The organism is Amycolatopsis sp. lyj-108 (assembly GCF_046549005.1).
In the GTDB taxonomy this organism is placed as follows: Bacteria; Actinomycetota; Actinomycetes; order Mycobacteriales; family Pseudonocardiaceae; genus Amycolatopsis.
Genome location: NZ_JAJPWQ010000011.1, coordinates 172,680 through 230,350, shown reverse-complemented (window position 1 = coordinate 230,350; position 57,671 = coordinate 172,680). Strand labels below are relative to the sequence as shown.

Sequence of the window (57,671 nt, the reverse complement as noted above, 5' to 3'; positions counted from 1 at the left end):
GAAGGTGGTCTCGTCCATGACCGTGTTCCTTTCGCCGTAACGTCTGTGACCATCATCGGAAGCAAAGTGCTCACCGACTGAGCACTTTTCGAAGGGAGGCGGTCTCGGATGGAGATCTGGGTGAACCCGGCGTGCTCCAAATGCCGTTCGGCGGTGTCGATGCTCGACGACGCGGGGGCCGAGTACACGGTGCGGAAGTACCTCGAAGAGCCGCCGACGGCGAAGGAACTGAAGGCCGTCCTCAAGCGGCTCGGGCTCGAACCGTGGGACATCACCCGCACCGCCGAGCCGATCGCGAAGGAACTAGAACTGAAGACCTGGGGGCGCACCCCCGCCGACCGCGACCGGTGGATCGACGCACTGGTCACCCATCCGAAGCTGATCCAGCGGCCGATCATCACCGCCGACGACGGCACGACCGTGGTGGCGCGGACCCCGGAAGCCGTGCGGTCGGTGCTGCCCGGCTGACCGCGGCGGGCCGGCTGTACCAGGTCGGCGGTTTCGCGTGACTGGCTGGCCGACACGTGTGATCCGGCGGACGACACGCGTGTCGTCCCTCCAGTCACGCGAAACCGCCACTCGCGCACCGGTTCTGACCGCCCTTACGCTCACGAGGGGTGAGCAGCAGGAGCGCCAGGATCACGACGGCCGCGCCCGCGAACACCGGCCGCAGCCCGAAGGCCTCCGCGAGCAGCCCGGCCGCCGCCGCGCCCAGCGGTTTGGTGCCCCACGCGACGAGCCGGTGGCCGCTGGTGCCCCGGCCCAGTAGGTGGTCGGGGGTGAGTCGCTGCCGCAGCGAAACGACGACGACGTTCCACACCACGACCCCGGCCCCGCCGAGGAAGAACACCGCGCCGATCACGTACGGATTCGTGGTCACCGCAGGGATTCCGACCAGCGCGGCGCCGGTCAGCAGACTGAGGACCAGGGTGCGGGAACGGCCGAGCGCGCGTTCGATCCGCTCCGCCGCGAACGACGCCACGAAACTGCCGGCGGCGATGGTGGCCAGTAGGAAACCGTAGGCCTGTTCCGTCAGGCCCATCGCCGAAGACGGGCCCACCGCGTAGAGCACGAAGAGCGTGATCATGGCGCTGGTGGCGAAGTTGAACCCGCCGACCATGATCGCCAGAATTCGGAGAATCCGGTTCTCCCAAAGGAAACGCAGCCCTTCAACGAGATCTTCGCGCACGCTCGTGCCGCGTGTCCGCTCCGCGCGGAACGAACCCGGGACGAAGAAGAGCGCGAAGACCGCGACGATCCAAAGCGCCGAGGGTGTCGCGAAGGCAGCGAAGGCGCCTGCGGCGACAAGGAAACCGCCCACCGGCGGCCCGGCGAACTCGTTGGCGGTGAGTTCGGCGGCGTAGAGGCGGCTGTTGGCGCGCGTCAGCCGATCGCGGCCGACGATCTGAGGGAGAATCGCCTGCGCGGCCGTGTCGTGGACCGTTTCGGCGAGCCCGAGTCCGAGCGCGACCACGTAGAGCAGCCAGATCGACCCGAGATCCATCGCGATCGCCACAGCGAGCCCGGCGAGCAGGCCCGCGCGGAGCACGTTCGCGGTGAGCATCGCGCGGCGGCGGTCGACGCGGTCGGTGAGTACCCCGGCGTGCAGGGCGAACACCAGCCACGGCAAGGACGACACGAACGCCAGCCCCGCGATGAGTGCCGGTGACCGGGTGAGCTGGACGGCCACCAGGCCGAGCGCGATCTTGACGATCCCGTCGGCCAGATTCGACAGGCCCGACGCGCTCCACAGCCGCCAATAGGCGCTCCCCAGCGAAGTCATCGATCGAGAATCGCACATCGATTGAGAAAACTCCATCGATGTTGCTCTTCTCCATCAGTCGGCTACGCTCCGGTCATGGACGATCAAGTCGCCGCGAGGGTCGCGGACCGGCGGCGTGAGGCGACGGCGCGTGAGGCCAAAGCGCTCGGGCACCCCCTGCGGCTGCGCATTCTCCGGCTCTGCGGCGAGCGGGAACTGACCAACAAGGAGCTCGCCGACCGGCTCGGCAAGGACCCCGGCACGGTGCTCTACCACGTCCGGCAGCTCGCCGAGGCCGGCCTGCTGGAGCAGGCACCCGTGCGTACCGGCGCGAGCGGGGCGCTCGAGAAGCCCTACCGCAGCGTCGGCAAGAGCTGGTGGCTGAACGGGCCGTTGAACGACGAGGACGAAGAAACCCGCTTCGGGCCGATTGAGGCCTTCCAGGAAGAACTTCGCGAAGCGGGTCCGGGTTCGGTGCGGGTGGTCGAGCGGTTCGCGCTGCACCTCTCGCCGGAGGAGGCCGCCGAACTCGACAACCGCATCCTCGACATCCTCGACGAGTACATGGCCACCGACCGGCAGCGGCTCGACCGGCCGCTGCTCAACGGGATCTTCCTGCTGCACCGCATGGCCGAGTGAGTTTTCGCGGTCGTGGGTGGTGGGGACGCACTCGCGTGCTCAGACCCAGATCTCGCGTGTTTGTAGACGGAACTCGCGTGTTCAGACTCCGCACTCCCGAGTGCGCCATCCAAGCACGCGAGTCACGCCTTCGCGACCGGCCGCCGAGGTCACAGCCGTCCACTGTCACCAGGGATCACTCGCGCTGTCAGGTCAGCTTGCGGAAGAAGTTCCGGATGTCGCCGAGCAGGAGGTCCGGCGCGTCCTGGGTCGCCCAGTGGCTGCCGCGGTCGAATTCCTGCCACGAAACGATGTTCGCGTGGTCCCGCTCGGCGAAGCGCCGCAGCGGCCGGAAGTCGTAGGCGAAACTCGCGAGGCCGGTCGGCGCGGTCGTCGGCTCGGCGGGGTGCTCGGCGTGCTTGTCCTCGTAGTAGAACCGCGCCGCCGAGGCCGCGGTGTTGGTGAGCCAGTACAGGGTGGCGTTGGTGAGCACGTGGTCGTCGCTCGTGCCCGACAGCAGTTGCGCGCTCCAGGCCAGCTGCCCGGTCGGCGAGTCGGCGAGCGCGTGCGCGAGGTTCTGCGGCGCGCTTTCCTGGAGCTTCGCGTAGCCGGACATGTCGTCGTTGAAGTGCTGCAGGAACTGCAGGTACTCCAGTTCCTGTTCGGTCATGCCTTCGAACTCCGCCGGATCGCCGCTGGGGAACGAGAACAGCTGCGTGACGTGCACGCCGATCACGTGCTCGGCGTCGGCGCGGCCGACCTCGGGGGCGACGAACGAACCGGCGTCGTTCCCGTGCGTGCCGTAGCGCTCGTAGCCGAGACGGCGCATCAGCTCGGCCCAAGCCTGAGCCGTGCGGTACCGGTTCCAGCCCTTCTCACGCGTCGGGCCGGAGAAGCCGAACCCGGGCAGCGACGGGATCACGACGTGAAACGCGTCGGCCGGGTCGCCATCGTGCGAGCGCGGGTCGGTCAACCGGTCGATCAGGTCGAGGTATTCGAAGACCGAGTTCGGCCAGCCGTGCGTGAGGATCAGCGGCGTCGCGTCCGGCTCCGGCGAGCGGACGTGCAAGAAGTGGATGTTCTGCCCGTCGATCTCGGTGGTGAACTGCGGGTACTCGTTGAGCTTCGCCTCCCACTTACGCCAGTCGTAGCCCTCGCGCCAGTACGCGACCAGACGCTGCACGTATTCCAGCGGCACGCCGTACTCCCAGCCCGGTGTGACCGGTCCGCGCTGCACCCCGTCGGTCACCTGGTCGGCGGGCAGTTCGTTCGCCCAGCGGACGCGGGCCAGGCGGTCGGCCAGGTCGTCCAGCTCGGCCTGCGGGATGTCGATGCGGAAGGGCTTGATCTCCGTGTTCTCGTTCATAAGACCAAGGTAGAGTGCCATTAGGAACATCCCGTTCCTAATGGAGGAGCAGTCTGAGGAAATGTTGGAAACTTCGGCAAGACTGCTGCGTCTGCTCTCCCTCCTGCAGACCCCCCGTGACTGGACCGGCACTGAACTGGCGGAACGCCTGGAGGTCAGCGCCAGGACGATCCGCAACGACGTCGAGCGGCTGCGCGCGCTCGGCTATCCGGTGAACGCGACCCGTGGTTCGGTCGGCGGCTACCGGCTCGGCGCGGGCGCCGAGCTGCCGCCGTTGCTGCTGGACGACGAGGAGGCCGTCGCGGTCGCGATCGGACTGCGCACCGCGGCGGGTGGCACCATCGCGGGCGTGGAGGAGACGTCCTTGCGCGCGCTCGCGAAACTCGAGCAGGTGCTGCCGTCGCGGTTGCGGCGCCGTGTGAACGCCTTGCAGGCGTACACGATCCCGGTGCCGAGGGACGAGCCCGGCCCGCGCGTCGCCGCCGAGACCCTCACCGTGCTGACGGCCTGCTGCCGGGATCGCGAGGTGCTGCGGTTCGGCTACCGCGCCCACGACGGTTCGGAAAGCGTCCGGAAGGTCGAGCCGTACCGTCTCGTGAACTGGGGCCGCCGCTGGTACCTGGTGGCGTGGGATCTCGACCGAGGCGACTGGCGCACCTTCCGCGTCGACAGGCTGACGCCGCGCGTCCCGACGGGTCCGCGGTTCACCGCGCGTGAGCTGCCCGAGGACGTCACGGACCGGGTGCGGCGCGGCGTCTCGGCCGCCGCGTGGCGGTACCGGGCCGACGTCACCGTGCACGCGTCCGCCGAAGAGGTGACCGCGCGGATCAACCCGGCCGTCGGCACGGTCGAGGCCGTCGACGCGAACACGTGCGTGCTGCACACCGGCGCGGACAGCATCGAGACGATGGCCGTCCACTTAGGACTGCTCAACTTCCCGTTCCGGGTCACCGAACCCCCGCAATTGGTCACCTACTTGCGGGAGTTGGCCGATCGGTACCGCGACGCGACCGCAAGTAGGTGACGAATTGCGGGGCCTTCAGTGGGCGAAAGTGGTCAGGAAGCGGTCCCGGAACGCGTCCATGCGCCAGACCGGCGCGTTCCGGTCCGGGTTCAGGCCGTCCTGCCAGTTCCATCCGGTGATCTTGTCGAGCACGGCCTTGTCCCGCGTGACCACGGTGATGGGCACGTCGCGATCCGCGCCCGCGCCGGCGACGATCGGATTCGGCTGGTGGTCGCCGAGGAAGACGAGCACGAGGTCGTCGTCGCCGTACGTCTCCACATACGAGATGAGCGAGTTCAGCGAATAACCGATCGAGTCGCCGTACGCGTCGCGCACCTTGGCCGGGTCGGTGAACACCTCGTCGGGCGTTTTCCCTTGGGAGGGCATGGGATTGTAGATCGACCCGTCGCCGACGGCGGTCCAGTCGACCATCCGGGGGAGCGGCGTCCACGGCCAGTGACTGGTGACCAGATCGATCTCCGCCATCAGCGGCGGCCGGTCCGGCCTCGCGCGTTCGGCGCGCTGGAAAGCCGAAAGCGTGAACTGGTCCGGCATCGTGGCGTAGGAGAACGGCGGCCCGCGATAGCCGATGCCGCGTGAGTCGTAGTAGCGGTCGTAGCCGTAGACCTTGCCGTCCTGCCAGTCCTCGGTATGCGCCGGGACGACGCCGACCGTCTCCCAGCCCGCACGTTTGAACGCGCCGCCGAGGGTGAACCGGTCCGTCTTCACGAAGTCGTCGTACCGATGCTGACTGTCGACCCAGACGCCGGATTGGAACGTCGAGTGCGCCAGCCAGCTTCCCGCGCTTGTCGTCGGTGACGTCAGAAAAGCGCTGCGCGAGCCGTATCCGGCGTTCTTCAGCCGCGCGGTCCCGGCGTCGAGAACCGCGTCGACCTTGGGCGCGATGTCGGAGTCCTGGACGGCCACTCGCCCGTAACTCTCGACGAAGGTGAACAGGACGTCCTTACCGCGCAACGCGTTCAGCAGCCCGGAAGGCGGAGTGTCCCGGAAGGCGTCGACGGCGACTTCCTCGGCGAAGGCATCCCGGTCGCGGATGCCGGCTCGCACCTGGCGGAGGTCTTCGTAGGCGAAGGCGACCGCGCTGCGCGACGCGAGCGGCTGCCCCGGAGCGAGTTGCGCGCCCGAGACCGCGCACACCATCCAAAGCACGCTGAGCACGGCCGTCACTCTGGTCGACGTGGTGCGCCGTCCGGCAACCACCCGGCTCAGCCGCAGGACGGCGAGCGCCATCAGCACGATCACGACCACGGCCAGCAGCGTCAGCCCGGCGAACGACGCGATCGCGCCCGCCTGACCGATCGACGTGCCGAGCAGATCGACGCCGTTGCCGAGCACACCCCAATCGAACACCGGGTCGAACCGCCGGTTCAGCGCGAGCCCGAAGCCGATGTCGATGGCCTTGACCACGGTCAACACCCCGAGGACCGCGCCGGCGGACACCGCGACGATCCGCCTCGCGCCGTCGCGCAGCATGAGCACGACCGCCACCCCGAGCAGCGCCTCCACCGGCAGCCGCACGAACGCCTCCGGCGTCAGCCCATCGAGGTCCTTCGGCGCGAGCAGGGCGAACAGCACGAGGACGGCGGACAGCGTCGTCGCCGCGCTGGACGCGATTTCGCGGGCTGTCGTCCGGTCGCCGGGCAGGCCGGCCAGCGCGGGACGGATCAAAACCGACAAGGGCGTGTCTCCCGAACTGAGGCTCGCTGGTCGGGCGAGGACACGCGCGCTTCTTGTGACACAGACAAGGCGGGTTCCTTCCGGGGTGGACTGCCTTCATCGGGTTACACGGATGGCGGGCCCCCGCGGTTCAGCCCGAGCGCCAGGTGCGCAGCGCCCACCACCAGCCGACGGTGTGCCGCACATGCGTGCCGCCGTCGTCTTCCGGCGGGTCGAGCGACGTCCCGGTGATCTCGCCGAGCCGGGAAAGCCGGTACCTGACGGTGTTCGCGTGGACGTGCAGCGCCGCGGCCGTCTGGTCGAGCCGCCGTCCGTGGTCGAGGTAGGCCAGCGCGGTGGAGACGAGTTGCTCGTGGAAGGGATCGCCTGGCGTCAGCGCGTTCAGCAGGGTGCCTTCGAGCAGCGCGGCGAGCCCCGGCTGGGCGGCGAGCGCGGTCTCCACGGCCAGATCGGCCACCGCGTGCAGACCGCGGGAGCGAGTCGGCAGCGCCATCACGCACAGCGCGTGCATCGCACGGACCTCGGCGAGCGGGACGGCGGGGGAGGCCACCATGAGGACGTCGTCCCCGAGCGCCGACGCGGTGGGCAGCCGCGGCGCCAGCCCGGTCAGCCGTCCCTCGACCAGGCCGAAGACGCCACCCGTCGCGCCGAGCCGTCGCTCGACGACCATGGCCTGGTACGGATCGCCGACGTCGGAGAGCAGACAGTGGAAGCGGCCGCCCGGGTTCAGCCCGGTGTTCGCGACCTCCTCGGCCGAAGGCGGCGTCGTGTCCCCGCTCAGCAGCCGCCGCAGCAACCGGGCCCGGCTGTCGTGGACCGTCCGGGAGAGTTCGAGTTCGGCTTCGTGGTAACCGGCGATGACCTGGCGTTCGAGCGCGCGGGTGTTCCGGTCGAAGTCCACCAGCGCCGCCAGCATGACGTCGTCCGGAACGCCTGCCGCCTTGCCGCGTTCGACGGCGATCTCGACCGCGCGGCTGCGGCCCGCCTGCACCCCGCGCAGCAGCGCGGCGAGCGGCACGCCCTGCGCGGCCCTGTCCGCACCGAGGACGGCGGCCGCGGCGTAGTCCTGCTCCCCGGCCCCACCCGGCCGGTCGAAAGAGGCGAGGCCGGCGGCGAGCACGATCGCGACGTGCCGCCGGTTCTCGTCCACCGGCAACCGCGCCACTTCCGGCGACTCCGTGCGGGCGGCGCGGACCACTTCGTCGACGACGCCGGCGTCGGCCGCCATCGCGGCCAGCACGTCGTGGAGCGACCGGTGCGCCATCGCCACCGCCTTCCCGCGCGGATTGTGCCCGGTGCACAACGAAGCCGGCGGTCCTTGGCGACCGGCCCCTACCGAGGGTGTCCGGCCGGTTGGTTTCCTGTGAGCTACCGAAAGGTAACAGGCCCTCGCCGAAAGGTGCGCCCGATGCGGAAACGCCGGTTGCTGAACACCATCCTCGTGACCTGCCTCGCCGCCGCGGCACTGGGCTCGGTGCCCGTCGCCGGCGCGAGCGCGGCCCTGCGGCAGGTCCTGTTCGTGGGCAACAACTGGGAGGGGACCGCGGACGTCATCCGCCCCTCCGGCGACTACGCCAAGATCGCGCGCGTGAACATGGTGCCGGACAAGGAGGAGCGGCTCACCGAGATCTACCTGAACCCGATCAAGCTCGCGTTCTTCCTCGGTATCCGCAACGGCGTCGGCGAGGGGCACGACCAGCTCGTCGACGACCTCTACACGACCCCGGACGGCCGTTCCGTCGTCGCGTCCCGCCCGAGTTTCGCCGACGTCGTGTCGATCGACCTCACCACCGGCCGCGTCAACTGGCGGTTCCCGGTGTCCGGGTTCCGGTCCGACCACATGGCGGTGTCGCCGGACGGCCGCAGCATCGCGGTCTCGGCCTCGACGTCGAACACCGTCCACGTGCTGGACATCGAGACCGGCAAGCAGCTCGGCTCGTTCAAGACCGGCGACAAACCGCACGAGAACACCTACACCGACGGCGGCCGGTACCTCTGGAACAGCTCGATCGGCGAGGTGAACACCGCGCTCGACGCGCCGTGGCAGGACTTCACCAAGGGCGACCGGAAGCTCACCGTGGTCGACGCGAAAACCTTCCAGCAGGTCAAGGTGATCGACATGCGCCAGCGCTTGGACGCCTTCGGGCGCAGCGATCTGTCCGACGCCGTCCGGCCGGTCGCGTTCACGCCCGACGAGTCGAAGCTGTACTTCCAGGTCTCGTTCTTCAACGGCCTGCTCGAATACGACGTCGCCGCCGACCGGATCACGCGGTCGAAGACGCTGCCGAAGAACCCGGACACCAGCGAGGACCGCACGACCTGGGTCAACGACTCGCGTCACCACGGGCTCTCGATGAGCCCGGCGGGAGACAAGCTGTGCGTCGCCGGGACGATGGACGACTACGCGACCATTGTGGACCGTGCGAGCCTGCGCGAGGCGCAGCTCGTGACGGCCGCGAAGCCGTACTGGGCGACCGTCAGCGGTGACGGAAAGCATTGCGTCATCTCGGAAAGCGCGTCGGACCAGGTGACCGCGATCGACTTCGCGACCGGCGCGAAGGTCAAGTCCGTCCCGGTCGGCGACCACCCGCAGCGCATCCGGATCGGGCACGTGCCCGAGGGCTGGGCGGGGCCCGCGGGCCGGTAGCCTTCGCTGGTGAGCGAAGAGATCTGGGCGGCCCTCGGTGCGACATCCCTCGACGAGGTGCGGCGGCGTGCCGCGGTGATCGACGCGATCACCGAGATCGCGCCGGTCGAGGTGGATGGCGCGGAGCGGTTCGCCTGGAACGACAGTGGCGGGCAGTCGGCCGTGTGGTACTTCACGCCGGACAAGCACGCGCTGTTGCTGACCTTCGACCACGAGTCGGATCTGAACCTGTACGCCGAAGAGGACTACTCGGTGCAGGAGGCGCTCTACGGCGGCGTCCCCGAACACCTCGTCGCGCTGGTGCGCAACCGGCCCGAGAACTACGAATCCCTGAACCTCGTCGACGCGGCGACGGGAGCGGCGATCCACTACGCCGGTGGCGTGTTCTGGTTCGACGGCGAGCGGTGGGCGCAGGCCGAAGGCTTCCTCGAACACTGCCGCGGGGAGGGCCTGGACCCGCTGAGCGAGTCGGGGTTCACCTACTGCCTCGGCGACTACCGGTTCGGCGAGGAGTTCACCCCGGAGGCGATCGTCGAGGACCGGACCGCCGACGACTGGTACGAAGACGACGCGGAACGGGAGAAGGCGCTGGCCGACATCCGGGAGATCTTCGCGCGGCTCGGCTGAGGTACCGCTCAGCGCACGATCTTGGCTCCACTGTGGCACCGTTTCAGGAATGAGCCTGCTCCTTGGTCCGTTGCTGCGCCACGTCGACAAGACGTCGGCGACGGTGTGGGTCGAGACCGGCACCGCGAGTGAGGTCGAAGTCCTCGGCACGACCGCGAGGACGTTCGAGATCCGGGGTCACCACTACGCCCTGCTCGTGCTGACCGGACTCGCACCCGGCACCAGTACCGAGTACGAGGTGCGCGTGGACGGCGAAAAGGTGTGGCCCCTCGCTGATTCCGGGTTCCCGCCCAGCCGCATCCGGACCCTGCCCGAGAACGAGTCCCGGGTCCGGCTCGTGTTCGGCTCGTGCCGCAAACCGCACGACGGTGACGCCTTCGGCCCGGACGCGCTGGTCGCGTACGCCCGCCGGATGGCCGACGGCGAGGAAGCCGAGTGGCCGCAGGCGTTGCTGATGCTGGGCGATCAGGTCTACGCCGACGAAACCACCGATGAGACGCAGGAATGGCTCTCCCGGCGGCGGGACATCTCGAAGCCGCCCGGGACCGAGGTGACGGACTTCGAGGAGTACACGCACCTCTATCTCGAAGCCTGGGGCGAGCCGACGATCCGCTGGCTGCTCTCCACCGTGCCCACGTCGATGATCTTCGACGACCACGACGTCCGCGACGACTGGAACACCTCGCATACGTGGCGGCAGCAGATGCGCGCGCAGCCGTGGTGGCGGGAGCGCCTGCGCGGGGCGATCATGTCGTACTGGGTCTACCAGCATCTCGGGAACCTCGGCCCGGCCGAACTCGCCGAGGACCCGACGTTCCAGAAGGCCGTCACCTCCGGCGGTGACAACGCCGACCTGCTCGTCGCGTTCACCGACGAGGCCGACGACGACCGCGACGGCACCAAGGGCGCGCGATGGAGTTACCGCCGCGACTTCGGCAAGGTGCGGTTGCTGGTCATCGACAGCCGGGCGGGCCGGATCCTGGTGGGCGGCGCCCGGTGCATGGTGGACGACGACGAGTTCGACTGGATCGAAGAGAACGCCGCCGACGCCTGTGACCACCTGCTCATCGGCTCGTCGCTGCCGTGGCTGCTGCCGCCGGTCATCTCCCATCTCCAGTCGCTCAACGAACGGGCCTGCGCACGCCCCGGGTGGCGGGGGAGGCTCGCGGAGAAGATCCGGCAGGCGGGCGACCTCGAACACTGGGCGTCGTTCCGCGACTCGTTCGACAGGCTCGCCGCCATGATCGCGCGCGAGGGGCGCCGGGAGGATCCGCCCGCCACCATCTCGGTGCTCTCCGGCGACGTCCATCACGCCTACATCGCCGAGGCGAGCTACCCGGAGCCGGTGACGTCGGCGGTGTACCAGCTGACCTGCTCGCCGGTGCACAACGCGATGCCGAGGCCGCTCCGGCTCGCGTTCGCGGCCACTTGGTCGGCTTCGCTGGCCACGCTCGCGCGCCGGTGGGCGGCGCGGGGCGGTGTCGACCCCCTGCCACTCGACTGGCGAAAGACGTCGGGACCGCATTTCGGCAACGTGGTCGCCACGGTCGATACCGCCGGCCGCTCCGCCATCACGACGATCGAACAGGCCACCGGTGACGGGCTGATCGAGGTGGCCGGGCAGAGGCTGGCTTGACCCGGCCACGCACTCGGTAATATCGCCGCGTGACAACCTCTGCCGAAACACTCGAGTTCCAGTCGGAGGCACGTCAGCTGCTTCAGCTGATGATCCACTCGATCTACTCGAACAAGGACACGTTCCTGCGGGAACTGGTGTCCAACGCCTCCGACGCACTGGACAAACTCCGCCTCGAAGCGTTCCGCGACAAGGACCTCCAGGCGGAAACCGACGATCTCCACATCGAGATCGCGACCGACCCCGAAAACCGCACGCTGACCGTGCGGGACAACGGAATCGGGATGAGCCGGGACGACGTCGTGGCGCTGATCGGCACGATCGCGAAATCCGGCACCGCCGAATTCCTGAAGAAACTGAAGGAGACCAAGGATTCCGCGGCCTCGCAGGACCTGATCGGCCAATTCGGCATCGGGTTCTACGCCAGCTTCATGGTGGCCGACAAGGTCACGCTGCTGACGCGCCGCGCGGGATCGGGCGAAGGCGTCCGATGGGAGTCCGAGGGCGAAGGCACGTACACCATCGAGACGGTCCCGGACCTGCCGCAGGGCACGTCGGTCGTCCTGCACCTCAAGCCCGAGGACGCCGAAGACCAGCTCTTCGACTACACCTCGGCCACGAAGATCAAGCAGATCGTCAAGAAGTACTCGGACTTCATCACCTGGCCGATCCGGATGACCGAGGGCGAAGAGGTCGTCACGGTCAACTCGATGAAGGCACTGTGGGCCCGCTCCTCCAGCGACGTCACCGAAGACGAGTACAACGAGTTCTACAAGCACGTCGCGCACGACTGGAACGATCCGCTGGAGACGATCCGGCTCCAGGCCGAGGGCACCTTCGAGTACCAGGCGCTGCTGTTCCTGCCGGGGCACGCGCCGCTCGACCTGTTCATGCGGGAGCGCAAACGCGGCGTCCAGCTGTACGTGAAGCGCGTCTTCATCATGGACGACTGCGAAGCGCTGATGCCGGAGTACCTGCGCTTCGTGAAGGGCGTCGTCGACGCGCAGGACCTCTCGCTCAACGTGTCGCGCGAGATCCTGCAGCAGGACCGGCAGATCCAGCTGATCCGCCGTCGCCTGGTCAAGAAGGTGCTCTCGACGGTCAAGACCCTGATGGCCGACGAAAACCCGTACAAGTACGAGACGTTCTGGAAGGAGTTCGGCCGCGCCGTCAAGGAAGGCCTGCTGGACGACCACGAGAACCGCACCGCGATCCTCGACATCTGCTCGTTCGCCTCGACGAACGATCCGGAGAAGCTCACGTCGCTGCGTGAGTACGTCGAGCGGATGAAGGACGGCCAGGAGCACATCTACTACCTGACCGGCGAATCGCGGCAGAGCATCGAGAACTCCCCGCACCTGGAAGCCTTCCGGGCCAAGGGGTACGAGGTCCTCGTGCTCACCGACCCGATCGACGAGATGTGGGTCGACGCGGTTCCGGGCTTCGAGGAGAAGCAGTTCCAGTCGGTCGCGAAGGGCGAGGTCGAACTCGACTCCGACACCACCGACGAGCAGAAGGAGGAGTTCTCCGGACTGCTGACCTGGCTCACGAAGACCCTCTCCGAGCAGGTCAAGGAGGTGCGGCTCTCGTCGCGGCTGACGACGTCGCCCGCCTGCATCGTCGGCGACACGAACGACGTCACCCCGACGCTGGAGAAGATGTACCGCGCGATGGGCCAGGAAATGCCGCAGATCAAGCGGATCCTGGAACTCAACCCGGGCCACCCTCTGGTCTCCGGGCTGCGGGACGCCTTCGCCTCGCAGGGTGAGAACGACGGGCTCGGCGAGACCGCCGAACTGCTCTACGGCATGGCTCTGCTGGCCGAAGGCGGCGAACTGGGCGACCCCGCCCGCTTCACGAAGCTCCTCGCCACCCACCTTCAGAAGACCCTGTAGTTCAAGTACATGAAGGCCCCCTTCCTTGCGCCTAGGTACAGGAAGGGGGCCTTCATGTACTGCTTCTAGGGCCGGGTCCGCCAGAGCACCAGCACGAAGTACGGCGTCCCGACCATCGCGATGACCAGACCCGCCGGGATCTGGGCGGGTGCGATGACGGTCCGCCCGAGGGTGTCCGCGACGCTCACCAGCAGCGCGCCGAGCGCCGCGGCCACCGGGATAACCCGGCCGTGCCGTCCGCCGACCAGCGAACGCGCCAGATGCGGCGCGACCAGTCCGACGAACACGACCACGCCGATCGCGGACACCGCGGTGGCCGCCAGGATCCCGGAAGCCCCCAGCACGATCAGCCGCGACCGCTCGATCCGCATCCCGAGCACGCGCGGGGTGTCCTCGTCGAGGGCCTGCAGGTCCAGTTCGCGGTGCTTGATCCACAACAACGGCGTCAGCGCGAGCAGCGCCAGCGCCACGGGCGCGACCTGTTCCAGCGTGCGGCCGTAGGTCGACCCCGAAAGCCAGGTCAGCGCCTTGGCCGAGTTCCACGGGTCGGAGACCACGATCAGCAGGTTGATCAGCGCCATCCCGGCCGACCAGACCGCGATACCGATGATCACCAGCCGGTCCGAATCGAGCCCCGAACGCCAAGCCAGCCCGTAGACCAGCAGGAACACCACGGCCGCGCCGAGACCGGCGGCACCGGCGATCGACCAGGCGCCGACGGCGGGGACGATGGTGATCAGCGTGATCGCGCCGAGCCCGGCGCCCGCGGTGATGCCGAGCAACCCGGGTTCGGCGAGCGGGTTGCGGCTGACCGACTGGATCCCGCAGCCCGACACCGCCAGCGCGGCGCCGGCGAGCAGCGCGGCCAGCACCCGCGGAAGTCGTTGGTCCAGCACGAAGGTGAGGGCGGTCCCGGTGTTGCCGGTGACCCAGTTCGCGAGGTCGCCGAGCAGCACCATCCGGTCGCCCAGCATCAGGCCCACCACCGGGATGACGGCGAGCAGCGCCACGAGCACGACGGAAATGGTCACGAGCCGTCGGGTCGATCCGGCGAGCCCGACCCGTCCAGCCGGAGCTGGACGACGTGAGCCGCTGCCCCGGCCGCGTCGCGCCAGCCACACCATCACGACGGCGCCGACGATCGTGGTCACCACCCCGGTCGGCACCCGCACGGCGGCGGCCGAACCCATGATCGCCCGCAGCGCGACGTCGGCGCCGAGCACCGTCACCACGCCGACCAGCCCGGACACCGGCAGCAGCGCGCGGTGTTTGGCGATCGGCAGCAGCAGCCGCGTGATCACCGGCGCGCTCAGCCCGACGAAGCCGACCGGTCCGGCGACGGTCACCGCCGCCGCGGTCAGCGCGACGGTCAGCAACACCGCGCCGACCCTGGTCCGGCGTACCCGCAGGCCGAGCAGAGTCGCGTTGTCGTCGCCGAGGGCGAGGACGTCGAGTTTGCGGCCCATCACGATGAGCGCCACCACGGCGATCACCACGATCGGCGTCATCTGGGCGGTCGCCCGCAGATCGGAAACGGTGAGCGAGCCGCTGCCCCAGGCGAACAGTCCGTTCGTCTCCTGCTCGAACAGGAGCAGCAGCAGGATCGTCACCGAGTGCAGCGCCAGCAGCACCGCCGAGCCCACGAGCACCAGCCGCGGACTCGCCGAACCGCCGCCCGCGAGGCCGAGCACGATGACGGCCGCGACGAGCCCGCCCGCGAACGCCGCCCCGCCGACCGGCACGAGCGGCAGCGAAAGCCCGAACGCGGAAATGACCACCACGGCGAAATGCGCGCCCGCGTTGACCGCGAGCGTGTCGGGCGAGGCGAGCGGATTCCGTGCCACGGACTGCATTCCCGCGCCCGCGACGCCGAGCGCGACCCCGAGCAGCAACGCGGCGAGCAGCCGGGGGACGCGCGAACCCTCCAGTACCGCGAGGGTTTGCGCGTCGCCATGGCCGAAGATCGCCTTCACCACGTCCAGCGGACCGGACGTCGAGGTGCCCTGGGTCAGGTGGATGCCGGCGAGGACGACGATGAGCGCCACCAGTCCCGCCGACACCGCGATGGTGCGGGCACGCATCAGGTCGTGACTGCCTTCACGATCTGGTCGGCGGTCATGATGATCGACTTCGGCCCGCCGAAGGTCCACGTCCCGGCCTCCAGCTTGTGGATCTTCTTCGAGACCACGAACGGCAGGCGCTGGTAGACGGCGTTCTGCGCGAGCCCGGTGGTGAAGACGTCCTCTTCGGCCGCGCTGTAGAACAGCACGGTCTTCGGGTCGGTGAGCGCGGTCAGGCCCTCGACGTCGGTCTGGCCGAGACCCCACTGCGGGTCGACCTTGCCGGTCCAGGCGTTCTTCAGGCCGACGGCCTCGGCGGTGTCGGAGACCAGCGAGCCCTTGCCGAACGGGCGGATGCTGACGGTGCTGCCTTCGAGGTAGCCGTCGGCCATCAAGAACGGGGTGCCCGCGACGCCCTTGGCCTCGACGGTCTTCTTGCCCTCGGCGAGTTTGTCGTCCATTTCGGACAGCACCCCGTCCGCTTCGGGCTCCTTGCCGACCGCCTTCGCGATCAGCTTGAAGTCCTCGCGCAGGCGGTCGAAGTTGCGGCTCGCGTCGCTGGACTTGGTGACCACGACCGGCACGTACTTCTCGATCTGCGGCACCAGCGTCGAGTCGCGCTCCTCGGCCATGATGACGACGTCCGGGTTCAGTCCGACGATCGCGTCGACGCTGGGCTCGTTGCGCTTGCCGACGTCCTTGACCTCGGCGGTCAGCGGGGCGGCCTTGTCCCACACGTTGTAGCCCGCGACGTCCGCGGCGCCGACCGGCATGACACCGAGCGAAGCGACCATTTCGGCCTCGCCCCACTCGAGCGCGACGACGCGCTTGGCGGGGGCCTTGAGGGTGACGGTCTTGCCGCGTGAGTCGGTCACCGTGACCGGTCCGCTCGCGGCGGCGGACTCGCTCGGCGCGGCCGCGGTGTTCTCGGTGGTGCCGCAGGCGGACAGCAGCAGGGCCGTCGCCGTGACGAGGACGGCAGGGGTTGGCAAACGCATGGTACTTCCTGGATTTCTCAGGCGGGCCTGGGCGAATGCCGCCCGAGTGGCCTGCAGTGGATCGCGCCCGTCACCGGGTCGTTCGCGACGTGGACGGTGACGCCGTAGGCCCGGGAAAGGTGCTCGGAGGTGAGCACCTGCCCGATGTCACCCGTGGCCACGATGGTTCCCTCGCTCAGCAGCACGACCTCGTCGGCGATGATCGCCGCGTGGTCGAGATCGTGCAGGACCACGCCGACCGCGACGCCTTCGTTGGCCAGATCGCGGACGACGTCGAGGATCTCGACCTGATAGCGCAGGTCGAGATGGTTGGTGGGCTCGTCGAGTAGCAGTACGGAGGTCTGCTGGGCGAGACAGGACGCGAGCCAGACCCGCTGCAGTTCGCCGCCGGACAGTTCGTCGACGCCGCGTTCGGCCATCGGGGTCACACCGGTCAGCTCCATCGCGCGGCGGATCGCGGCGGCGCCGTCGACGTCCACCCCGCGCCAGCCCGACCGGTACGGATACCGGCCGTAGGAGACGACGTCGCGCACCGAGACCCCGCTCGGCGTGGGCCGGTGCTGGGTCAGCAACGTGACCCGGCGGGCGAACTCCTTGCCGGACAACGCGTTCCCGCCCCAGACGGGGCGTTCCCCGAGCCGGACGCTGCCTTCGCGAGGCTTGTGCAGCCGCGCCAGCGAACGCAGGAGCGTCGACTTGCCGGACCCGTTCGGCCCGACCAGCGCGGTCACGGTGCCGGCGCGCAGCGACAGTGACACGCCGTCCACCACGGTCCGCTCTTGGTGCGCGAGCACCAGGTCATGGCCGGTGAGCAGCGCGTCTTCCGTAGACATGAGGGGAGCCTAACCTAAGGTGAGGCGGGTACCCATGTCGCGAGAGACACAGAGCGCGGGGTGATTGTCCGGTTACGCCGTTCGCGCCAGTTCGCGCCTGCGCTTGGCCAGCCGCTTCCCGACGATCCCGTGCCGCGGCCCGAACAGGTACACCAGCGTGAACCCGGCGCCCTGCACCAGCACGATCATCCCGCCGGACGCGGTGTCGAGGTGATAGCTCAGGTACAGGCCGGTCACCGCGGCGAGCACCGAGAACGACGGCGCGATCACGAGCATGCGGCCGAACCGGTCGGTCAGCAGGTAAGCCGTGGCGCCGGGGATGATCAGCATCGCCACCACGAGGATCACGCCGACCACCTGCAGCGCCACGACCGCGGTCAGCGCGAGCAACCCGAGCAGCGCGGCGCCGAGCATCCGCGGGTTGAGCCCGATGGCGTGCGCGTGCGTGGGATCGAAGGCGTACAAGGTGAAATCGCGGCGTTTGAGCACCAGAAGGGTGAGCGTGATGGCGCCGAGGACGCCGATCTGGATCAGGTCCGAGGTGTCGACACCGAGCAGGTTGCCGAAGATGATGTGGTTCAGGTCGGTCTGGCTCGGCGTCACCGAGATCAGCACGAGCCCGAGCGCGAACAACGTGGTGAACACGATGCCGATCGCGGCGTCCTCCTTGACCCGGCTGGTGTCCCGGACGACGCCGATCAGTGCCACGGCGAGGAATCCGAAGACGACGGCGCCGAGCGCGAAGGGCGCGCCGAGGACGTACGCGAGCACGACGCCGGGCAGCACCGCGTGCGAGACCGCGTCGCCCATCAGTGACCAGCCGATCAGCACCAGCCAGCAGGAGAGCACCGCGCAGACGGCGGACGCGATGACCGTGGACGCCAGCGCCCGCACCATGAAGTCGTAGCTCAGCGGTTCGAGGAACAGGTCGTAGACGCTCACGCGAGCTCCTCTTCCCGTTGCAGGACATCGAGTCCGAAGGCCAGCGCGAGGTTTTCGGGCCGGAGCACCTCGCCGGGGGAGCCGTGCGCGAGCACCTTGCGCATCAGCAGGATCGCTTCGTCGGCGAGGCCGGGCAGCGCGTGCAGGTCGTGAGTGGAGATCAGGACGGCGGCGCCGTCGGCCGCGAGTTCCTTGAGCAGCCGGGTGATCGTGGCTTCGGACCGCTTGTCCACGCCGGCGAACGGCTCGTCCAGCAGCAGGACGCGGGCGCCTTGGGCGATGCCGCGCGCGACGAACGCGCGTTTGCGCTGCCCGCCGGACAACTGGCCGATCTGCCGTCCGGCGAGTTCGGTCAGTTCGACCCGCTCCAGCGCGTGGTCGACGGCTTCGTGGTCCGCGCGCCGCGGCCGCCGGGTGAAGCCGAGCCGTCCGTAACGGCCGGTCATCACGACATCCCTTACGGACAGCGGAAACGACCAGTCGACGTCTTCGCTCTGCGGCACGTACCCGATCACGCCGGTCTTGCGCGCACGGGCGGGGGTGCCGCCGTCGATCGAGACCGTGCCGGTGTCCGGCCGGACCATGCCCATGATGGTCTTGAACAGCGTCGACTTGCCGGAGCCGTTCATCCCGACCAGCCCGCAGACGTGACCGTGTTCGAGCGTGACGTCGACGCCGTCGAGCGCGAGGACGTCGCCGTAGTGCACGGTGACGCCTTCGACGCGGATCGCGGCCGTCACGGCTTCGCCCCGGTGAGCGCGGCGACGATCGTCTTCGAGTCGTGGCGGATGAGGTCGAGGTAGGTCGGTACCGGGCCTTCGGGGCCGGACAGGGAATCGACGTAGAGGACGCCGCCGAACGCGGCACCGCTCGCGGAGACGACCTGCCGCATCGGGGCGTCGGAAACGGTCGACTCGCAGAACACCGCGGGGACCTTGTTCTGCTTCACGAATTCGATGGCGCGGGTGATCTGCTGCGGCGTGGCCTGCTGTTCGGCGTTGACCGCCCAGATGTACCGCTCGGTGAGGCCGGTGTCGCGCGCGAGGTAGGAGAAGGCGCCTTCGCAGGTGACCAGCGCTCGCTCGTTCCGCGGCAGGCCGCTCAGCGCACTCGTCATCTCGTCCCGCACCTCCTTCAGTTTCGCCTTGTAGGCGTCGCCGTTGGCCTTGAACACGGCGGCGTCGCCGGCGGAGAGCTCGCTGAACGCCTTCACCATGTTGTCCACGTAGATACCCACATTCGTCGGAGACATCCACGCGTGCGGGTTCGGCTTTCCCTGGTAGGCGTCTTCGCCGATGGCGATGGGCTGGACACCCTCGCTGACCACCTTGTGCGGCGCGTCGCTCTCCTTGACGAACCGGGCGAACCACGCCTCCAGGTTCAGCCCGTTGTCGAGGATCAGGTCGGCCTTCGCGGCCTTCTTGATGTCGTCCGGGGTGGGCTCGTAGCCGTGGATCTCGGCGCCGGGTTTGGTGATCGACTCGACCTTGAGCTTGTCGCCCGCGACGTTCGAGGCGATGTCCGCCAGGACCGTGAACGTGGTCAGCACGACGGGCCGCTTGTCGTCCGTGCCGCCGCTCGTTGCGTCGCCCGTACCGCCGCAAGCGGACAGGACGAGTGCCGTCGATGCCGCCAGCGCGCACACGGTCTTGCGCAGATTCGCCATACCGCGAGTTTAGAGTTCGGTGCGCCGAACTTCCAACTCTCGTGTGCCTTAAATCTCCGTGGTGGTCCGGTCCCGCTCCCGCACGGTCTCCAGCAGGAGCTGCGAGACGTCGCGCACGGTGACGTTCTGGCCACGCTGTTCGCTCTGCCGCTGCACGAGACCGTCGTTCAGCATCACGCGGCAGAACGGACAGCCGGTGACGATGGTTTCGGCGTCCGTGCCGAGTGCCTCGTCGACGCGTTCGAGGTTGATGCGCTTGCCGATCTGCTCTTCCATCCACATCCGCGCGCCGCCGGCACCGCAGCAGAGCGAGCGGTCGGCGTGCCGGGGCATCTCGCTCAGCGTCGCGCCGGTCGCGCCGACGAGTTCGCGCGGCGGCTCGTAGACCTTGTTGTGGCGGCCGAGGTAACACGGGTCGTGGTAGGTCACCGGGCCGGCGTCGACCGGTTTGACCGGCGTGAGCTTGCCCGCTCGGACGAGCCGGTTCAGCAGTTGCGTGTGGTGCAGGACCTCGTAGTGCCCGTCCAGTTGCGGGTACTCGCGGCCGAGCGTGTTGAGACAGTGCGGGCAGGTGGTGACGATCTTGCGGGTACCCGGTTCGCGGCCCTCGAACACCGCGTTCAGCGTCTCGACCGTCTGCTGCGCGAGCATCTGGAAGAGGAACTCGTTGCCGGAGCGGCGCGCCGGGTCGCCGGTGCAGGACTCGTCGGTGCCGAGGATCGTGTACTTCACCCCGGCCAAATGCAGGAGCTCCGCGGTGGCGCGGACGGTCTTGCGGGCGTTGTCGTCGAAGGCGCCCGCGCAACCGACCCAATAGACGTACTCGACGTCTTCGCCGAGTTCGCCGTCGAAGATCGGCACCTCGAAGTCGAGATCCGTCGTCCACGCGAGGCGGTCGGAATTGTTCTGACCCCAGGGGTTTCCCTTGGTCTCGAGGTTCTTGAACAGCACGCCGAGTTCGCTCGGGAAGGCCGACTCGATCATCACCTGATAGCGGCGCATGTCCACGACGTGGTCGACGTGCTCGATGTCGACAGGGCACTGCTCGACGCAGGCTCCGCACGTGGTGCAGGACCAGAGGACGTCCGGATCGATGACGCCGAAGTCCTCCTTGGTGCCGACCAGCGGACGTTCTTCAGGCGCTTCCTTGCCGTCGAGGATGTACGGCGCCTTCTCGAAGAGATGGTCGCGCAGATCCATGATCATCAGCTTGGGGGACAAGGGTTTCCCGGTGTTCCACGCCGGGCACTGCGACTGGCAGCGGCCACATTCGGTGCAGGTGGCGAAGTCGAGCATGCCCTTCCAAGTGAAGTCCTCGATCTTGCCGCGGCCGAACGTGTCGTCCTCGCCCGGATCCTCGAAGTCGATCGGCTTGCCGCCGGACTCCATCGGCAGCAGCGGGCCGAGCGCGTCCGGCAGACGTTTGGCGGTCACGTTGACCGGCGCGAGGAAGATGTGCAGGTGCTTGGAGTAGAGCACGATCGACAGGAACGCGAGCATCACGCCGATGTGCAGCAGCAGCCCGACGGTCTCCAGCGGTTCGGTGACCGCGGGGCCGAGCGGCTCCAGGAGTTCGCCGACGCCGAGGGAAACCCACGCGCCCGACTCGTACGGGAAGACGCCGACCGCCGCCGACGCGCCCCGGAAGAGGAACATCGTCCAGATCACGTTGAAGATCATGAACAGGATCAGCCAGGCGCCGCCGGTGTGCGATCCGAAGAACCGCGACGCGCGGTCTTTCCGTTCGGGGGCCTGGCGGATCCGGATGACCGCGAACACCGCGAGCGAGACGAGCACCGCGACCGCGATGAAATCCTGGAGGAACCCCAGAACCGCCCAGTGCCCGATGAGCGGGATGTGGAAGTCGTGGTCGAACAGGGCGCCGTACGCCTCGACGTAGACGGAGCCGAGGATCACGAAACCCCAGAACGTGAACAGATGCGCGAGCCCGGGGACGGACCACTTCAGCAGTTTGCGCTGCCCGAAGACCTCGGCCAGATGCGTTTTCGCGCGGACGGCCATGACGTCCGAGCGTTTTTCGTCCGGCTGGCCGGACCGGATCAGTTTGGCGAGCCAGAGCGCGCGGCGGGCGGCGAAGGCGAGACCGACGACGGTGATGAGCAGACCGAGGATGAGACGAACGAGCACGAGTCCTCCGGGGGAGAATCGGCTCAGTGAGAGCCGGTGTAGTACCGGCACGCCTTGCAGGCGTACCGCATTTTGGCCACTCGCCACCGTTTTCGGTAGGCCTCGAGATGGCCCGGTCGTGGCGGATGCACGCCGAGCCGGTGGTGACGGCGGATCCGCCGCCCCGTTTCGAAGAGTTCGGTCGCCAGGCCGAGATAGGCGCGCCTGAGCGCGATACCCGGCTCCGCGGCGAGATTGTCCCGGCAGAACCGGTGCAGCAGAGCCAGATCCGGGAGGCCGGGGGTGGTAACGCCGGGCAGGTGCTCGACCACGCCGAGACCGGGATGTCCGGCGGGAACGGAGAATCTCGCGGGAAGTCCACAATGGACGCAGGTGAGCGTGCAACTCAGACATCGGGTGACGTGGCGGATTCGCCGTTCGCGCCGATCCTCGTCGACCGTTTCGCGAACGTGCCACCCCATGGAGCCTCCCAAGACCGTGGTGTGTCCTGTGTCACTCTCAATACTGGAGAGTAGGGCGCGCTCCGGCGGTGCGACAGGTCCAACTGGATGGCTTCGGAGCGGCCGGTCGGCGTAACCCCACCTCGCAATCAGTCACCTACTTGCGGGCGGGGTCGGGCGCAAGTAGGTGACTGATTGCGGGGAGCACTGTGACCCACTCGTAGCCGAAAACGGCCCGCCCGGCGTCACGCGCTGGTTATAGTCCTGACCCGGGGTAATGGGGAGGGAACGACGGCGATGGGCGGGTTCGTCACCGCGGCTCTGGGGTTTCCGGCCGTGCTCTTCAGTTTCTTGCTGATCGTGGTGATCGGCTATTGGCTGCTGGCCCTGCTCGGTGCCTTCGATCTCGACGAGTTCGACGGCGGCGAAGGGCTACTGGCGGGCTTCGGCGGGGTCCCACTGTCCATTTCGCTCTCTCTACTGATCGCATTCACCTGGTTCGCCAGCCTGGCAGGGACGGTTCTTCTCGATGACCTTGAGCTTTCGACACCATCGAGGATCGGGTTCGGGGCAGGCGTGGTCGCCGTCGCGCTCGTCCTCGGCACACTCGGGACGAGGGTGATCGTGGTGCCACTGCGCCGGGTGTTCGGTCCCGCGAAGGAACCGAGCAGGAGAGACTTCATCGGCCGGGCCGCGGTCATCCGCACCTCGTCGGTCACTCATGACTTCGGCCAGGCCGAAGTCGCCGCCGCCGACGGGTCCACGGCCATTGTGGACGTTCGGCAGGCAGGCCAAGGCAACCTCACGGCGGGCAGCCGCGTAGTTCTCTATGACTACGACTCCGAAGGCGAGTTCTTCTGGGTCGAGTCCTTGGACATCTGAAGCAGAAAAGGAAAACCTATGGGTGCCATCAGCGTGGGGGCCGGCGTTCTGATCGCCGTGATAGTTGTCATCCTCCTGGTCTTGCTGTTCACGATCACCAGGTTGTTCAAGAAGGTGCCGCAGGGTAAGGCGCTGATCATCTCGAAGGTCCGTCGCGTCGACGTCACGTTCACCGGCGCGATCGTCCTGCCGGTGCTGCACAAGGCCGAGATCATGGACACCTCGGTCAAGGCGATGGAGATCACCCGCACCGGCCGCGAGGGCCTGATCTGCCGGGACAACATCCGCGCCGACATCCGGATCTCGTTCTTCGTGCGGGTCAACAAGACCACCGAGGACGTGATCAAGGTCGCGCAGGCCATCGGCACCGAACGCGCGAGCGACGAGGCGACCCTGCAGGAGCTGTTCAACGCCAAGTTCTCCGAGGCGTTGAAGACCGTCGGCAAGCAGCTCGACTTCGTGGACCTCTACACCAAACGTCACGAGTTCCGCGACCAGATCATCCGCGTCATCGGCACCGACCTCAACGGGTACAGCCTCGAGGACGCGGCCATCGACTACCTCGAGCAGACGCCGATGGCGCAGCTCGATTCGGCGAACATCCTCGACGCGCAGGGTATCCGCAAGATCACCGAGCTGACCGCGATCGAGCACGTGCGCACGAACGAGTTCCGCCGCAGCGAGGAAAAAGAGATCACCCGCCAGAACGTGGACGCCCGCGAGGCGATCCTCGAACTGGAGCGGCGGCAGGCCGACGCGGAGATCAAGCAGAACCGCGAGGTCGAGACCATGCGGGCGCGTGAAGAGGCCGAGATCGCGAAGGTGCAGGCGGAGGAGCGGCTCAAGTCGCAGGCCGCGGGGCTGCGCACCGACGAGCAGCTCGGCATCCAGCACCAGAACCAGCAGCGTGAGATCGAGGTCGCCGGCAAGAACCGCGAGCGGGTGATCGCCATCGAGAGCGAGCGTATCGAGAAGGACCGCTTGCTCGAGGTCATCGGCCGCGAACGCGAGACCGAACTCTCCCGCATCGCCAAGGACAAGGAAGTCGAGACCGAGAAGCGGTCGATCGCCGAGGTGATCCGTGAGCGGATCGCGGTCGAGAAGACCGTGGCGGAGCAGGAAGAGAACATCAAGAAGCTTCGCGTCGTCGAAGAGGCGGAGCGTCAGCGCTCGGCCATCATCATCCGGGCCGAGGCGGAGGCGCAGGAAAGCCTGGTCAAGGACATCAAGGCCGCGGAGGCCGCCGAGGTGGCCTCGAAGCACAAGGCCCGCGAGGAACTGACGCTGGCCGAAGCGCGCCAGCAGGCCGCCGAACTGGACACCCGCGCGAGGATCCGCCTGGCCGAAGGCATCCAGGCCGAGGAGGCCGCCATCGGGCTGGCCGCGGCGCAGGTCAAGGAACGCGACGCCGACGCGCTGGAGAAGGTCGGCCGCGCCGAGGCGATCGTCGAACGCGAGAAGGCGATCGTGCTCGCCGACGGGATGCGCGACAAGCTCAAGGGCGAGGCCGAAGGTCTCACCGAGAAGGCCGCAGCGATGGCCGCGCTCGACACCGCCAGCCGCCAGCACGAGGAGTACCGCCTGCGCCTGGAGGCCGAGAAGGAGATCCGGCTCGCCGCGCTCAACGTGCAGCGCGAGGTCGCCGAGGCACAGGCCACGGTCCTCGGCATCGGGCTGGAGAAGGCCGACATCGACATCGTCGGCGGCGAGACGATGTTCTTCGAGAAGGTGATCGGTTCGATCGGGCTCGGCAAGAGCGTGGACGGCTTCGTCGAGCACTCGGACGTCATCCAGACCCTCGGGAAGTCGTGGCTCGACGGTTCGGGCAGCTTCACCGACGACCTGACGAAACTGGTCGGCTCCGTGAGCACGGAGGACGTGAAGAACCTGACGCTGTCGGCCTTCCTGGCCAAGCAGTTGCAGGCGGGCGGCCCGGACAGCGACAAGCTGCGTGAGCTGCTGTCGATGGCGCAGCGGCTCGGCCTCGCTGAGACCTCTGTCGCCACCCTCGCCCCCGCGAAGCAGTGACGACGACCGAACCGGCGGCAGGAACGGAGCAGCTGGACGCGGGCACCTATGAGGTGCTCCGCGCCCGGCTCGCCGCACAGGCCGCCGAACTGGCGAAACGCGCGGACGAGCTCAACAAGGCGCGGCTCGGGGTCTTCGGCAGCGCGCAGCTCGCGCTGATCGGCACGGAGCGGATCCGCACGGCGAACAACTGCGTGCCGCGGGACGTCGTGTCGGTCGGCGGGCGGATGTTGTTCGGCTACAACGTCTTCATCGGGCTCAAGCCCGAGACGACGGTCGACGACGTCTTCTCGCTGCACGGCTTCAGTCATGACGAAGAAGCCTTCCGCTTCGACGACGTGCCCGCCGAAGAGCTGCCGGAGCTGTTGCGCGACGAGCATTTCGTCCGCGACTTCGCCGAGCTGTACCGCTACTACCGGCAGGCGAAGCTGCTGCAGCTGCGGCGGGTCGAGGGCAAACTGCTCGCGGTGTTCCAGATCGGTCCGCGGACCGAGGACATCCGGGTGTTGCGCTGGGGTATCGCCGCGGACGGCACGGTGTCCTATGTGGACAGCCGAGGTGAACGCGACCACGTCTTCCCGCCGTCGCACGATTTCGAATGGATCGAGACCAGCCGCGAACAGCACGTTCTCGGCCGGCACCCGCACATCTCGATCGAGGACGAGGTGTTCGTCGAGACCGTCGGCGGCAACCTGACGATCAAGGTCGAGAACAACACCGAAACCGGTGAGGGCGTCTACGCCGAGCCGGTCGACGAGCCGTTGCAGAGCCTGGCCGACGCCGAGGTGTCCTATGCCAGGATCGGCCCGCTGATCCTGCTGCGGATACTGCCGTACAAGGAGACCGTCCACCGGTACCTGGTCTTCAACACCCGCACGCGCGACGTCGTGCGCCTCGACGGGATCGGGCAGGCGTGTCAGCGGCTGCCCGAGGACCACGGGATCATCTTCCCCGGCGGCTACTACCTCGACACGGGTGTCAGCAAGACGTTCGACACCACCGTGGACGGTCTCGAATTCGAGCGCGTGATCCGCTCGCCCAACGGCGAGGACGTGCTCTACGTCTTCCACGCTCGGGCCGACGGACGCTCGCTTCTCCTGCCGTACAACGTGATCCGCAAAGAGGTCTCGAACCCGATCCCGTGCCACGGGTACTCGCTGTTCGACGACGGCACGATGGTGTTGTTCCGCGCGCTGTCCGACGAGCCGAGCCGTGTGCACCCGATGCAGGTGTGGCGGACGCCGTTCCAATCCGACACCTACGCCGCGTCGCAGCCGACTGGTACCGGGCCGCTGGAGCGGGTCGGCAACGCCGATCTGGTCCGCGGGATCTCGGACTGTCTTTCGATCGGCCGGATGGTCGGCGAGATGGCGCCGTCCGCGGCGGTGTTCGAGGCACTGATCGCCGCCTGTGCGCGGGTCTTCGACCACTACCACTGGCTCGGGGAGGCCGAACTCGGCGATCTGCGGTCGCCGTTGTCGGACGTCCGCGTCACCGCGGAACAGGTGCTCGACGAGTTCGAGACGGTCACCGCGCTCACTTCGCAGGCGGCCGACGCCGTCGAGGAAGCCGCCGCGGAAACCGCGTCGCTCGTGCGGAAGGTGCGGGGCGAGGCACTGAACGCGGCCGACGCGTGGGTGCGCAGGCTCGCCGAAATGCACCGCGCGCGAGGTCATCTCGTCACCGTGCGGGAACTGCGCTATGTCGACACCGACCGCGTCGACAAGCTGATCGCCGACCTCGACACGGAATTCGGCGAGGCCGCGCAGCGCGCCGTCCGGTTCCTGCAGGGCGAAGACGCGTTCACGAGCTATCACGCCGAGGTCGACGGGCTGATCGAGGCCGCGGGCGCGATCTCCACCGTCGCCGAGGCCGTCCCGGTCGCCGAACAGCTGGACGAGCAGTCCGGCGGACTCGAAGTCCTCACCGACGTCGTCGGCGGGCTGGAGATCGCGGACGCCGTGGTGCGGACGAAGATCCTCGAACGTGTCGGCGAGGTCATCGGCGCGGTCAACCGGGCGCGGGCCACGCTCGAAGCACGGCGCAAGGAGCTGCTGGAAACCGAGGGCCGGGCGGAGTTCGCCGCCGAGTTCGCGCTGCTCGCACAGGCGATCACCGGCGGGCTCGCGGTCGCGGACACGCCGGACCGCTGCGACGAGCAGCTCGGCAGACTGCTGCTGCAGCTGGAAAACCTCGAATCGCGGTTCGGCGAGTTCGACGATTTCCTCGCGTCGCTCGGCGAGAAGCGCACCGACGTCTACGAGGCGTTCTCCTCGCGTAAGCAGGCGCTGCTCGACGAACGGGCGCGTCGCGCGGACAGGCTGGTCGACTCGGCCGAGCGGATCCTCGCGAGCGTGTCCCGGCGGGTCGGCACACTCGGTTCGGTCGACGAGATCAACACCTACTTCGCCTCAGACCCGATGGTCGCGAAGCTGCGCAGTGTGGTCGCCGAACTGCGTGACCTCGGCGATCAGGTGCGTGCCGAAGAACTCGAAGGCCGGGTCAAGGCCGCCCGCCAGGAGGCAGGCCGCGCGCTGCGCGACAGGCTCGACCTCTACGGCGAGGGCGGGGAGACGATCCGCCTCGGCCGCAACACCTTCGCGGTCAACACGCAGGACATCGACCTCACCCTGGTGCCGCACGACGGCGGGATGAAGTTCGCGATCACCGGGACGGACTACCGCTCGCCCGTGCGCGATGAGTCGTTCGAAGCGACGCGGCCGTACTGGGACCAGCTGCTGGTCTCGGAGTCGCCCGAGGTCTATCGCGCCGAGTACCTGGCGACGTCGATCCTGGCCGACAAGCCGGACCTGCAAGACGCGGATCTGCTGGAGGTCGTCCGGCGCGTCGCCGGTGACCGCTACGACGAGGGTTACGCGCGTGGCGTGCACGATCACGACGCCGCCGCGATCCTGTCGGTGTTGCTGCGCCTGCGGTCCGCCGCCGGGTTGCTGCGCTATCCGCCCGCCGCGAGGGCGTCCGCTCAGCTGTTCTGGGCTTTCGGCGCGGAAGAAGCGGCGAAGTCCGCCTGGACGACGCGCGCCGCGTCACTCGCGCGGGTGCGGGAGGCTTTCGGGCACACCACGGCGATCGACGCGCTGGCGCGGGAGCTCACCGAGGCGATGGCGGCGTTCGCCACGTCGTCCGGGCTGACGCTGGATCTCGAACTCGCCGGCGAGTACCTGTTCGAGGAACTGGCCGACGGGTCCCCGGGGTTCGTCACCAGCGGTGGGGCACGGACGCTGCTCGACAAGTTCCGGCTCGACCGCCGTAGCTTCGCCGAAGACCTGCGTGCCCTCGAAGACCTCGCCGACCGCTACCAGCTCGCCGAAGCCTGGCTCACGTCCTTTGTGGAATCTTCCGGTCTGCCTGGCGACGAATTGGCGGAGGCCGTCGCGATCGAACTGGCGGACTTGCCCCGCTACGATTCCTCGGCGGAGCTATCGGCCACTGTGGACGGTCTGCTCGGCTCCCATCCGCGGATCGTCAACCGATCCCTGACCCTGCGGCTCGACGAGACGCTCGCCAGGACGCTGCGGTTCCGGCGTGACCGGGTGCCGGGTTTCCGGGCGTACCAACGGCTGCGCAACGACCTGGTGGCGGCCGAACGCGACAGGCTGCGGCTGACGGAGTACAAACCGAAGGTGATGAGTGCCTTCGTGCGCAACAGGTTGCTCGACGAGGTCTACTTGCCGTTGATCGGCGACAACCTCGCCAAGCAACTCGGCGCGACCGGCGACGCGCGGCGTACCGACCAGTCCGGTCTGCTGTTGCTCATCTCGCCGCCCGGTTACGGCAAGACGACCCTCATGGAGTACGTCGCGAGCCGCCTCGGGCTGGTGTTCGTCAAGGTGAACGGGCCGGCCCTCGGGCACGACGTCACATCGGTGGATCCGGCGGACGCGCCCAACGCGACCGCGCGGCAAGAGGTCGAGAAGATCTCGTTCGCGCTGGAGCAGGGCAACAACGTGCTGCTGTATCTGGACGACATCCAGCACACCTCGCCGGAACTGCTGCAGAAGTTCATCTCGCTGTGCGACGCGCAACGGCGGATGGAAGGCGTGTGGGAAGGCCGGACGCGGACCTATGACCTGCGGGGCAAGCGGTTCGCGGTCTGCATGGCCGGTAACCCGTACACCGAACAGGGCAAACGGTTCCGGATCCCGGACATGCTCGCCAACCGCGCGGACGTCTGGAACCTCGGCGATGTGTTGTCAGGCAAGGAAGAACTGTTCGCGCTGAGCTACATCGAAAACTCGCTCACCGCGAACACCGTCCTCGCCCCGCTGGTCTCCCGCGAACGGTCCGATGTGGACGTTCTGGTTCGGTTGGCGCGCGGCGACGGCTCGGTGCGGGCGGATCAGCTGAAGCACGCGTACTCGGCGACCGAACTGGAGCAGATCCTCGCCGTACTGCGGAAACTGACCAAGGTGCAGCGGATCATCCTCAAGAACAACCAGGCCTACATCGCTTCGGCGGCGCAAGCGGACGCGTCCCGGGTCGAACCGCCCTTCCAGCTACAGGGCTCGTACCGGAACATGAACAAACTCGCCGGCCGGATCGTGCCCGCGATGAACGACGCCGAACTCGAAGCGCTGATCGACGACCACTACGCCGGCGAAGCCCAAACGCTGACCTCCGGCGCCGAGGCCAACCTGCTCAAACTGGCCGAACTCCGCGGCCGCCTGACCGACTCGGAGGCCCAGCGGTGGGCGGCCGTGAAGGCGGCGTACCTGCGGGCACAGGCCCTCGGCGGCGACGACGAGGACCCGATGAGCCGCGCGGTCGGCGCGATGGGCCTCCTGGCGGACCGGGTCGGCGCGGTGGAGGCGGCGATTGAGCGAGCTTCGGAACGGATGGTCGTTCGGGATGTGATGTGAGGGCGTTCTTTTGGGTTGGGTTGGCCGCTGTTGCCGGGATTCGGTGACGGCGGCCGCCTGGTTTGGTGGCTCGTTCATTACCGAAAATCGGCAACGCTTCACAGTGCTTTCATGATCCGGAATTGTCGGTGGCCGGTCGTATGGTCATCGGGTGGACACACGCAGATCCGCGCCTGTGGCGCTACTCGAGAAACTCACCGATCCGAGCGCTTTGGAGTCGGTCAACGCTTCGATAGGTTCGTTGGACGACAACGATTCCGTCGCTGTCGCGAAAGCGGCGTCGGAGGGGATCGCCCGGCTCGAGGCGGTTCGGTTCCGGGCGCTGGCCCAGCTGAACCGGCATCGCGAGGGCGCGGGCGGTGTCACACAGGAAGTCGCCTTCGCCTTGTCCCTTGTGGACAATCATGCCGGTGCGATGGTCGCTGCCGCCGAAGCGTTGACCAGCCGACTGCCGCGCACGTTGAATCTGATGGACCAGGGAAAAGTGAGTGGCTTCGGCGCGATGAAGGTCGCCGCGGCGACGGCGTGGCTGTCGGACGAAAACGCTCAGGCCGCGGATGCCCTGCTCGAGGACCGGTTGGCGGGAAGGAATTCCGACCAGATAAGGAAAGCAGCGAATCATGCGGCGATCACGGTCGACCGCGAAGGCGCCGACAAACGTGCCGAGCACAATCGCGAAGGTCGCCGTCTCACCGTACGGCAGGGTGAGACGGGGGTGGCGTCGATCGAGGTCGAGGACGGGCCCGCCGAGAAAGTCAACGCGGCCTACCTTCGAATCGACAGGGAAGCCAAGAAGCTCAAGACCGGCGACGAAACCCGCACCCTGGACCAGTTACGCGCGGACGTCGCGCTCGATCTCCTGCTCGGCGGCCAGGGTGGCACGAGCGAACGTGCGGAAGTGTTCCTGTACATGGACTTGTTCACCTACCTCGGCCTCAACGACGACCCGGCGGAAATGGCCGGACACGGTCACCTCCCCGCGGCACTCGCACGGCACATCGCGACCGGGCCGAACACCGTGCTGCGCCGGATCATCACCGACCCGCTGTCCGGGCAGGTGCTGGACCTCGGCCGGGACCGGTACCGGCCGACAGCCGGCGTCGGCGAGTTCGTCCGGGTGCGGGACCGTGAGTGCCGAAGACCCGGCTGCGGCCGTCCCGCCCAGACCTGCGATCTCGACCATTCGGTGCCGTGGCAGTTCGGCGGCGCCACCAACGCCGACGACCTGATCGACCTCTGCCGCCGGGATCACCGGCTCAAAGACGAACCCGGCTGGATCTACCGCCTCGCGTCCGACGGCACCCTGACCGTCACCACCCCGACCGGCCAGAGCTACGACAGCACCCCACCGCCACTCCACCCGCCCCGCGCGCAAACCGCTCCGGCCGAAGAACCGCCACCGTTCTGAGCCTCATCGCCGGAAAGTGGCGACGTCGCATCGACCCGGTAAGACCGCGCCGTCAATGAGTCGGCACGCCTCCGGCGGCCTCACTTGCCGAGAAACGGCGACGGTCGCGGAGATCCGGCGGTACTGGAACGGTCGGTGGCCGCGCCCTTGCGGCAGTCGCCTTTGCCGGAAATCGGCGACAGCCGTCACGTCTGGCCCGTGGTACCGCTGTCACCGGTGGGCGTGCGTGTCGCCGACTGCGTCATTTGCCGGGAAGTGGCGACGGTCCTCGCGGAGATCCGGCAGTACCGGAACGGTCGGTGGCCACACCCCCACGGCAGCCGCCTTTGCCAGAAATCGGCGACAGTCGCCACATCCGGCCGCGGTACCGCCGTCATCGGCAGCCGCGCGTATCGCCGATAGCATCACTTGCCAGGAAACGGCGACAGCCACCTCACGCAGATCCGGCGGTATCGCAACGGTCGGCCGCCGCACCCCCGCGGCAGCCGCCGAGAAACGGCAACGGTCCTCGCAACGACCCGTACGCCCCCACCACCAGCCATCATCGCCGGAAATCGGCAACCGTCACCACACCGACCCAGCGATACCGCAACCGCCGATGACCGCACACCCCGCCACCAACCATCATTCGCCGAGAAACGGCGACACCCCAGCCCAGCAAGCCACCAGAACTCAAGACCCCAAAGCCGCCAACTGCGCCCCAGTCAACCGTTCCGCCGCCGCAACCGCCCGATACTCCCCACCGGCCCGAACCACCCGCACGGGGCCGGCGATGTGCGGTTGCTCTTCCGCCACCCGTAAGGCGGCCGAAACCCGCTCCTCGTCCCACCCCAAGGCGGCCGAAAGTGCTGCGGCGGAGAGGGCGCGGCCGGCGTGCAGGAGGGCGGCGAGTGCGGTCAGGGCGTCGGCGGCGTACAGGGCGACGCGGTCGTCCAGCATGACGTCGTTGATGCGCGCGTGGAAGCGGGAGAGGTCGTCCATGCGGGCACCCGCGGGTGTCGCGATGCCGAGGACGTCGGCGCCGCGGCGGGCGATCTTGACCCATTCTTGGTTCGCGCGGACGCTTTCGGCCCATACTCGCTGGGGCATTTCCTCGTCGATGACGTACTGCTCGCGGCGTCCGTCCCGTACGCGGCGGAGCATCGCTTGCGTTTCGAGGTAGGCGACGGCGTTCGAGATCGAGGCCGGGCTGACCTGGAGCCGGTGGGCGAGTTCGGCCGCGGTGAGAACGCCGTCGTCGCTGACGGACAGGCAGGCGAGCACCCGTGCCGTCATGCGGGGGAGACCGGTCGCCACCATGATGTCGGCGAATTCGGCTTCGAAGGCGCGCACGGCTTCCGGGTTCCGGCCGTAGCCGTGCGAGACGCCCGCGACGTCGCGGGCGGGCGGCTTGCGGCGGCGCCGGGCGCGTTCGCCGGTCGCGCGGTTCGCTTCTTCGGCGCGGTAGCCGGAATGGCCGCTGTTGCGGGCGACCTCACGGCTGATCGTCGACGTCGGGCGCCCGAGACGGCGGGCGATCTCGGCGTAACCGAGGCCGTCCTTGAGCCAGGTCGCGATCAGCCGTCGATCCTCCTGTGTCAGCCTGCCGCCCGGCATGGGCACCTCCTGTGCGTTCACTCGCAGATCATTGCAACGAGCCGTTGCATTCACTGGCAAGAACGTTGCAACGATTTCCGAAATCTACCAGCAAATACGTCCAAAAAGCCATTCCGGAGCTTTGAGTGATCTGTAAATGCAACGTAGCCTTTGAGCAGCGGTAAAAACTGGGAGGAACAGCAATGACCACGTCGGTACCTCATCTCACGGAACTACCCCTCGAACGCCCGAAGGGCTGCCCGTTCGACCCGCCCGCCGAGCTCGGGCCGCTGCGCGACGAGCATCCGCTCGTCCGGCTGACGTTCCCCGACGGGCACGAAGGCTGGCTCGCGACGGGTCACGCGATCGTCCGCGCCATCGTCGCGGATCCGCGGTTCAGTGCCCGGCAGGAGTTGATGCACACGCCGATGCCGGGTCCGGCCGCGATGGCGGAGATGCCGCCCGCGCAGCCGGGGATGTTCATCAACATGGACGGTGAAGAGCACGCGCGGTATCGCAAGCTGCTCACCGGCAAGTTCACCGTCCGCCGGATGCGGCAGCTCACCGAACGGGTCGAGCAGGTGACCACCGAACACCTGGACGCCATGGAGCGGCAAGGAACGACGGCCGATCTGGTGCCCGCCTTCGCGCAGCCCATTCCGGCGCTGATGATCTGCGAGCTCCTCGGTGTCCCCTACGCCGACCACGAGTTCTTCCGCCGCAACGTCGCGCCGTTGAACCGGCCGGACGCGTTGATGGAGGAACAGGAGGCCGCCATCAACGCGCTGGGTGGTTACCTCTACGAACTCATCGTGGCCAAACGGGCCGCGCCGACCGACGACATCCTCGGCGAACTGGTCACCACCGACCTCACCGACGAAGAACTCACCAGCATCGCGTTCCTCTTGTTGGGGGCCGGTCTGGACACCACGGCGAACATGCTGGCGCTGGGTACTTTCGCGTTGCTGCGCAATCCGGACCAGCTCGCCGTCCTGCGCGAGGACGCGGAGAGCGTCGACAACGCGATCGAGGAACTCCTGCGCTACCTGACGATCGCGCATACGGGCGTCCGCACCGCGCTCGAAGACGTCGAGATCGGCGGCCAGGTCGTCAAGGCGGGGGAGGTGGTCGCGCTGTCGGCGACGGCGGCCAACCGCGACCCGTTGAAGTTCCCGGACCCCGACCGGCTGGATGTCCGCCGGAACGCCGCCGGGCACGCCGCTTTCGGGCACGGGGTGCACCAGTGTCTCGGCCAGCAGCTCGCGCGAGTCCAGATGAAGGTCGCCTTCACCGGGCTGCTCGGCAGGTTCCCGGCGCTGCGCCTTGCCGTTCCGGCCGACGAGATCCCGCTGCGGACGGACTCCGACATCTACGGGGTGTACGCGCTCCCGGTGGCCTGGGGCTGATCGCGATGAGGATCGAAGTGGACCGGGAACGGTGTGTGGGCGCCGGAATGTGCGTCCTGACCGCGCCGGAGGTGTTCGGACAGGACGAGGAAGACGGCCGGGTCCGGTTGCTGGACCCGGAACCGGCCGGGATCGGCGACGCCGCGCAGTCGTGCCCGGCGGCGGCGATCACGGCGGACGACTGAGAAAACAGGCCAGGGGGTGCCGGGCGGGCACCCCCTGGCCCGGGGATCAGCCGATCTCCGCGAGGACCTTGCCCGCGTCGGCGCTCTGCACGGCGGTGCCGGCGTAGAGCTGCTGGACCCTTGCCTTCTCCTGCGCGTTGGGGTTCACGTTGGTGCAGCTGACGCCACCGGTCGAGCCGGACATCAGCGACGAGCACGGGCCGGGCTTCACGTCGGGCAGGCCGAGGCTGTGCCCGAGTTCGTGGGAAGCGATCCGGGGCGTGTGGTAGCCCTGCTGGACGGCCTGCCTGCCCATCCACACGGTGACCGTGCCGCCGGGGCGGACCGGGCCGAGCGTGGCGCGCGGCCAGCCGTTGTCGGCGATGACCCGGATGTTGACCCGCTGCCCCGGTGTCGCCTTCACGATGCGGACGTTGGTGACGTTGGTGTTCCAGACGTTGACGCCTGCCGCCACCGCGTCCTTGAACTCCGCGGCCTGGCTGTCGTCGTAGGTCAGGGTGGTCGCCATGATCTCGGCGGCACCGGCGGAGGGTGCCGAGAGCACCGAGATGGAGAGCGCGGCGCCGGTGAGCACCGCGGCGAAGGTACGTCGAAGCACGTTGAACTCCTCGCGTTTAAGGCGTGCTGGAATTTCGGAGCAGTTTCGACCCTGACCCTTTCGAGGCGCTCGGGGTACCCGCCGATAGTCGCCTGTCGTTAACCATGATCTTGACGCGACCGGAAGACTGTGCGGTTATGACCACGGCGCGTTTCACCGGACACGAAGAACCGATCCTTGCCGTCGCGGTGAAGGGAAATCGGCTGGTCACCGGGGGCGCGGACCGGACGGTGCGGGTCTGGGACCTGGAAACCGGCGCGCTCCGGTTCACCTTCGGCGGGCACGATCGGCCGGTGCTCGCGGTGGGCATCTCCGGTCAGCACGTGGTCGGTTGCGATGGGGTGACGGTGCGGCGCTGGCGGATCGCCGGTGGCGAGGCGCAACCCCCGGAGGTCCAGACCACCAAGCGGACCGTCGCGGTCGCGGTGGCGAACGAATTCGCCGTGTCCGGCGTGGGAAGCACCGTCGAGGTCCGGCGGCTGGACGGGGTGACGGTGCGCGTGTTCCGCACCGGCGACCCGGAGATCGAATCGGTCGCGGTGACCCCGGACGGCCTGGTCGTCGTTGCCGGGGACGACGACGGCGGCGTGCGGCTGTGGGACAAGGAAGTCGTTTCCCACTACCGGTTCGGCGGCGCGGGCGCGGTCCACGTGGTCGCGATCTCGGCCGACGGCGGGCACGTGCTCTCCGGCGAGGGCGAGACGGTCCGGTTGTGGGGGCGCGAGGGTGATCCGGCCCTCGTCTTCCCAGGGCACGGCGGGGCGGTGCGGGCGCTGGCCTTCAGTCCGGACGGCAAACTGGTGCTCTCCGGCGGTTCCGACGGCGAGGTCCGCGTCCGCGAGATCGACGACCCGGCGGGCTACACGCTCCTCAAGGGACATCGGGGGAACGTCCGCGCGATCGCCTGCACGGCGGGCGGCGAGAAGATCGTCACGGTCGGGGACGACCGCACCATCCGGGTGTGGGACCGCTTCGGCAACCAGATCGACGGCACCGGTTTCGTCGAACCCAAACCGGGCAGGGCCCGGCCGCGGATCACGCCCGACGTCGAAAGCCCGGTCGATCTGATCGGTTTCCACGACGACGTGCGCACGCTCGCCGCGGTCATCGCCGACCGGGAGACCAGCCCGCCGTTGTGCGTCGCGCTGCTGGGCCCGTGGGGTTCCGGCAAATCCAGTTTCGTGCGGCAGGTGAGCGACCGGGTGGCCGAACTGGCCCGCCGGTCCCGCGGCGACGCCGCCAACAGCGTGTTCGCCGGCGAGATCCGGCAGATCCGGTTCAACGCCTGGCAGTACCACGACGACCATCTGTGGGTCGGCCTGGTGGACCACCTGTTCCGTAATCTGGGCGCGCCCGAAACACATGCGGACGCCGGTGAGGTTCGCGCCGAACGCGAGGAACTGCGCACCCGGCTGGCCGGCCTTCGTGCCGTCAAGGCGGATTCCCCGCGCACCTGGCGCTGGCGTCTCCTGGTGTCCGGAGTGGACCGGGCGGAACGCCGACGGCGGAGGCTCGCCGTCGCGGGCTACGCGCTCGCCGGTGTGCTCGGCGTCGTCGCGGTGATCACCGGCTGGGCGTTGTGGCACAACACGATCCTCGCCGTGGCGGGCGCCGTCGTCGCGCTCGGCGCAGTGCTGACTCCGGCGCTCACCACCGCCAGGTCGGCCCTCGCGCCGGTCAAGTCCACTTTGGACAAACTGCGGTTCGACGTCGACAAACGCGCGGAACGGTTCGAGACCGAAATCCGGGAGACCGAGGAACGGCTCCGGCGGCTGGACGCGGCCACCCGGCTCGGCGAGCTGATCGAGGAGGCGAAGGACGGCAGATACGGGGACTATCAAGGGGTTTTCGCGCGCGTCCGGGAGGACCTCGTGAAGCTGAGCGCCGATCTGGAGGAGGCGCGCCGGGAATGGCAACTGGCCGGAGGCACGGGCAAGCCGCCGCTGGAACGGATCGTGCTCTACATCGACGACCTCGACCGCTGCCCGCCGTCGAAGGTGATCGAAGTGCTCGCCGCGGTGCACCTGCTGCTGGCCCTTCCCGCGTTCGTCGTGGTGGTGGCCGTCGACCCGAGATGGTTGCGGCGCTGCCTCGACCAGCACCACGAAGAGCTCTTCGGCACCGGGGAAGCACGGCAGGCGGAATACCTCGACAAGATCTTCCAGATCGTGTTCGCCCTGCGTCCCATGGGAGCCGCGGCGGACGAACTGATCGACACCCTCATGCCCATCGAAGCATCGGAACCGGCGCCGTCCGATCACGAAGAATGGCCGGAGGACGGGAACAAGCCCGAACGCGGTGAGACGGCGGAGGTCGTCGTCGAGGACACGGCCCCGCCGACGTTCTACAACATGCGGCCGGATCGGCTGCGGCTCACCGAAGTCGAACGCGATTTCGTCCACGCGCTGCGGAAAAGGCTGAATACGCCGCGCGAGATCCGGAAACTGGTCAATCTCTACCGGCTGGTCCGCATCGGCATTCCCGACGCGGAACTGACGCGGTTCGTCGGCGGTCCCTATCGCGCGGTGCTCGTCCTGCTGACCCTGCTGGTCGCCGATCCGGACGCCGCGCGCTCGACCTTCGCCGCCCTTTCCGCCGGGGAATCGTTGTCCGGCGCCTTTCCACCTGAATGGCGGCTAGACGCCGAATCCTTCGATGATCTACAGGTCTATCGGAATTGGGTGGGCACGCTCGCCCGCTTCAGTTTCGAAACCTACGATCTCGTGACCGAGGAGCCGGAACCGGGAACCACGTTGTAGCTACACTTGCCCGCTACAACGGCTAGGGGGCGCGCATGCGGAGATCAGGCTGGGTTTCGCTCGTCTTCGGCGCGCTCGTCGGGACGCTCGTGATCGTCCTGCTCGCGACCACGGTCACCGCGCCGTCGAACGCGGCGAGGACCGACTGCGTCCGGCTGGTCGTCAGTTCCTCCACGGAGAAGGGCGACCTGGTCGCCGAACTGGCCGAGCGGTACAACAACACCGGCCGGACGTTCGACGGCGGGCGGTGCGCGAAGGTCGAGGCGTTCAAGAAGACTTCGGGTGCCACGCTCGACCTCATCGCCAAGGGCTGGAACGACATCGACGAGCGGCATCCCGAACCGCAGGCCTGGATGCCGAGTTCCTCGCTGTGGCTCGATCTGCTGCGCCAGCGCGGCAAAGGGGACCTGATCGCGAACGGTCCGAAGACCTCGCTCGCGACGAGCCCGATGGTGATCGCGATGCCGGAACCGATGGCCAAGGAACTGGGCTGGCCGTCGAAGGGCATCGGCTGGAAGGACGTACTCGAGGTGAACCGCAACGGCGGCTGGGCCTCCACCGGTCCGGAGAACGCGAAGTGGGGCAACTTCACGCTGGGCAAGGACAATCCGCGCCGGTCGACCTCGGGGCTCGCCGCGACCATCGCGACCTACTTCGCGGCGACGGGCGGCGACTACGGCAAGATCGACACGGCGGAAACCGTCCAGTTCGTCCGCGGGATCGAGGCCTCGGTCGCCTACTACAGCGACGATTCGGTGGCCTTCCTGAAGACGCTGTACGAAGAGGACCAGAAGAAGCCCACGCCCTACATCAGCGCGATGGCGATGCAGGAACAGATGGTCTACCTCTACAACCACGGCGCGCCGACCGGGAACCCGAAACAGCTGGGGAAGGAACCGGCCCCGCTGAACCGGCCGCTCGTCGCCGTGCACCCGAGCGAGGGGACGATGCTGATCGACCATCCCTTCCTCACCACCGCCAAGGCGTCGCCGGAACAGCGCTCGGCGGCCAAGGACTTCTACGACTTCCTGCGGGAGCCCGCGCAACAGGACCGGTTCCGTGACCTCGGCTTCCGTGACCCGGATGGCCGCGGGAACGACAAGCTGGCCAAGGGCGTGCACACCGAAGGGGTCGCCGAACCGCGGCCCATCGGGGTGCCCACCGGTGAACAGATCCAGAAGATGCTGGACGGCTGGGAGTACACGCAGCGACGCGGCCGGATCCTGCTGGTGCTGGACCTTTCCGGCTCCATGAACGAACCGTTCGACAAGAACCGCAAGGACAAGCCGTATTCCGAAAGCCGGATCGCGCTGCTGAAACCCGCGATCCGCGAACAGCTCGAGTTCCTGCATCCTGAGGACGAGGTCGGGCTGTGGACCTTCTCGGACGGGTATGAGGAAAAGATGCCGATCGGCAAGGTGAAGAACGTCCGTGGCCCGATGCTCGACCTCGTCGACAACCTGACCCCGAAAGGGAATACCGCGCTGTACGAGACCGTGATCGCGGCCAACGAGAAGATGCGCCGCGAGTTCGACCCGAACCTCATCAACGCGGTCGTCTTCCTGACCGACGGAGAGAACACCGAGATCGGGACCAGGGAGCAGGTGCTGCAGAGCGTCGACGCCGAGCGGCTGGACAACTCCGTCCGGATCTTCACCATGGCCTACGGCGCGGAGGCGGACAGCCGGGTCCTCGACGAGATCGCGCAGAAGTCCAAGGCCCGCAGTTACCGGGCCGTCGACCCGTACGGCATCGACAAGGTGTTCGTCAACGTGTTCAGCAACTTCTGACATGGCCGAACACGACAACCGCCCGTTCCACGTCGTCGCGGTGGTGCTCAGCCTGATCGCCGGACTGATCGGCCGTGCGGTGACCTACCCGCATCCGGCGGCCTGGCTCTTCGGCGCGGTCGCCGTTCTGGCCGTGCTGATTCCGGCGGAAACCGCGTTCTTGGTGTTGAACAGCAGGCGATCGAGGCCGCAGAGGGAGGTCCGTGCGCCGGCGCACGACAACGCCTACGACCATTTCAGCCTCCTCGGGCGGGCGCTGACGGCCATCGAAGAGGTGCGGCCGGGCGAGGCCGAGCTCGCGGCCGTCTTCCGGCGGGCGGTGTCGCGACTGGAGAACGGGAAGGGCCGGAACACGCCCGGAGTCGTCGAACTGCGGGTGACGGTGAAGCAGACCACCGAGAAGCTGGAACGACACGCGCGGGACGAGAACCCGGATCCGGTGATGCTCGTCGAACGGTTGCGGCTGTACCGGGAAACGCTCGAAGAGGCCATCGAGGCGGCCGAACCGGGTTGAGTGTTCGGTGCCGAACAGACTACGGCCGTGCGTCATGCTGATCTGACAGCATGCCGTTGATCGGGCGCCGGGTTGTCGAGGGCGTGGAACATGTGGTCGTACCGGTGGAGCACCGGTTCAGCCTGGAGGAAGCCGTACTGGCGGTGATGGCCGCCAAGAGCACCGTGCGGCCGGCTCCGGGAATCAAGGTCGCTCCGCTCAAGGTTTCGGAGGTACGGTCAGCGCTGCTCTATGCGGCGAAGCACGCCGATAGGCGACACCAGATCGTGGACAGCTATTTCGTCGAGGCCGAAGACGGACCGTTGCACCGGTTGGCCGAGTGGATCAGATCGGAACTGGTCCGCCTGGGCATCTTCACCACGCACGACGGTTCCGCCGCCGGATCGGGTGGCCGATTCGGTTACTCTCCGCGATAGGTGTTCACGACTGCCTGGGAGGGTGTTTCGTGGGTTTGGGCCCGGAGGCCGCCGAAGAGAGAGAACGTCCGTTCCTGGAGCGGCTGGACGAACCCGTCCGTGCCCGGTTGCTGGAGATGGGCACCCCGCAGACCTACGAGAGCAGACAGGCGCTGATGCGCTCGGGCGAGCCCGGCGACTTCGTCATGCTGCTGCGGCACGGTTATGTGAAGGTGACCAGCGCCGACCGGATGGGCGCGACGGTCATCCTCGACGTCGGGGTGCCCGGCGATCTGCACGGCGAGATCGCGGTGATCGCGGGCGGCATCCGGATGGCCGACGTCGTCGCCATCGAAGAGGTGCACGTCCGGCGCATCGCGGCGAGCGAGTTCAACCGGTTCCTGCTGGATCATCCGGCGGCGATGCGGGAGGTGCTCGTCAGTGTCGCCCGGCGGTTCGTGCTCGCCCAGCGGCAGCGGACGCAGTCCTGGAAACCGCAGGCGGTGGCGCGGGTCGCGACGCGGCTGGACTATCTCGTCGACGTCTGTGGCATCCGGACACCCGCCGGCTGGCGTATCGGGATCCCGTTGAGCCAGGACGAACTCGCGCAGTTCATCCCGATGGGCCGGACCATGGTCGCGCAGGCACTGGACAAGCTCCGGAAGGCGGGAGTGGTGGCCAGTTCGCGCCGTGCGATCACCGTGCTCGACCGCGAGGCGTTGCGGGTGATCACGGAAAAAGGTGTGACTTAGCTCACTGGCGTTGACCAGCGCGAGGTCACGTTTTGTTCGGTTCCGAACAGAACTTCCGGTGAGGAGTGGGAACACTGCTTCCTGCCGCCAGTTTTCACCGATCAGGGGAGGGGTCGCAGAGATGCAGGTGCTGACCTCAGGCCAATACAACGCGCACACCCACGCCGTGCTGTCCGTCGACATCGTCGGTTCGTCCAGGGCCAGTGACGACCTGTTGGACCCGATGAAGAACGAGATGGAAACACTGGTTTCCCGCTCGTTCACCGCGGTCGGGCTCGCGCCGGGGGAAGCGCGTCACTTCCGGGAGACCGGGGACGGGCTGATGGTCGCGTATCCGGACCACGCCGTCGGCCAGCTCTGCGAGGTCGTGTTCCACCTGGACCATCTGCTCCGGACCCGCAACCGCTACGCCAGGGTCCCGATGCGGGCGCGGGTGGCGGTCCACATGGGACCGATGGCGGACAACCACCGTTACCACCGCACGTACATCACGCTGACCCGGTTGCTGTGCGCCTCCACCTTCAACGACGCCGTCGGCTACTGGTGCCGCTCGGATCCGACGGGCGACAAGTTCGGCGCCGGGATGATCGTCTCGCAATCCGTGTGGCGCAACGTGGTCGAACCGTTCGGGGTCGCGCTGGTCCCGCCCGCCCGCTGTGCCCGGATCAGCGTCACGACCCCGGATTTCGCCGACAGCGCGTGGATCCACTTGCCAGGCCTGGACGCCGAGGCGGTCCTCGCCGAACTGAACCCCGCTGTCGCGGTGCCGCTCGTGTTCGACCGGGTGAGCCGGTTGTCCACGACGGCCTGACCAAGACCGGGCGGTCCGGTTTCCAGGGAGGGAAAACCGTATCGCTCGCCGGTTCCCGGCCCGGAACCCCTACGCCGGGCCGGGAACCGGACCCCCGGCGCGGGGGGTGGGGGCGCGGGTCATCCCCGCCGCGCCCCCTCGCTTGAGAAATGTCATGAAAGGGTCGTTCAGGACGAAAAACGTCTTGAACGACTCTTTCATGACATCCTGCGGATTCGCCTACTGACGGCAGCGTTTACCGCTGTTGATGCACTTCACCAGCTGGTTCATCAGCCGCTGCGACATGACGTTCGCGAAGTCGTCGTGGTCGGAGCGCGGGTTGTGCTTCTCCTGCGCGAAAGCGTCGACCGCGTACTGACCGGCCGCCTGGATGTCCGCCGGGATGTCGTACACCAGCGTGATCCGCAGCTGCGGCACGTTCTTGAAGCCGCGCGGGCATTTCCCGTTGCGGTCGGAGAACACGATATGCGTGCGGTGGTTGGCGCTGTCGGTGTTCTTCCCGTCCCAGCAGTTCGGGAACGCGTGGACGCGGGCGACCTTGCTGCCTCGCGGGCAGATCGGGTACAGCTCCGTGAGCCGGTCCTCGAAGCCGGTGCAGGTCCAGCTCGGCCGTGCGTTGGCCGGGCCGTTGGTGCTCTGCTTGGCATCGCCGTAGAGCACGCGCAGGAACTTCGGCATCGCGACGACCCGGCGGGCGCCGCCGCTGGTGAAGGTCAGGTCGACCTTCTCGGCGCGCTGGATCTCGCCCTCGTTATCGCCGATCTCGTTGTTGTCGTTGACGCCGGGCAGGTCCGCGGCCTTACCGTCGGACTTCTTCTTCTCGGCGTCGCCCGCCGCGTTGACGTTGCTGTTCTCGCCGCCGTTGTCGAGCCCGCCTTCGCCGTTCTGCTTCACCGCGCAGCCGGCGAGCTGGTCTTCGTTCTTCGCGACCGGTTTGCCGGCCTGCCGCATGGTGTCGGCGATCTCCTTGATCGACGGCTTCCGCTTGTTCTTCAGCTCGTCGAGCACCTGGGCCGCTTGTTTTCCTTGCGCCAGCTGGTTGTTCGCGTTGTCGGAGTCCTGGTCGAGTTTGTCGAGGTTCTCGTCGACCGCGGGCGTGGCCTGGTCGGGGACCTCGCTGAGTTCGTCGAGTTCGCTGGCGACGTCGGGGCAGTCGACCTGGGCGGCGGCCTCGTCCTTGGCCGCGTTCGCGCGGTCGGCGGCGAGTTTCTCCTCGTTCGCCGCCTCGTTTTCTTCCTCTTCCTCGGTGTTGATCCGGATGACCGGCCAGAAGTACGCGGACTTGTCACCGTTCTTGCAGGTCGTGCCCGCGCGCAGCAGGCTCTTGTTGTTCGAATCCGCGTTGGTCGACAGGTTCCCGACGTAGTCGTGGAGGTGCTCGGCTCCATTGCGGACACCGGGCTGGGCGATGAAGTTGTCGCCGTTGAAGTGACCGTTCTCGTTGCGGCCGCAGTCCACGGTGAACGTTCCCCGTGCGCCTCGTTTCGCGAGGTCGAGGTTGACGTTGGTACCGCGGGGGACCTTCGTGATGTCGATGAAGAAAGACTTGTCCGCGCCGTCGGCCCTTGCCGCGTCGGGGGTTCCGGTCGTGGTGACCACGACGATCCCGCCGACCGCGATGGCGAGCGCGAGGCCGCCGGTGGCGACCTTGGTACGACGTGCCATGCGGTGGCGGCCGGCGGTTCTTTGATTACGGGGCATGAACTTGTTCACCTCGTTCGGTGTCGTTGCCCGGAGCCCGGGGGAGGCGGCGCCGGCACCGCCGACGTCACTGACTCCGTGTTGGCTGAAACGGCCCCGGCGGACACCCGGTTCAAAACGCGACCTCGCCGTTATGCTTTCGTTACCTTTCGGCGGTGGTGATAAGCGATGCCCAGCACGATGGTGATCGGCCCCCACAAGGCGACCGGGGTGACGCAGATCGTGGCCAGCGTTTCCCAGCCTTCGTTGATGTAGCCGACACTTTCGACCACGCCGAGCACGGTGAGGTGACGGTCTCCACCGAGGGGGATCGAGCTGAAGAGCGCGGTGAGGATCAAGCCTCCGGCCACGGCGGGAACGACCGCCACCAACGGCCGGACCGCTTTGCCGCCGAGTAACGGGATCCACCGGGGCACCACCTCGCCCCAGCCTCGGACGAGCCCGATGGCCAGGATCGCGAGCACCTCGGAAAGCACGCTCAGTGTGAGGACGTACGAGATGCTCAACCAGAGTTCCGGCATCTCGCGATCGTGGACCTGCCCCATTTCGAAATGGAAGGCGAAAGGCAGTCGCCACAGACACGAAGGCAGCAGAAGCCAGGGGAGCGCGTAGGCGAGACGCGTCGCCCAGCGGGGAACCGGCCGTTCGGTGTCGCTGACGGCCGGGGGCCGGTGAAGGATCTTCATGAGACTGATCGTGTCGCCGTGGGGCGCCGGAAAGATCACTCGCGCGGACAAGTGTCCTCCTGCCGGAGAGGGAAGGCCCGGCCTCGGGGCAGTCGAGGCCGGGCCGGATTCCCACTGGTCAGGCGTCGACCTTGTCCTTGGACTCCGTCTCGGGAGCGGTGGGACGGGAAGGCAGGAAACGCTTGATCAGCGGGAAGAACAGGATCACCAGGATGATCACGTAGACCACGATCGCGAACGGGGTGTTGAACAACCCGCTCAGGCTGCCGTCGCTCAGTTGCAGCGCGCGCCGCATCTGCTGTTCGGCGGCCGGGCCGAGGATGACGCCGATGATCGCCGGCAGCACCGGGAGGCCGTAGCGGCGCATCGCGAAGCCGATCAGGCCGATCACGAACATCACGAGCAGGTCGAAGATGTCCGCGTTGACCGCGTACGCGCCGACGCTGGCGAAGAACAGGATGCCCGCGTAGAGGTACGGCCGCGGGATCCGCAGCAGCTTCACCCACAGGGGCGCCAGCGGCAGGTTCAGCACCAGCAGCAGCGTCAGCCCGACGAACAACGACGCGATCAGGCCCCACACCAGCGAAGACTCCCGCTCGAACAGCAGCGGACCCGGCTGGATGCCGTACTGCTGGAACGCCGCCAGCATCACGGCCGCGACCGCGGTGGTCGGCAGGCCGAGCGTCAGCATCGAGACCAGCGTCCCGGCGGCGGAGGCCGAAGCCGTCGCTTCCGGACCCGCGACGCCTTCGATGGCGCCCTTGCCGAACTCGTCCTTGTGCTTCGAGAGCCGCTTTTCCGTGACGTAGGAAAGGAACGTCGGGATCTCCGCGCCACCGGCGGGCACCGCACCGAAGGGGAACCCGATGAGCGGCCCGCGCAGCCACGGCTTCCACGTCCGCTTCAGATCGGCGCGCGAAAGCCACGGCCTGCCGACCGGGATCGGCTTGAACGCGTTGCGCCGCAGATGCGCGGCGACCCAGAGCGACTCACCGACCGCGAACAGCGCCACCGCGACGATGACGACGTCGATGCCGTCGGCCAGATGCAGCGAGCCGAAGGTCAGCCGCTGCTGGCCGGTCATCTCGTCCAGCCCGACCAGGCCGATGGTGAGCCCGATCAGCAGCGACGCCACGCCGCGGATCCGGGAGCTGCCGAGCACCGAGGTGACCGCGATGAACGCCAGCACCATGATCGCGAACAGATCCGGCGCGCCGATGTCGACGGCGTGCTTCGCGATGATCGGGGCCAGCACGACCAGCGCGATCGTGCCGAGGATGCCGCCGATGAAATGCCCGATCGCGGCCGCCGCAAGCGCTTGCGCACCGCGTCCCTTGCGGGCCATCGGGTTGCCGTCGATGGCCGCGACCACCGCCGCGCTCTCACCCGGCGTGTTCAGCAGGATCGACGTCGTCGAGCCGCCGAACATCCCGCCGTAGTAAATGCCGGCGAACATGATGAACGCGCCGGTGGGCTCCAGCCCGTAGGTCACCGGGAGCAGCAGCGCCACCGCCATGGCCGGGCCGATCCCCGGCAGCACGCCGATCGCGGTGCCCAGCAGGACCCCGATCGCCGCCATCGCGATATGGGTCGGCGTCAGCGCGGTGCCGAAGCCGTCGATGAGTTGCTGAAGCATCAGAACACCTCCATCAACGGGCCACCGGGGAGCGGGACACCGAGCAGGTTGTTGAAGATCAGGAAGGTCGCGACGGACAGGCCCGCCGCGATCAGCGGGTCACGCACCAGGTTGCGGCTGCCGAGCGCGTACGCCGCGCCCCAGAACAGGATCGCGCCCGAGATCGGGAACCCGACCAGACCGATCAGCGCCGCGTTGGCGAGGAAGGCACCGCACAGCAACAGGACCGTGCGCAGGTCGGCGGGTGCGGTGAGGTCGATGTCCTCGCCGCCCTCGGCCTCTCCCTTGCCGCCGCGCAGCACGTCGCGCGCCAGCAGCACGGCGACGATCAGCAGCAGGGAGCCGACCAGGATCGGCACCGCCTTCGGTCCCACGGGACCGCGCTGGGCGAAGTCGGTGGGGATGCTCAGCGCGTCGGTGAGCACCAGGACGCCGAGCACCACGAGCCCGACGCTCACCCCGAGTTCGGAGCGCTCCTTCAGCCACGTGGTCGTCATGCCAGACCCAGCTCTTTCAGCACCGTTGCCACTCGCGTGTTCTCCTCTTTGAGAAACGAACCGAACTGCTCCCCGGGCGCGAACGCACCGGTCCATCCGTTGCGCTGCAAGGCCTCTTGCCACTGCGGCGTCTTCTGCAGCCGGTCGAACAGGCCGACCAGCTTCGCCCGGTCCGCCTCGGTGATGCCGGGCGGAGCGACGATGCCGCGCCAGTTGGTGAACTTGACGTCCACACCGGACTCCGAAAGCGTCGGCGCGTCGATGCCAGGGATCCGCTTTTCACTGGTCACCGCCAGCACCCGGAGCGTGCCGGCCTGGATCTGGTCCCGGTATTCGCCGACGCCCGAGACGCCGAACGCGACCTTGCCGCCGAGGACCGACGCGAGCAGCTCGCCGCCGCCGTCGAACTGGACGTAGTTGACCGCCTTGGGCGCGAGCCCGACCGCCTTCGCCATCAGCATCGGCGCCAGGTGATCCGGCCCGCCGGGCGACGAACCGCCGCCGACCTGGACCGCGCCGGGATCCTTCTTCCACGCCTCGATCAGCTGACCGATGTTCTGGTACGGCGAGTCCTTGCCGACCACGACGATGTCCGACTCTTCGATCAGCTTCGCCACCGGCGTGGTGTCGAGCAGCGAAGACGGCGACTTGTTCGTGAACACGCTGCCGACGACGCCGAGTCCCATGGACATGACGAGTTTGCCGTTGCCGCGTTCGGCCACCGTGCGGCCGAGGCCGACCGTGCCGCCGGCACCGGGGAGGTTGAAGACCTCCGCGTTGCCGAGCAGGTCCGCGTCCTCCATCGCCTTGGTCGCCGTGCGCGCCGTGATGTCGTAACCGCCGCCGGGCGCGTTGGGCACGAGCACCCGCAACGACCGGATCTGCGAGCCCTCGTCGGCCTCGCTGCCCGGGGTGAGCAACGGTGGCACCAGCAAAACGGCGACGAGCGCCGCCGCGATGGCCAACCAGTTACTGGGCTTCACTGTGATCCCCGCCTCTCTGCCGCGTGGTTGGACATGTTGCACTCGTGTAAACAGAGATGTCCCGCTTGCGGGCCCAATGGTTGTTGTGTTCGTTTTGGTCACGCGGAGGTGGCGATGGGTGCTCGGGGTTCCTTGGCCCGCCAGCTCCTCGTATGGCAACTCGTAGTCGTGACCTGCCTACTGTGCGCGGTGGGCGTGCTGGCCGTCGTCCAGGCGGGGAACAACTTCCGCACGACCGAGGGACGCCGGGCGCTTTCGGTCGCGGAGAGTGTCGCCGCGCAGGGTGTCGTGGGCGACCTCGAGAACGGCCCGTTCGAACTGAACGCCCCCGCGGCGACCGCGCGGAGCTTCTCCGGGGTGGATTTCGTGGTGATCGCGGGAGCGGACCGCTCCGTGCTCGCGTCACCGGATCCGGGTCAGGTGCGGACGCCGCTCGACATCGGCGAGAGCACTGTCCTCTCTGGACGGTCGTGGGTCGGCGAACTCGACGGTTCGATCGTGGCGCACGTCCCGGTGCTCGACGAAAAGGGCGGCAAGGTCGTCCGCATGGTCGCGGTGGGCTCGAAGTCCCCCGGATTCTTCGCCGGCGTGCTCGACTCGCCGGACAACGCCCTGCGGGTGCTGGGAGTCGCGCTGGTGATCGGCGTGAGCGGTTCGCTGCTGCTGGCGCGACGCGTGAAGAACCAGACGCTCGGCCTGGAACCGCACGAGATCACCGCCCTGGTGGAAAACCGGGAGGCGCTCCTGCACGGCATCAAGGAGGGCGTCGTCGGCCTGGACCCGCAGCACCGGATCACCCTGGCGAACGATCAGGCCCGCGAACTGCTGGCGTTGCCGGAGGACGCCGTCGGCCGGTCGGTCGAGGAGCTCGATCTCAACGAACGGATCCGCGACCTGCTCACCGGCCGCGCGACCGGCGCCGACCAGATCGTGCTGCGGAAAGGGAAGGTGCTGACGCTGAACCGGATGCCGATCGACGTACGGGGAGCCGTCGTCACCTTGCGGGACCGCACCGACCTGATGACCCTGCGGGACGAACTCGACGCCAGCAGGCACGCCACCGACACGTTGCGGGCGCAGGCACACGAGTTCAGCAACCGGCTGCATACCATTTCCGGGCTGCTGGAACTCGGGGAATACGAAGAGGTCCGCGGCTACGTCAGCCGGATCAGCTCGGCGCAGGGGGAGTGGCGCGCCGAGGTCGGCTCGCGTATCGGCGACCCGGCGGTGGCCGCGCTGCTGATCGCGAAGGCGTCGCTGGCCGCGGAGCGCGGGGCCGGACTGCGCATGGCCCCCGACAGCGAACTCGACCGTGTCGAAGACGGCCTCTCCACGGATTTGGTGACAGTGCTGGGAAATCTCGTCGACAACGCGTTGGACGCGCTGGGTGGTGAGCGTGGCTGGATCGAGGTCGGCGTGTGGCAGGAGGAGGACGAGGTGCGGGTGGAGGTCCGCGATTCCGGACCGGGAGTCGCCCCGGAGATCGCGGAAGAAGTGTTCGAGCACGGCTTCACCACGAAGGCCGCCGCACATGGCCAGCGCGGCCTCGGGCTCGCGCTGATCCGGCAGGCGTGCGTCCGGCGGGGCGGTTCCGTCGAGGTGCACAACTCCGGCGGCGCGGTGTTCACGGCGAGGTTGCCGCGATGATCCGGGTCCTCGTCGTCGACGACGATTTCATGGTCGCGAAAGTCCACAGTGGATACGTCGCGCGCACGGAGGGGTTCGCCGTGGTCGGGGTCGCGCACACCGGCGCCGACGCGCTGCGCCTGGCGCGGGAGCTGAAACCGGATCTGGTGCTGCTGGACGTCTACCTCCCCGACCTCGACGGGCTTTCGGTGCTGCGGGAGCTGCGCGCCACCGAGGACGTCGACGTCATCCTGATCACCGCCGCGACCGACGTGGAGACCGTGCGGCAGGCGATGCGGGGCGGCGTCCTGCACTACCTGATCAAGCCGTTCGAGTACGCGTCCCTGCGGGATCAGCTCACCCATTTCGCGTCGCTGCACCAGCGGCTGGACCGGCTGGCCGAGGCGGGCCAGGCCGACGTCGACCAGGTCTTCGGCTCGCGGCCGAGCGCGAAACCCGTGCTGCCCAAGGGACTCACCGTCCAGACCGCGCGGCTGGTGGAGACCGCGCTGCGAGGCGCGGCCGGCGGGATGTCCGCAAGCGAATGCGCGGAGGCGACCGGAGTCGCGCGAGTGAGCGCGCGCCGGTACCTGGAGCACTTCGTGGCGACGGGGAAGGCCGAGGTGACCCTCAAGTACGGCGGGACGGGACGGCCCGAGCGGCGCTACCTCTGGTCCTGACCCCGCCCCGACCCCCGCAATTCGTCATCTACTTGCGTGCCTGGCCTGGCGCAAGTAGGTGACGAATTGCGTGCGTCCGGGCTGAGCCGTTCGGCGAGGAAGGCCAGGATCTCGTCCCTGGCCCGGACGGTGGGATGGCCTTCCTGATCGACGAGGTGGGCGGTGACGACGCTGTGGGGGCAGGCCACGACGTCACGGAAGAACGGCGGCGGTTCGGGATTGGCCACCTCGTCGGGGAGGACGCGACCGTCGAACGCGTCACCGAGAAGTGCCCGGTATGCGGCGAAGCGCTGCCCGGTGCACCACCGGTCGTTCTCGAAGCGGTAGGCGAGCACCTTCAGCCCGTCTCGCTCGACGCGCACGCGTATCCGGGCGGCGTCCGCGTCGCTGAGTTCCAGCCCGGCCGGTTCGTCCAGCGGCAGCGAGGGATGGTTGACGACGGGAGCGATGACGGCCGGTTCGAGGGTCATGCTGAGGGCGAAGTTGCCGGTGAAGCAGAGTCCGATCGCGCCGACACCCGGCCCGCCGCACTCCTCGAACGCCTTCCGCGCCAGCCCGCGCAGCCAGGTCACGACTGGGCTCGTGCCGCCGCCGGCGAAGGCCCGGAACTCGGCGCTGACGCAGGCGCGGCGGACGACCTTCTCCCCGTCCGCGGCGGTGGGGAAAGCGCCGTCGACACCGAAGAGCGACGGAAGGTAGACGGTGAAACCCGCGTCCCGGATCCAGCGGGCGAAGCGGACGACGTCCGGGCTGATGCCGGGCATCTCCGGCATCAGCACCACGGCCGCCCCGGATCCGGCGACGTAGACGGTTTTGCCGACGCCGTCGACGTCGACGAGCCGTTTCGAGAAGTCCGCGAGGGTCATGGCGCCATCGTGCGGTGCGCCCGCCGGTTCGGACAGGGGCGAGATCGCCACATCATCGGGTAATCTCGCCATCATGGTGACCGCGCAGCGCGTCGGAGTGCTCGCCTATCCGGGATGTTTCGCTTCGGAGGTTTTCGGGGTTCCCGATCTCCTCACGATGGCCTCGCATGTCGCCGCGACCGAGGATCCTTCGTACGAGGTCTCGATCCTGTCGCCGAGGCGGCGCGTGGTCGCCTCCGGCGGTGCGGTGATCACGGTTTCGCCGGTACGGCCGGTCGATGTCCTGGTCGTCCCCGGGTTCGAGCTGTCGCCGGGGCTCGACCTCGATACGAGACTCAGGTCGCTGCGCCCGGAAATCGAAGCCATCAAATCCGCTTCGGAGGCGGGAGTCGCGGTGGTTTCGATCTGCGTCGGCGCGTTCCTGCTGGCCGACGCCGGCCTGCTCGACGGGCGGCGGTCGACGACTTCGTGGCTTTTCGCCGGACGGCTGGCCGATCGCTGCCCCGGCACCGAGGTCCACCCGGACGAACTCGTGGTCACCGACAGCGGGGTGACCACGACGGGCGCGTTCAGCGCGATGTACGACTTCGCCATCGGGCTCATCCGTGAACACCACGGCGGCCGGGTCGCTCGCGCGACCGCGCGGATCGCCCTCGTCGACGACGCGCGGTCGAGCCAGGCGCCGTATGTCGACGCGGATCTGTTGCCCGCCACCGGCAGGGAGTTCTCCCAAGGCGTCAAACGCCGGCTGGACCAGAACATGCGCGAGCGGTACGACCTCGGACTGCTCGCCACGACGTTCCACGTCAGCGCGCGAACCCTCCTGCGGCGATTTCGTGGCGAGACCGGCAAAACTCCGCTCGGCTACCTTCAGGAGGCGCGGGTGCGGCGGGCGAAGCATCTGCTGGAGACCACGGAGCGAACGGTCGCCGGAATCGCCGCCGATGTCGGCTACCGCGATCCCGGGACGTTCAGCGCGGTCTTCGCCCGGCTGACCGGCCACCGGCCGCGGGACTACCGCGCGATGTTCAGGCGAAGCCGGGTGTCCACAGGCATTCGGGACACGAAGTGGACAACACCGTAGGCTCGGCTGAATGAGCACGGCATCCACCACGGAGCATCCGATGGTCGAAACCCGGCACCAGACCCAGTTGCTGACCCTGCTGCGGGATGAGGGGCCGATGTCCCGGGTCGAACTGGGGGAACGGCTGGAACTGCCGCGTGCCCGGGTGGGTGCCGAGGTCGCGCGGCTCGCCGAGGTCGGCCTCGTCGAAACCGCGGGACCGTCGGCGAGCCGGGGCGGCAGGCGGTCCACGCTGGTGCGGCTGGCGGGAGACCTGCGCGTGCTCTCCGTCGACGTCGGCGCGACGTCGGTCGGGGTCGCCCTCACCGACGCTTCGTGCGAGGTGCTGGTGCACACCGTCGAAGACTGCGACGTCCGGCAGGGGCCGCACGTCGTGCTCAAACGCATCGCCGCACTGGCGGAGAAGATCCGCGAAGAGGCGCCGGGCAAACTGATCGCCGCCGGGATCGGCCTCCCGGGGCCGGTGAGTTTCGCCGAGGGCATGGCGGTCGCGCCGCCGATAATGCCCGGCTGGGACCGGTTTTCCGTACGCGACCATCTCGGCGGGCTGCTGGGCTGCCCCGTCACCGTCGACAACGACGTGAACTCGATGGCCCTCGGGGAACGGCACGCCGGCGTCGCCCGCTCCACCGACGACCTGGTGTTCGTCAAGATCGGTACCGGTATCGGCTGCGGCATCGTGCTGGGCGGCAAGGTGTACCGCGGCGTCGCCGGCACCGCGGGCGACATCGGGCACATCCGGCTCGACGACTACGGGCCGACCTGCGCCTGCGGTGAGACAGGCTGCCTCGAGGCGTACTTCGGCGGCGCCGCGCTGGCCCGGGACGGGCTGACGCTCGCGCGCAGCGGCCGGTCGGCGTACCTCGCCGACGTCGTCGCCGACCGCGGCGCGATCACCGCCGCGGACGTCGGCCGTGCGGCGGCGTCCGGCGACTTCGGCGCGGTCAACCTGATCCGCGACGGCGGACGGCGGCTCGGACAGGTGGTCGCCTCGCTGGTGAGTTTCGTGAACCCGGGCATGGTCGTGATCGGCGGCGGCGTGGCGCAGCTCGGGCATCAGCTGCTCGCCGAGATCCGCAGCTCGGTCTACCGGCGGTCGCTGCCGCTCGCGACCGGGAATCTGCCGATCGTGCTGTCCGAGCTGGGCGACACCGCGGGCGTCATCGGGGCCGCTTGGTCCGCTACGGACCGGGCCTTCACGCTCAGTAGCTGAGGCGCTCTCTACGTTGTGCAATGAAAGGCTCTTTCCTTGCAAATTTTGCAAGGAAAGAGCCTTTCCTGGCGCGCGCGAGGGTGGGTCCAGGGAGCGCTGAGTGACCGCTCGGCGGTACGTTGGGCACTCACCTGATTCCGATTAGTAACGTCAAGATCGTACAGACTTTTGCTCATCAAGTACGAAAGTCTGTGCGGTTCTGGACGGCTATTCGGGTGACGGCACCCATTTCTGTCCTGTTGTCACCTTGACGAGTGACAGAAGCCACCCTACTTTCGCTGGCTAAGTAACAAAGTTTGTTACGGCCGATTCGTAAGTGAGGGCAGTGTGGCCGCGACTGAATCCGGGCAGCTCGACCCGGTCAGCCCACGCACGGCGAACCTCGCCGCGCTCCTGCGGGCGTTGCGTGTGGGGCCGCTGTCGCGTACCCAGCTCGCGGCGCGCTGCGGGCTCACCAAGGCGGCCGTCTCCGGGTTGATCACCGAGCTGTCCGATCGCGGTCTCGTCCGGTCCGCCGGACTCCAGGGCGGCGGCAACGGCAGGCCCAGCCAGCTGGTCGAGCTGAACGGTGCCAGCGCCTGCGGGCTCGCGCTGAGCGTCGAGGCCGACCGGTTCGCCGCCGTCGTCACGAATCTCGACGGTCGCGTCGTCGCCGAACGCACGGAGACCGCCGACGTCGCCGCGCTCGGGCTGCACCGGAGCATGGACGAGCTCGCTTTCCTCGCCAGGCAGGTGCTGCTCGACGACCAGCCGGTCGGGGTCACCGTCTCGGTGCCGGGACTGGTCGATTCGGCCGCCGCCGTGCTGCGGTTCGCGCCGACCCTGCGCTGGCGCGACGCCGAGATCGCCGACCTCCTCGCCGCCCGGCTCGGTCTGCGGGCCGACGCCATCGCGGTCGACAACGAGGCCAACCTCGGCGCGATCGGCGAGGCCGTCGCCGGAGTCGGGCAAGGCGTGCGGGAGCTCTTCTACCTCAGCGGCGGGACGGGTGTCGGCGGCGGGCTCGTGTCCGGCGGCGCGCTTCTGCGCGGTGCCAGGGGTTTCGCGGGCGAGGTCGGGCATATCACCGTCGACCCGTCCGGCGAACAGTGCCAGTGCGGCCGGGTCGGCTGTCTGGAGACCAAGGCCGGGCTCAACGCCGTCCTGCGCGTCGCCGCCTCGCCCGGCGACCCGCTGCACGATCCCGCGCTCGGCGTCGACGGCCGGGTCGGGCTGCTCAAGCACCGCGTGCAGCGGGGTGACCAGCGCGCCGTCGCGGCGGTCTCGGAACTCGGGGTCGCGCTCGGCATCGCGGTGTCCACTGTGGTCGATGTGCTCGACCCGGACGTCGTGGTGCTCGGCGGCTACTTCGCCGCACTGGGCGAATGGCTGGTCGAGCCGGTGCGCCGCGAACTGTCCGCGCGGCCGCTCGGGCACGAGCCCGCTTGCCGTGTCGAGCCGTCGCCGCTGGGCACCACCGCCCCGCTGCGCGGCGCCGCGCACCTTGCCACCGAACGGCTTTTCGCCGACCCGACGCTAGTTCCCTTCGAGACCGAGGAGGCTCCGGCATGACCTTGCTATCCGTCCGGGGGATCGTGAAGACCTTCCCGGGGGTGCGTGCACTCGACGGCGTCGATTTCGACGTCGAAGCCGGCGAGGTGCACTGTCTGCTCGGCCAGAACGGCGCGGGCAAGTCCACGCTGATCAAAACGCTCGCCGGGGCACACCGTCCCGACGGCGGCGAGATCTCCTGGCAGGGCGAGCCGGTCACGCTGGCCTCGCCGGTCGCCGCGCTGAAGATCGGCATCGCGACCATGTACCAGGAACTCGACCTGGTGCCCGGGCTTTCCGTGGCGGACAACATCTTCCTCGGCCGCGAGCGCGCGTCGTTCGGGTTCACGCGGATCAGCGAGTCCCGGAACAAGGCCGCGAAGCTGATGGCCCGGCTCGGGCATCCCGAGATCACGCCGTCGACCGAGGTCGGCAAGCTGTCCGCCGCCGGTCAGCAGCTGGTGTCGATGGCGCGGGCGCTCGCGTACGACGCGAAGCTGCTGGTGATGGACGAGCCCACCGCGGCGCTGGCGGGGGAAGAGGTCGACAACCTGTTCCGCATCGTCGGCGAACTCACCGCCGAGGGGGTCGCGATCATCTACATCTCCCACCGGCTCGAAGAACTGCGCCGGATCGGGCACCGCGTCACCGTGCTCAAGGACGGCAAGACCGTCGCCACCGGCCTCGACGCCAAGGAGACCCCGACCGCCGACCTCGTCGCGCTGATGGCGGGCCGCAAGGTCGAAACCGTGTTCGGTCCGCGCCATCAGGAGCACGTGGACCCGGACAAAGAGGTCCTCAAGGTGGAGAATCTGACCACCATCGGCGAGTTCGAGAACGTGAACTTCACCGTGCACGCCGGTGAGGTCGTCGGGATCGCGGGCCTCGTCGGCTCGGGCCGCAGCGAACTGCTGGAGACGATCTTCGGGGCGCGCAAACAGGACACGGGTTCGGTGTCGGTCGACGGCGAACCGGTCCGGCCGGGCAGCGTGTCCGCGGCGGTCAAGGCCGGGATCGGCCTGGCGCCGGAGGAACGCAAGAGCCAGGGGCTGCTGCTGGACCTGCCCGTGGTGCACAACGTGACCCTGGCGAGCCTGAGCAAGTACGCGACGTTCGGTTTCACCGAGCGGGGCAGGGAACTCGACGACGCCGGGGAAAGCCTGCGGCGCCTCGATCTCCGGCCTGCCGACCCGCACCGCATCATCCGCACGCTGTCCGGCGGCAACCAGCAGAAGGCGGTCCTCGCTCGCTGGCTGGTCCGTGGCTGCCGGGTCCTGCTGCTGGACGAACCGACCCGCGGGGTCGACGTCGGCGCGCGGGCGGAGCTGTACCGGCTGATCGAGGAACTGGCCGCGACCGGCGTCGCGATCGTGCTCGTCAGCAGCGAGATCCCCGAAGTACTCGGACTGTCCGACCGGGTGCTGGTGCTGCGTGAAGGACGTGTCCTGGCTGAAAAGCCGTCTGCGGAGCTGACAGAGGCGGATGTGCTCGACGTGATTCTCGAGGGGAGTGCGGCGTGACCGACCAAGCCGAATCGGTGCGTACGGGACCCGCCGTGGAACCTGTACCACCCAAAGAAAAGCGAAACTTCTCGCTAGACACCCGGCTGCTCGGGCTGGCCGGGGTACTGGTCATCCTGTGCATCGTCGGCCAGGTCACGAGGCCCGACCAGTTCTTCACCGACGGCAACATCTCCACGATCCTGCGGCTCGCCGCGGCCATCGGGGTGGTCAGCGTCGGGATGACGTTCGTGATCATCGCCGGCGGCATCGACCTCTCGGTCGGGTCGATCGTCGCGCTCTCCAGTGTCTGGCTGACCACGCTGGCCACCCAGTCCTATGGCCCGTTCGTGATGATCCTTTGTGGACTCCTGGTCGGCCTCGGCTGCGGGCTGATCAACGGGATCCTGGTCTCCTACGGGAAGATCGTGCCGTTCATCGCGACATTGGCGATGTACGTCTCGGCCCGCGGGCTCGCGGAACGCATCAGCGGCCGCCGCACGCAGGTGGTGGCGGAAGCGGGTTTCCTGGACTTCTTCCGCGGTGACCTGCTCGGCATCCCGGTGCTGATCTGGATGTTCGCGCTGGTGTTCGTGGTCGGCTGGGTGCTGCTGAACCGCACCACGTTCGGCCGTCGCACCTTCGCCGTCGGCGGCAACGCCGAGGCGTCGCGGCTGGCGGGCATCAACGTCAAACGGCACACCGCCCTCGTCTACGGCGTCGCCGGCCTGTGCTGCGGCATCGCCGCGCTGATGGTCGTCGCCCGCACCACCGCGGGCGCCTCGACCAACGGCATGCTCTACGAACTCGACGCCATCGCGGCGGTCGTCATCGGCGGCACGCTGCTCACCGGCGGCCGCGGCTCGCTCATCGGCACCTTGATCGGCGTGCTGATCTTCACCGTGCTGTCCAACATCTTCACGCTCAACAACCTGGACACCGACATCCAGAACATCGCCAAGGGCGTGATCATCGTCCTGGCCGCGCTGCTGCAGTTCCGCTCCGTCAAGAAGACAAAGACGAACACTTGATCACCGTGGATGGAGAGTCGTCATGACCGAACAATCCCTGCACCGCCGCCGTTTCCTGCTGGGAGGCGCGGCCGTCGGAGCGGGTGCGCTGCTGACCGCGTGCACCTCGAACGAGGCACCGGCGCAGAACAACGCGGCCAACGTGGCCAACGCCGGGGCGAACTCGCAGCCCGGGACCCCGGTCACCATCGGGTTCTCGGCTCCCGCCGCGGACCACGGCTGGATGGCGGCCATCACCAAGAACGCCCGCGCGCAGGCGCAGAAGTTCAGTGAGGTCACGCTCAACGCGACCGAGGGCACCAACGACGTCAACCAGC

48 protein-coding genes (2 of these 48 cut by a window edge) are annotated in these 57,671 nt (G+C 68.3%); 27 read left to right on the top strand and 21 right to left on the bottom strand.

What is annotated here, in order from left to right; all coding sequences use genetic code 11:
* Positions 1 to 18 carry the 5' end (the start) of a YdeI/OmpD-associated family protein gene (locus ACLJO0_RS33405; protein ID WP_410582974.1) on the bottom strand. It extends 552 nt beyond the left edge of the window, so 18 of the gene's 570 nt are visible here — the first part of the coding sequence; it begins with the start codon at positions 16 to 18; its stop codon lies beyond the left edge, outside the window.
* Between the two features lie 90 nt (positions 19 to 108).
* On the opposite strand from ACLJO0_RS33405, the gene ACLJO0_RS33400 reads away from it, so the two are divergent.
* Positions 109 to 468 (top strand): arsenate reductase family protein, encoded by a 360-nt coding sequence (locus tag ACLJO0_RS33400; protein WP_410582972.1) that lies wholly within the window; start codon positions 109 to 111, stop codon positions 466 to 468.
* 94 nt (positions 469 to 562) lie between these two features.
* Here the strand turns inward: ACLJO0_RS33400 and ACLJO0_RS33395 are convergent, their stop codons facing one another.
* Positions 563 to 1,783 (bottom strand): MFS transporter, encoded by a 1,221-nt coding sequence (locus ACLJO0_RS33395; protein ID WP_410582970.1) that lies wholly within the window; start codon positions 1,781 to 1,783, stop codon positions 563 to 565.
* 75 nt (positions 1,784 to 1,858) lie between these two features.
* On the opposite strand from ACLJO0_RS33395, the gene ACLJO0_RS33390 reads away from it, so the two are divergent.
* Positions 1,859 to 2,401 carry an ArsR/SmtB family transcription factor gene (locus tag ACLJO0_RS33390; protein WP_410582969.1) on the top strand — a complete coding sequence of 181 codons (543 nt, stop codon included), beginning with the start codon at positions 1,859 to 1,861 and terminating at the stop codon, positions 2,399 to 2,401.
* 187 nt (positions 2,402 to 2,588) lie between these two features.
* On the opposite strand, the gene ACLJO0_RS33385 is transcribed toward ACLJO0_RS33390, so the two are convergent.
* Positions 2,589 to 3,746 carry an epoxide hydrolase family protein gene (locus ACLJO0_RS33385; protein ID WP_410582967.1) on the bottom strand — a complete coding sequence of 386 codons (1,158 nt, stop codon included), beginning with the start codon at positions 3,744 to 3,746 and terminating at the stop codon, positions 2,589 to 2,591.
* Between the two features lie 61 nt (positions 3,747 to 3,807).
* Between ACLJO0_RS33385 and ACLJO0_RS33380 the strand changes: the two genes are divergently transcribed.
* Entirely contained in the window at positions 3,808 to 4,770 is a 963-nt protein-coding gene (locus ACLJO0_RS33380) for a helix-turn-helix transcriptional regulator (protein ID WP_410582965.1), read from the top strand.
* 15 nt (positions 4,771 to 4,785) lie between these two features.
* Here ACLJO0_RS33380 and ACLJO0_RS33375 read toward each other — a convergent pair whose 3' ends face one another.
* Together ACLJO0_RS33375 and ACLJO0_RS33370 are read right to left on the bottom strand one after the other, a co-directional pair.
* On the bottom strand, positions 4,786 to 6,447 hold the full coding sequence (locus tag ACLJO0_RS33375; protein ID WP_410582963.1) for a sulfatase-like hydrolase/transferase: 1,662 nt from the start codon (positions 6,445 to 6,447) through the stop codon (positions 4,786 to 4,788).
* A 130-nt stretch (positions 6,448 to 6,577) separates the two neighbouring features.
* A complete protein-coding gene (locus ACLJO0_RS33370; RefSeq protein WP_410582962.1) occupies positions 6,578 to 7,711 on the bottom strand; it encodes a PucR family transcriptional regulator in 1,134 nt (377 codons plus the stop codon).
* 144 nt (positions 7,712 to 7,855) lie between these two features.
* On the opposite strand from ACLJO0_RS33370, the gene ACLJO0_RS33365 reads away from it, so the two are divergent.
* Genes ACLJO0_RS33365 through htpG form a run of 4 tightly spaced genes read left to right on the top strand, consistent with a single transcriptional unit; the run spans position 7,856 to position 13,252 of the window.
* Positions 7,856 to 9,094 carry a YncE family protein gene (locus ACLJO0_RS33365; protein WP_410582960.1) on the top strand — a complete coding sequence of 413 codons (1,239 nt, stop codon included), beginning with the start codon at positions 7,856 to 7,858 and terminating at the stop codon, positions 9,092 to 9,094.
* A gap of 9 nt (positions 9,095 to 9,103) precedes the next feature.
* Positions 9,104 to 9,721: a hypothetical protein gene (locus ACLJO0_RS33360; protein WP_410582959.1), complete on the top strand. Its 618-nt coding sequence runs from the start codon at positions 9,104 to 9,106 to the stop codon at positions 9,719 to 9,721.
* Positions 9,722 to 9,770: 49 nt separating this feature from the next.
* The gene (locus ACLJO0_RS33355) at positions 9,771 to 11,357 is read left to right on the top strand and encodes an alkaline phosphatase D family protein (protein WP_410582957.1); all 1,587 of its coding nucleotides are present in this window, start codon (positions 9,771 to 9,773) and stop codon (positions 11,355 to 11,357) included.
* 29 nt (positions 11,358 to 11,386) lie between these two features.
* On the top strand, positions 11,387 to 13,252 hold the full coding sequence (htpG, locus tag ACLJO0_RS33350; RefSeq protein ID WP_410582955.1) for a molecular chaperone HtpG: 1,866 nt from the start codon (positions 11,387 to 11,389) through the stop codon (positions 13,250 to 13,252).
* A gap of 65 nt (positions 13,253 to 13,317) precedes the next feature.
* On the opposite strand, the gene ACLJO0_RS33345 is transcribed toward htpG, so the two are convergent.
* The 8 genes from ACLJO0_RS33345 to ACLJO0_RS33310 all read right to left on the bottom strand — a co-directional run bounded on the left by ACLJO0_RS33345 (position 13,318) and on the right by ACLJO0_RS33310 (position 22,360).
* Positions 13,318 to 15,333, bottom strand: coding sequence for an iron ABC transporter permease (locus tag ACLJO0_RS33345; protein ID WP_410582954.1), 2,016 nt, complete (start codon positions 15,331 to 15,333; stop codon positions 13,318 to 13,320).
* The gene (locus ACLJO0_RS33340) at positions 15,333 to 16,310 is read right to left on the bottom strand and encodes an ABC transporter substrate-binding protein (RefSeq protein ID WP_410582952.1); all 978 of its coding nucleotides are present in this window, start codon (positions 16,308 to 16,310) and stop codon (positions 15,333 to 15,335) included. Before ACLJO0_RS33340 ends, ACLJO0_RS33345 begins: the two co-directional genes overlap by 1 nt.
* Before the next feature lie 17 nt (positions 16,311 to 16,327).
* A complete protein-coding gene (locus ACLJO0_RS33335; protein ID WP_410582950.1) occupies positions 16,328 to 17,143 on the bottom strand; it encodes an ABC transporter ATP-binding protein in 816 nt (271 codons plus the stop codon).
* 72 nt (positions 17,144 to 17,215) lie between these two features.
* On the bottom strand, positions 17,216 to 18,085 hold the full coding sequence (locus ACLJO0_RS33330; protein WP_410582948.1) for a metal ABC transporter permease: 870 nt from the start codon (positions 18,083 to 18,085) through the stop codon (positions 17,216 to 17,218).
* Positions 18,082 to 18,825, bottom strand: a complete 744-nt coding sequence (locus ACLJO0_RS33325; protein WP_410582946.1) for a metal ABC transporter ATP-binding protein — start codon at positions 18,823 to 18,825, stop codon at positions 18,082 to 18,084. The genes ACLJO0_RS33330 and ACLJO0_RS33325 overlap by 4 nt, the downstream gene beginning before the upstream one ends.
* Entirely contained in the window at positions 18,822 to 19,751 is a 930-nt protein-coding gene (locus ACLJO0_RS33320) for a metal ABC transporter substrate-binding protein (RefSeq protein ID WP_410582945.1), read from the bottom strand. The genes ACLJO0_RS33325 and ACLJO0_RS33320 overlap by 4 nt, the downstream gene beginning before the upstream one ends.
* 48 nt (positions 19,752 to 19,799) lie before the next feature.
* On the bottom strand, positions 19,800 to 21,899 hold the full coding sequence (locus ACLJO0_RS33315) for a heterodisulfide reductase-related iron-sulfur binding cluster (RefSeq protein WP_410582944.1): 2,100 nt from the start codon (positions 21,897 to 21,899) through the stop codon (positions 19,800 to 19,802).
* A gap of 23 nt (positions 21,900 to 21,922) precedes the next feature.
* On the bottom strand, positions 21,923 to 22,360 hold the full coding sequence (locus tag ACLJO0_RS33310) for a hypothetical protein (RefSeq protein ID WP_410582942.1): 438 nt from the start codon (positions 22,358 to 22,360) through the stop codon (positions 21,923 to 21,925).
* A gap of 315 nt (positions 22,361 to 22,675) precedes the next feature.
* Between ACLJO0_RS33310 and ACLJO0_RS33305 the strand changes: the two genes are divergently transcribed.
* The 4 genes from ACLJO0_RS33305 to ACLJO0_RS33290 all read left to right on the top strand — a co-directional run bounded on the left by ACLJO0_RS33305 (position 22,676) and on the right by ACLJO0_RS33290 (position 31,537).
* Positions 22,676 to 23,221, top strand: a complete 546-nt coding sequence (locus ACLJO0_RS33305; RefSeq protein WP_410582941.1) for a hypothetical protein — start codon at positions 22,676 to 22,678, stop codon at positions 23,219 to 23,221.
* Between the two features lie 18 nt (positions 23,222 to 23,239).
* Positions 23,240 to 25,249 carry a flotillin family protein gene (locus tag ACLJO0_RS33300; protein WP_410582939.1) on the top strand — a complete coding sequence of 670 codons (2,010 nt, stop codon included), beginning with the start codon at positions 23,240 to 23,242 and terminating at the stop codon, positions 25,247 to 25,249.
* Positions 25,246 to 30,129, top strand: coding sequence for a DNA repair ATPase (locus ACLJO0_RS33295; RefSeq protein ID WP_410582938.1), 4,884 nt, complete (start codon positions 25,246 to 25,248; stop codon positions 30,127 to 30,129). The genes ACLJO0_RS33300 and ACLJO0_RS33295 overlap by 4 nt, the downstream gene beginning before the upstream one ends.
* Positions 30,130 to 30,304: 175 nt before the next feature.
* A complete protein-coding gene (locus ACLJO0_RS33290) occupies positions 30,305 to 31,537 on the top strand; it encodes a DUF222 domain-containing protein (protein WP_410583130.1) in 1,233 nt (410 codons plus the stop codon).
* A gap of 672 nt (positions 31,538 to 32,209) precedes the next feature.
* Here ACLJO0_RS33290 and ACLJO0_RS33285 read toward each other — a convergent pair.
* Entirely contained in the window at positions 32,210 to 33,154 is a 945-nt protein-coding gene (locus ACLJO0_RS33285) for a helix-turn-helix domain-containing protein (RefSeq protein WP_410582936.1), read from the bottom strand.
* A gap of 161 nt (positions 33,155 to 33,315) precedes the next feature.
* Here ACLJO0_RS33285 and ACLJO0_RS33280 point away from each other — a divergent pair, with 161 nt between their 5' ends.
* Both ACLJO0_RS33280 and ACLJO0_RS33275 read left to right on the top strand, forming a co-directional pair.
* A complete protein-coding gene (locus ACLJO0_RS33280; protein WP_410582935.1) occupies positions 33,316 to 34,518 on the top strand; it encodes a cytochrome P450 in 1,203 nt (400 codons plus the stop codon).
* A gap of 5 nt (positions 34,519 to 34,523) precedes the next feature.
* A complete protein-coding gene (locus ACLJO0_RS33275; protein WP_125785784.1) occupies positions 34,524 to 34,703 on the top strand; it encodes a ferredoxin in 180 nt (59 codons plus the stop codon).
* Between the two features lie 46 nt (positions 34,704 to 34,749).
* Here ACLJO0_RS33275 and ACLJO0_RS33270 read toward each other — a convergent pair whose 3' ends face one another.
* Positions 34,750 to 35,301 carry a snapalysin family zinc-dependent metalloprotease gene (locus ACLJO0_RS33270; protein ID WP_016331759.1) on the bottom strand — a complete coding sequence of 184 codons (552 nt, stop codon included), beginning with the start codon at positions 35,299 to 35,301 and terminating at the stop codon, positions 34,750 to 34,752.
* Between the two features lie 137 nt (positions 35,302 to 35,438).
* Between ACLJO0_RS33270 and ACLJO0_RS33265 the strand changes: the two genes are divergently transcribed.
* The 6 genes from ACLJO0_RS33265 (at position 35,439) to ACLJO0_RS33240 (ending at position 42,322) form a co-directional block, all read left to right on the top strand.
* A complete protein-coding gene (locus ACLJO0_RS33265; protein WP_410582933.1) occupies positions 35,439 to 38,060 on the top strand; it encodes a P-loop NTPase fold protein in 2,622 nt (873 codons plus the stop codon).
* A gap of 35 nt (positions 38,061 to 38,095) precedes the next feature.
* Positions 38,096 to 39,850, top strand: a complete 1,755-nt coding sequence (locus tag ACLJO0_RS33260) for a substrate-binding and vWA domain-containing protein (RefSeq protein ID WP_410582931.1) — start codon at positions 38,096 to 38,098, stop codon at positions 39,848 to 39,850.
* 1 nt (position 39,851) lies between these two features.
* Positions 39,852 to 40,364: a hypothetical protein gene (locus ACLJO0_RS33255; protein WP_410582929.1), complete on the top strand. Its 513-nt coding sequence runs from the start codon at positions 39,852 to 39,854 to the stop codon at positions 40,362 to 40,364.
* 50 nt (positions 40,365 to 40,414) lie between these two features.
* Entirely contained in the window at positions 40,415 to 40,780 is a 366-nt protein-coding gene (locus tag ACLJO0_RS33250) for a hypothetical protein (RefSeq protein ID WP_007034234.1), read from the top strand.
* A 29-nt stretch (positions 40,781 to 40,809) separates the two neighbouring features.
* Positions 40,810 to 41,511: a Crp/Fnr family transcriptional regulator gene (locus ACLJO0_RS33245; RefSeq protein ID WP_125785789.1), complete on the top strand. Its 702-nt coding sequence runs from the start codon at positions 40,810 to 40,812 to the stop codon at positions 41,509 to 41,511.
* 121 nt (positions 41,512 to 41,632) lie between these two features.
* Complete coding sequence (locus tag ACLJO0_RS33240; protein ID WP_125796287.1) at positions 41,633 to 42,322, top strand: hypothetical protein; 690 nt, start codon at positions 41,633 to 41,635, stop codon at positions 42,320 to 42,322.
* A gap of 219 nt (positions 42,323 to 42,541) precedes the next feature.
* Here the strand turns inward: ACLJO0_RS33240 and ACLJO0_RS33235 are convergent, their stop codons facing one another.
* From ACLJO0_RS33235 to ACLJO0_RS33215, 5 genes are all read right to left on the bottom strand, one after another.
* Entirely contained in the window at positions 42,542 to 43,987 is a 1,446-nt protein-coding gene (locus ACLJO0_RS33235; protein WP_410582927.1) for a DUF1996 domain-containing protein, read from the bottom strand.
* Between the two features lie 167 nt (positions 43,988 to 44,154).
* Positions 44,155 to 44,709, bottom strand: coding sequence for a hypothetical protein (locus ACLJO0_RS33230; RefSeq protein WP_410582925.1), 555 nt, complete (start codon positions 44,707 to 44,709; stop codon positions 44,155 to 44,157).
* Positions 44,710 to 44,827: 118 nt separating this feature from the next.
* Positions 44,828 to 46,345, bottom strand: a complete 1,518-nt coding sequence (locus ACLJO0_RS33225) for a tripartite tricarboxylate transporter permease (protein WP_410582923.1) — start codon at positions 46,343 to 46,345, stop codon at positions 44,828 to 44,830.
* The gene (locus tag ACLJO0_RS33220; RefSeq protein ID WP_125796283.1) at positions 46,345 to 46,842 is read right to left on the bottom strand and encodes a tripartite tricarboxylate transporter TctB family protein; all 498 of its coding nucleotides are present in this window, start codon (positions 46,840 to 46,842) and stop codon (positions 46,345 to 46,347) included. The genes ACLJO0_RS33225 and ACLJO0_RS33220 overlap by 1 nt, the downstream gene beginning before the upstream one ends.
* Complete coding sequence (locus ACLJO0_RS33215; protein ID WP_125796380.1) at positions 46,839 to 47,807, bottom strand: Bug family tripartite tricarboxylate transporter substrate binding protein; 969 nt, start codon at positions 47,805 to 47,807, stop codon at positions 46,839 to 46,841. Before ACLJO0_RS33215 ends, ACLJO0_RS33220 begins: the two co-directional genes overlap by 4 nt.
* A gap of 132 nt (positions 47,808 to 47,939) precedes the next feature.
* Here ACLJO0_RS33215 and ACLJO0_RS33210 point away from each other — a divergent pair, with 132 nt between their 5' ends.
* Positions 47,940 to 49,472 (top strand): ATP-binding protein, encoded by a 1,533-nt coding sequence (locus ACLJO0_RS33210; protein WP_410582921.1) that lies wholly within the window; start codon positions 47,940 to 47,942, stop codon positions 49,470 to 49,472.
* Positions 49,469 to 50,131, top strand: a complete 663-nt coding sequence (locus ACLJO0_RS33205) for a response regulator (RefSeq protein WP_410582920.1) — start codon at positions 49,469 to 49,471, stop codon at positions 50,129 to 50,131. Before ACLJO0_RS33210 ends, ACLJO0_RS33205 begins: the two co-directional genes overlap by 4 nt.
* Here ACLJO0_RS33205 and ACLJO0_RS33200 read toward each other — a convergent pair.
* The gene (locus ACLJO0_RS33200) at positions 50,116 to 50,997 is read right to left on the bottom strand and encodes a dienelactone hydrolase family protein (protein ID WP_410582919.1); all 882 of its coding nucleotides are present in this window, start codon (positions 50,995 to 50,997) and stop codon (positions 50,116 to 50,118) included. The two genes, ACLJO0_RS33205 and ACLJO0_RS33200, sit on opposite strands and share 16 nt — an antisense overlap.
* A gap of 73 nt (positions 50,998 to 51,070) precedes the next feature.
* On the opposite strand from ACLJO0_RS33200, the gene ACLJO0_RS33195 reads away from it, so the two are divergent.
* From ACLJO0_RS33195 to ACLJO0_RS33170, 6 genes are all read left to right on the top strand, one after another.
* Positions 51,071 to 52,081, top strand: coding sequence for a GlxA family transcriptional regulator (locus ACLJO0_RS33195; protein ID WP_410582918.1), 1,011 nt, complete (start codon positions 51,071 to 51,073; stop codon positions 52,079 to 52,081).
* A gap of 10 nt (positions 52,082 to 52,091) precedes the next feature.
* Entirely contained in the window at positions 52,092 to 53,294 is a 1,203-nt protein-coding gene (locus ACLJO0_RS33190; RefSeq protein WP_410582916.1) for an ROK family protein, read from the top strand.
* Between the two features lie 327 nt (positions 53,295 to 53,621).
* Positions 53,622 to 54,845 carry an ROK family protein gene (locus tag ACLJO0_RS33185; protein ID WP_410582914.1) on the top strand — a complete coding sequence of 408 codons (1,224 nt, stop codon included), beginning with the start codon at positions 53,622 to 53,624 and terminating at the stop codon, positions 54,843 to 54,845.
* The gene (locus tag ACLJO0_RS33180; RefSeq protein ID WP_410582913.1) at positions 54,842 to 56,344 is read left to right on the top strand and encodes a sugar ABC transporter ATP-binding protein; all 1,503 of its coding nucleotides are present in this window, start codon (positions 54,842 to 54,844) and stop codon (positions 56,342 to 56,344) included. The genes ACLJO0_RS33185 and ACLJO0_RS33180 overlap by 4 nt, the downstream gene beginning before the upstream one ends.
* Positions 56,345 to 56,379: 35 nt before the next feature.
* Positions 56,380 to 57,354, top strand: a complete 975-nt coding sequence (locus tag ACLJO0_RS33175) for an ABC transporter permease (protein WP_410583129.1) — start codon at positions 56,380 to 56,382, stop codon at positions 57,352 to 57,354.
* A gap of 22 nt (positions 57,355 to 57,376) precedes the next feature.
* Positions 57,377 to 57,671 carry the 5' end (the start) of a substrate-binding domain-containing protein gene (locus ACLJO0_RS33170; RefSeq protein ID WP_410582911.1) on the top strand. It continues 758 nt past the right edge of the window, so only the first 295 of its 1,053 coding nucleotides appear in the window; its start codon is at positions 57,377 to 57,379; the stop codon falls past the right edge of the window.

What these genes read in the sequence shown, in the direction of transcription:
- ACLJO0_RS33220 (WP_125796283.1), bottom strand. Translation starts at nt 46,842, where the DNA reads ATGACGACCACGTGGCTGAAGGAGCGCTCCGAACTCGGGGTGAGCGTC.
- ACLJO0_RS33265 (WP_410582933.1), top strand. Translation starts at nt 35,439, where the DNA reads ATGACCACGGCGCGTTTCACCGGACACGAAGAACCGATCCTTGCCGTC.
- ACLJO0_RS33210 (WP_410582921.1), top strand. Translation starts at nt 47,940, where the DNA reads ATGGGTGCTCGGGGTTCCTTGGCCCGCCAGCTCCTCGTATGGCAACTC.
- ACLJO0_RS33380 (WP_410582965.1), top strand. Translation starts at nt 3,808, where the DNA reads ATGTTGGAAACTTCGGCAAGACTGCTGCGTCTGCTCTCCCTCCTGCAG.
- ACLJO0_RS33275 (WP_125785784.1), top strand. Translation starts at nt 34,524, where the DNA reads ATGAGGATCGAAGTGGACCGGGAACGGTGTGTGGGCGCCGGAATGTGC.
- ACLJO0_RS33310 (WP_410582942.1), bottom strand. Translation starts at nt 22,360, where the DNA reads ATGGGGTGGCACGTTCGCGAAACGGTCGACGAGGATCGGCGCGAACGG.
- ACLJO0_RS33395 (WP_410582970.1), bottom strand. Translation starts at nt 1,783, where the DNA reads ATGACTTCGCTGGGGAGCGCCTATTGGCGGCTGTGGAGCGCGTCGGGC.
- ACLJO0_RS33365 (WP_410582960.1), top strand. Translation starts at nt 7,856, where the DNA reads ATGCGGAAACGCCGGTTGCTGAACACCATCCTCGTGACCTGCCTCGCC.
- ACLJO0_RS33195 (WP_410582918.1), top strand. Translation starts at nt 51,071, where the DNA reads ATGGTGACCGCGCAGCGCGTCGGAGTGCTCGCCTATCCGGGATGTTTC.
- ACLJO0_RS33180 (WP_410582913.1), top strand. Translation starts at nt 54,842, where the DNA reads ATGACCTTGCTATCCGTCCGGGGGATCGTGAAGACCTTCCCGGGGGTG.
- ACLJO0_RS33225 (WP_410582923.1), bottom strand. Translation starts at nt 46,345, where the DNA reads ATGCTTCAGCAACTCATCGACGGCTTCGGCACCGCGCTGACGCCGACC.
- ACLJO0_RS33335 (WP_410582950.1), bottom strand. Translation starts at nt 17,143, where the DNA reads ATGTCTACGGAAGACGCGCTGCTCACCGGCCATGACCTGGTGCTCGCG.
- ACLJO0_RS33370 (WP_410582962.1), bottom strand. Translation starts at nt 7,711, where the DNA reads ATGGCGCACCGGTCGCTCCACGACGTGCTGGCCGCGATGGCGGCCGAC.
- ACLJO0_RS33235 (WP_410582927.1), bottom strand. Translation starts at nt 43,987, where the DNA reads ATGGCACGTCGTACCAAGGTCGCCACCGGCGGCCTCGCGCTCGCCATC.
- ACLJO0_RS33190 (WP_410582916.1), top strand. Translation starts at nt 52,092, where the DNA reads ATGAGCACGGCATCCACCACGGAGCATCCGATGGTCGAAACCCGGCAC.
- ACLJO0_RS33390 (WP_410582969.1), top strand. Translation starts at nt 1,859, where the DNA reads ATGGACGATCAAGTCGCCGCGAGGGTCGCGGACCGGCGGCGTGAGGCG.
- ACLJO0_RS33240 (WP_125796287.1), top strand. Translation starts at nt 41,633, where the DNA reads ATGCAGGTGCTGACCTCAGGCCAATACAACGCGCACACCCACGCCGTG.
- ACLJO0_RS33320 (WP_410582945.1), bottom strand. Translation starts at nt 19,751, where the DNA reads ATGGCGAATCTGCGCAAGACCGTGTGCGCGCTGGCGGCATCGACGGCA.
- ACLJO0_RS33300 (WP_410582939.1), top strand. Translation starts at nt 23,240, where the DNA reads ATGGGTGCCATCAGCGTGGGGGCCGGCGTTCTGATCGCCGTGATAGTT.
- ACLJO0_RS33385 (WP_410582967.1), bottom strand. Translation starts at nt 3,746, where the DNA reads ATGAACGAGAACACGGAGATCAAGCCCTTCCGCATCGACATCCCGCAG.
- ACLJO0_RS33250 (WP_007034234.1), top strand. Translation starts at nt 40,415, where the DNA reads ATGCCGTTGATCGGGCGCCGGGTTGTCGAGGGCGTGGAACATGTGGTC.
- ACLJO0_RS33355 (WP_410582957.1), top strand. Translation starts at nt 9,771, where the DNA reads ATGAGCCTGCTCCTTGGTCCGTTGCTGCGCCACGTCGACAAGACGTCG.
- ACLJO0_RS33255 (WP_410582929.1), top strand. Translation starts at nt 39,852, where the DNA reads ATGGCCGAACACGACAACCGCCCGTTCCACGTCGTCGCGGTGGTGCTC.
- ACLJO0_RS33200 (WP_410582919.1), bottom strand. Translation starts at nt 50,997, where the DNA reads ATGACCCTCGCGGACTTCTCGAAACGGCTCGTCGACGTCGACGGCGTC.
- ACLJO0_RS33230 (WP_410582925.1), bottom strand. Translation starts at nt 44,709, where the DNA reads ATGAAGATCCTTCACCGGCCCCCGGCCGTCAGCGACACCGAACGGCCG.
- ACLJO0_RS33340 (WP_410582952.1), bottom strand. Translation starts at nt 16,310, where the DNA reads ATGCGTTTGCCAACCCCTGCCGTCCTCGTCACGGCGACGGCCCTGCTG.
- ACLJO0_RS33260 (WP_410582931.1), top strand. Translation starts at nt 38,096, where the DNA reads ATGCGGAGATCAGGCTGGGTTTCGCTCGTCTTCGGCGCGCTCGTCGGG.
- ACLJO0_RS33400 (WP_410582972.1), top strand. Translation starts at nt 109, where the DNA reads ATGGAGATCTGGGTGAACCCGGCGTGCTCCAAATGCCGTTCGGCGGTG.
- ACLJO0_RS33205 (WP_410582920.1), top strand. Translation starts at nt 49,469, where the DNA reads ATGATCCGGGTCCTCGTCGTCGACGACGATTTCATGGTCGCGAAAGTC.
- ACLJO0_RS33345 (WP_410582954.1), bottom strand. Translation starts at nt 15,333, where the DNA reads ATGCGTGCCCGCACCATCGCGGTGTCGGCGGGACTGGTGGCGCTCATC.
- ACLJO0_RS33280 (WP_410582935.1), top strand. Translation starts at nt 33,316, where the DNA reads ATGACCACGTCGGTACCTCATCTCACGGAACTACCCCTCGAACGCCCG.